The 57,671-nt window shown below is 62.1% G+C and carries 50 protein-coding genes (2 of these 50 running past the window's edge); 18 read left to right on the top strand and 32 right to left on the bottom strand.

Translation table 11 applies throughout. The features are described from left to right. The 4 genes in view from B0G77_RS03505 to B0G77_RS03520 are tightly spaced (at most 44 nt apart) and all read right to left on the bottom strand, a layout consistent with a single transcriptional unit that may run on beyond the window. A protein-coding gene (locus B0G77_RS03505) for an MBOAT family O-acyltransferase (RefSeq protein WP_133660855.1) crosses the window boundary here: on the bottom strand, positions 1-973 show its 5' portion. The gene continues 464 nt to the left of window position 1, outside the view; the window shows 973 of its 1,437 coding nt (coding positions 1-973); the start codon lies at positions 971-973; the stop codon falls past the left edge of the window. Between the two features lie 13 nt (positions 974-986). Continuing rightward, on the bottom strand, positions 987-2,141 hold the full coding sequence (locus B0G77_RS03510) for a hypothetical protein (protein ID WP_166656115.1): 1,155 nt from the start codon (positions 2,139-2,141) through the stop codon (positions 987-989). 9 nt (positions 2,142-2,150) lie between these two features. Next, positions 2,151-4,127 (bottom strand): HAD-IIIC family phosphatase, encoded by a 1,977-nt coding sequence (locus tag B0G77_RS03515; protein WP_133660857.1) that lies wholly within the window; start codon positions 4,125-4,127, stop codon positions 2,151-2,153. A 44-nt stretch (positions 4,128-4,171) separates the two neighbouring features. Beyond that, on the bottom strand, positions 4,172-4,426 hold the full coding sequence (locus B0G77_RS03520) for an acyl carrier protein (RefSeq protein WP_133660858.1): 255 nt from the start codon (positions 4,424-4,426) through the stop codon (positions 4,172-4,174). 519 nt (positions 4,427-4,945) lie between these two features. On the opposite strand from B0G77_RS03520, the gene B0G77_RS03525 reads away from it, so the two are divergent. After that, a complete protein-coding gene (locus B0G77_RS03525; protein ID WP_133660859.1) occupies positions 4,946-5,437 on the top strand; it encodes a hypothetical protein in 492 nt (163 codons plus the stop codon). A 17-nt stretch (positions 5,438-5,454) separates the two neighbouring features. Here B0G77_RS03525 and B0G77_RS03530 read toward each other — a convergent pair whose 3' ends face one another. From B0G77_RS03530 to B0G77_RS03570, 9 genes are all read right to left on the bottom strand, one after another. Then, a complete protein-coding gene (locus tag B0G77_RS03530) occupies positions 5,455-6,783 on the bottom strand; it encodes a glycosyltransferase WbuB (RefSeq protein WP_133660860.1) in 1,329 nt (442 codons plus the stop codon). Between the two features lie 59 nt (positions 6,784-6,842). After that, positions 6,843-7,988, bottom strand: a complete 1,146-nt coding sequence (locus B0G77_RS03535; RefSeq protein ID WP_133660861.1) for a glycosyltransferase family 4 protein — start codon at positions 7,986-7,988, stop codon at positions 6,843-6,845. Position 7,989: 1 nt separating this feature from the next. After that, positions 7,990-8,946 carry a GDP-L-fucose synthase gene (locus B0G77_RS03540; protein ID WP_133660862.1) on the bottom strand — a complete coding sequence of 319 codons (957 nt, stop codon included), beginning with the start codon at positions 8,944-8,946 and terminating at the stop codon, positions 7,990-7,992. A 5-nt stretch (positions 8,947-8,951) separates the two neighbouring features. Next, positions 8,952-10,070 carry a GDP-mannose 4,6-dehydratase gene (gmd, locus tag B0G77_RS03545; RefSeq protein WP_133660863.1) on the bottom strand — a complete coding sequence of 373 codons (1,119 nt, stop codon included), beginning with the start codon at positions 10,068-10,070 and terminating at the stop codon, positions 8,952-8,954. Between the two features lie 89 nt (positions 10,071-10,159). Beyond that, the gene (locus tag B0G77_RS03550; protein WP_133660864.1) at positions 10,160-12,385 is read right to left on the bottom strand and encodes a polysaccharide biosynthesis tyrosine autokinase; all 2,226 of its coding nucleotides are present in this window, start codon (positions 12,383-12,385) and stop codon (positions 10,160-10,162) included. A gap of 83 nt (positions 12,386-12,468) precedes the next feature. After that, positions 12,469-13,542: a polysaccharide biosynthesis/export family protein gene (locus tag B0G77_RS03555; protein WP_243751098.1), complete on the bottom strand. Its 1,074-nt coding sequence runs from the start codon at positions 13,540-13,542 to the stop codon at positions 12,469-12,471. A gap of 147 nt (positions 13,543-13,689) precedes the next feature. Then, on the bottom strand, positions 13,690-15,078 hold the full coding sequence (locus tag B0G77_RS03560; protein WP_133660866.1) for an undecaprenyl-phosphate glucose phosphotransferase: 1,389 nt from the start codon (positions 15,076-15,078) through the stop codon (positions 13,690-13,692). Positions 15,079-15,124: 46 nt separating this feature from the next. Beyond that, complete coding sequence (locus B0G77_RS03565) at positions 15,125-16,669, bottom strand: mannose-1-phosphate guanylyltransferase/mannose-6-phosphate isomerase (protein ID WP_133660867.1); 1,545 nt, start codon at positions 16,667-16,669, stop codon at positions 15,125-15,127. Between the two features lie 143 nt (positions 16,670-16,812). Beyond that, positions 16,813-17,817: a helix-turn-helix domain-containing protein gene (locus tag B0G77_RS03570; RefSeq protein ID WP_133660868.1), complete on the bottom strand. Its 1,005-nt coding sequence runs from the start codon at positions 17,815-17,817 to the stop codon at positions 16,813-16,815. A gap of 1,620 nt (positions 17,818-19,437) precedes the next feature. On the opposite strand from B0G77_RS03570, the gene B0G77_RS43070 reads away from it, so the two are divergent. After that, positions 19,438-19,575 carry a hypothetical protein gene (locus tag B0G77_RS43070; RefSeq protein WP_166656116.1) on the top strand — a complete coding sequence of 46 codons (138 nt, stop codon included), beginning with the start codon at positions 19,438-19,440 and terminating at the stop codon, positions 19,573-19,575. Positions 19,576-19,583: 8 nt separating this feature from the next. After that, complete coding sequence (locus tag B0G77_RS03575; RefSeq protein ID WP_133660869.1) at positions 19,584-20,060, top strand: GDP-mannose mannosyl hydrolase; 477 nt, start codon at positions 19,584-19,586, stop codon at positions 20,058-20,060. A gap of 430 nt (positions 20,061-20,490) precedes the next feature. Here the strand turns inward: B0G77_RS03575 and B0G77_RS03580 are convergent, their stop codons facing one another. Both B0G77_RS03580 and galU read right to left on the bottom strand, forming a co-directional pair. Continuing rightward, entirely contained in the window at positions 20,491-22,755 is a 2,265-nt protein-coding gene (locus tag B0G77_RS03580) for a hypothetical protein (protein ID WP_243750928.1), read from the bottom strand. A 108-nt stretch (positions 22,756-22,863) separates the two neighbouring features. Continuing rightward, positions 22,864-23,724, bottom strand: a complete 861-nt coding sequence (galU, locus tag B0G77_RS03585) for a UTP--glucose-1-phosphate uridylyltransferase GalU (protein WP_133660870.1) — start codon at positions 23,722-23,724, stop codon at positions 22,864-22,866. A gap of 391 nt (positions 23,725-24,115) precedes the next feature. On the opposite strand from galU, the gene B0G77_RS03590 reads away from it, so the two are divergent. Beyond that, a complete protein-coding gene (locus tag B0G77_RS03590) occupies positions 24,116-24,697 on the top strand; it encodes a phosphatase PAP2 family protein (RefSeq protein ID WP_133660871.1) in 582 nt (193 codons plus the stop codon). Positions 24,698-24,979: 282 nt separating this feature from the next. On the opposite strand, the gene B0G77_RS45515 is transcribed toward B0G77_RS03590, so the two are convergent. The 5 genes from B0G77_RS45515 to B0G77_RS03615 all read right to left on the bottom strand — a co-directional run bounded on the left by B0G77_RS45515 (position 24,980) and on the right by B0G77_RS03615 (position 28,535). Continuing rightward, complete coding sequence (locus tag B0G77_RS45515) at positions 24,980-25,108, bottom strand: hypothetical protein (RefSeq protein WP_347814153.1); 129 nt, start codon at positions 25,106-25,108, stop codon at positions 24,980-24,982. A gap of 183 nt (positions 25,109-25,291) precedes the next feature. Then, entirely contained in the window at positions 25,292-26,245 is a 954-nt protein-coding gene (locus tag B0G77_RS03600) for a PDR/VanB family oxidoreductase (RefSeq protein WP_133660872.1), read from the bottom strand. Then, positions 26,242-27,294, bottom strand: a complete 1,053-nt coding sequence (locus tag B0G77_RS03605; protein WP_133660873.1) for an aromatic ring-hydroxylating dioxygenase subunit alpha — start codon at positions 27,292-27,294, stop codon at positions 26,242-26,244. Before B0G77_RS03605 ends, B0G77_RS03600 begins: the two co-directional genes overlap by 4 nt. An 84-nt stretch (positions 27,295-27,378) precedes the next feature. After that, positions 27,379-28,131 carry a GntR family transcriptional regulator gene (locus B0G77_RS03610; RefSeq protein ID WP_133664030.1) on the bottom strand — a complete coding sequence of 251 codons (753 nt, stop codon included), beginning with the start codon at positions 28,129-28,131 and terminating at the stop codon, positions 27,379-27,381. Positions 28,132-28,331: 200 nt separating this feature from the next. Then, positions 28,332-28,535 carry a hypothetical protein gene (locus tag B0G77_RS03615; protein ID WP_133660874.1) on the bottom strand — a complete coding sequence of 68 codons (204 nt, stop codon included), beginning with the start codon at positions 28,533-28,535 and terminating at the stop codon, positions 28,332-28,334. A 141-nt stretch (positions 28,536-28,676) separates the two neighbouring features. On the opposite strand from B0G77_RS03615, the gene B0G77_RS03620 reads away from it, so the two are divergent. Both B0G77_RS03620 and B0G77_RS03625 read left to right on the top strand, forming a co-directional pair. Beyond that, on the top strand, positions 28,677-30,743 hold the full coding sequence (locus tag B0G77_RS03620; protein WP_133660875.1) for an EAL domain-containing protein: 2,067 nt from the start codon (positions 28,677-28,679) through the stop codon (positions 30,741-30,743). A 371-nt stretch (positions 30,744-31,114) separates the two neighbouring features. After that, positions 31,115-31,927 (top strand): mechanosensitive ion channel family protein, encoded by an 813-nt coding sequence (locus tag B0G77_RS03625; protein ID WP_133660876.1) that lies wholly within the window; start codon positions 31,115-31,117, stop codon positions 31,925-31,927. 121 nt (positions 31,928-32,048) lie between these two features. On the opposite strand, the gene B0G77_RS03630 is transcribed toward B0G77_RS03625, so the two are convergent. Next, positions 32,049-32,735: a VTT domain-containing protein gene (locus B0G77_RS03630; RefSeq protein WP_133660877.1), complete on the bottom strand. Its 687-nt coding sequence runs from the start codon at positions 32,733-32,735 to the stop codon at positions 32,049-32,051. A 189-nt stretch (positions 32,736-32,924) separates the two neighbouring features. Between B0G77_RS03630 and mutL the strand changes: the two genes are divergently transcribed. Beyond that, on the top strand, positions 32,925-34,946 hold the full coding sequence (gene mutL / locus B0G77_RS03635; RefSeq protein ID WP_133660878.1) for a DNA mismatch repair endonuclease MutL: 2,022 nt from the start codon (positions 32,925-32,927) through the stop codon (positions 34,944-34,946). Between the two features lie 46 nt (positions 34,947-34,992). Then, on the top strand, positions 34,993-35,952 hold the full coding sequence (gene miaA, locus B0G77_RS03640; RefSeq protein WP_133660879.1) for a tRNA (adenosine(37)-N6)-dimethylallyltransferase MiaA: 960 nt from the start codon (positions 34,993-34,995) through the stop codon (positions 35,950-35,952). 104 nt (positions 35,953-36,056) lie between these two features. On the opposite strand, the gene purM is transcribed toward miaA, so the two are convergent. Next, entirely contained in the window at positions 36,057-37,112 is a 1,056-nt protein-coding gene (gene purM, locus B0G77_RS03645; RefSeq protein WP_133660880.1) for a phosphoribosylformylglycinamidine cyclo-ligase, read from the bottom strand. A gap of 93 nt (positions 37,113-37,205) precedes the next feature. Here purM and B0G77_RS03650 point away from each other — a divergent pair, with 93 nt between their 5' ends. From B0G77_RS03650 to B0G77_RS45225, 8 genes are all read left to right on the top strand, one after another. Next, a complete protein-coding gene (locus B0G77_RS03650; protein WP_133660881.1) occupies positions 37,206-38,279 on the top strand; it encodes an AI-2E family transporter in 1,074 nt (357 codons plus the stop codon). Positions 38,280-38,297: 18 nt separating this feature from the next. Next, entirely contained in the window at positions 38,298-39,050 is a 753-nt protein-coding gene (gene hda / locus B0G77_RS03655) for a DnaA regulatory inactivator Hda (protein ID WP_133660882.1), read from the top strand. Then, positions 39,043-39,729, top strand: a complete 687-nt coding sequence (locus B0G77_RS03660) for an HAD family hydrolase (RefSeq protein WP_133660883.1) — start codon at positions 39,043-39,045, stop codon at positions 39,727-39,729. Before hda ends, B0G77_RS03660 begins: the two co-directional genes overlap by 8 nt. After that, positions 39,726-41,330, top strand: coding sequence for a polynucleotide adenylyltransferase PcnB (pcnB, locus tag B0G77_RS03665; protein ID WP_133660884.1), 1,605 nt, complete (start codon positions 39,726-39,728; stop codon positions 41,328-41,330). The genes B0G77_RS03660 and pcnB overlap by 4 nt, the downstream gene beginning before the upstream one ends. A gap of 48 nt (positions 41,331-41,378) precedes the next feature. Beyond that, a complete protein-coding gene (folK, locus tag B0G77_RS03670; RefSeq protein ID WP_133660885.1) occupies positions 41,379-41,927 on the top strand; it encodes a 2-amino-4-hydroxy-6-hydroxymethyldihydropteridine diphosphokinase in 549 nt (182 codons plus the stop codon). Further along, positions 41,924-42,604, top strand: a complete 681-nt coding sequence (locus B0G77_RS03675) for a deoxynucleoside kinase (RefSeq protein WP_133660886.1) — start codon at positions 41,924-41,926, stop codon at positions 42,602-42,604. Before folK ends, B0G77_RS03675 begins: the two co-directional genes overlap by 4 nt. A gap of 32 nt (positions 42,605-42,636) precedes the next feature. Beyond that, positions 42,637-43,452 carry a 3-methyl-2-oxobutanoate hydroxymethyltransferase gene (gene panB, locus B0G77_RS03680; RefSeq protein WP_133660887.1) on the top strand — a complete coding sequence of 272 codons (816 nt, stop codon included), beginning with the start codon at positions 42,637-42,639 and terminating at the stop codon, positions 43,450-43,452. 189 nt (positions 43,453-43,641) lie between these two features. Then, on the top strand, positions 43,642-43,776 hold the full coding sequence (locus B0G77_RS45225; protein WP_279571271.1) for a hypothetical protein: 135 nt from the start codon (positions 43,642-43,644) through the stop codon (positions 43,774-43,776). A 46-nt stretch (positions 43,777-43,822) separates the two neighbouring features. Here B0G77_RS45225 and pabB read toward each other — a convergent pair whose 3' ends face one another. The 9 genes from pabB to hrcA form a co-directional block, all read right to left on the bottom strand. Continuing rightward, entirely contained in the window at positions 43,823-45,739 is a 1,917-nt protein-coding gene (gene pabB, locus B0G77_RS03685; RefSeq protein WP_133660888.1) for an aminodeoxychorismate synthase component I, read from the bottom strand. 25 nt (positions 45,740-45,764) lie between these two features. After that, positions 45,765-46,901: a molecular chaperone DnaJ gene (gene dnaJ, locus B0G77_RS03690; protein WP_133660889.1), complete on the bottom strand. Its 1,137-nt coding sequence runs from the start codon at positions 46,899-46,901 to the stop codon at positions 45,765-45,767. Between the two features lie 256 nt (positions 46,902-47,157). Continuing rightward, positions 47,158-49,113, bottom strand: coding sequence for a molecular chaperone DnaK (gene dnaK, locus B0G77_RS03695; RefSeq protein ID WP_133660890.1), 1,956 nt, complete (start codon positions 49,111-49,113; stop codon positions 47,158-47,160). A 154-nt stretch (positions 49,114-49,267) separates the two neighbouring features. After that, on the bottom strand, positions 49,268-49,813 hold the full coding sequence (locus tag B0G77_RS03700) for a thioredoxin family protein (protein ID WP_243750929.1): 546 nt from the start codon (positions 49,811-49,813) through the stop codon (positions 49,268-49,270). Positions 49,814-49,862: 49 nt separating this feature from the next. After that, the gene (gene grpE, locus B0G77_RS03705) at positions 49,863-50,438 is read right to left on the bottom strand and encodes a nucleotide exchange factor GrpE (RefSeq protein WP_133660891.1); all 576 of its coding nucleotides are present in this window, start codon (positions 50,436-50,438) and stop codon (positions 49,863-49,865) included. An 11-nt stretch (positions 50,439-50,449) separates the two neighbouring features. Then, positions 50,450-50,668, bottom strand: coding sequence for a hypothetical protein (locus tag B0G77_RS03710; RefSeq protein ID WP_133660892.1), 219 nt, complete (start codon positions 50,666-50,668; stop codon positions 50,450-50,452). A gap of 254 nt (positions 50,669-50,922) precedes the next feature. Then, complete coding sequence (locus tag B0G77_RS03715) at positions 50,923-51,330, bottom strand: RNA-binding S4 domain-containing protein (protein ID WP_133660893.1); 408 nt, start codon at positions 51,328-51,330, stop codon at positions 50,923-50,925. Between the two features lie 55 nt (positions 51,331-51,385). Continuing rightward, entirely contained in the window at positions 51,386-52,459 is a 1,074-nt protein-coding gene (gene hemH / locus B0G77_RS03720) for a ferrochelatase (protein WP_133660894.1), read from the bottom strand. Between the two features lie 156 nt (positions 52,460-52,615). Next, positions 52,616-53,635 carry a heat-inducible transcriptional repressor HrcA gene (gene hrcA / locus B0G77_RS03725; RefSeq protein ID WP_133660895.1) on the bottom strand — a complete coding sequence of 340 codons (1,020 nt, stop codon included), beginning with the start codon at positions 53,633-53,635 and terminating at the stop codon, positions 52,616-52,618. 280 nt (positions 53,636-53,915) lie between these two features. Here hrcA and B0G77_RS03730 point away from each other — a divergent pair, with 280 nt between their 5' ends. Both B0G77_RS03730 and recN read left to right on the top strand, forming a co-directional pair. Continuing rightward, entirely contained in the window at positions 53,916-54,821 is a 906-nt protein-coding gene (locus B0G77_RS03730; protein WP_133660896.1) for an NAD kinase, read from the top strand. Positions 54,822-54,924: 103 nt separating this feature from the next. After that, positions 54,925-56,592: a DNA repair protein RecN gene (gene recN, locus B0G77_RS03735; RefSeq protein WP_133660897.1), complete on the top strand. Its 1,668-nt coding sequence runs from the start codon at positions 54,925-54,927 to the stop codon at positions 56,590-56,592. A gap of 27 nt (positions 56,593-56,619) precedes the next feature. Here the strand turns inward: recN and glnE are convergent, their stop codons facing one another. Beyond that, positions 56,620-57,671, bottom strand: the 3' end of a protein-coding gene (glnE, locus tag B0G77_RS03740; protein WP_133660898.1) for a bifunctional [glutamate--ammonia ligase]-adenylyl-L-tyrosine phosphorylase/[glutamate--ammonia-ligase] adenylyltransferase. It continues 1,741 nt past the right edge of the window; 1,052 of the gene's 2,793 nt are visible here — the last part of the coding sequence; its start codon lies off the right edge, out of view; the stop codon is at positions 56,620-56,622.

The following is a 57,671-nucleotide window of genomic DNA, read 5'->3' on the forward strand; positions in this document are numbered from 1 at the left end:
GCCCGTGCCACGCGCCCACCAGAAAGAACGTTACGAAGAACGCGAACACGCCGAGATACGGCTCCGCCTTGCGCGACGGAAAGCGCTTCATCAGCGTGATCAGCAGCGGGTTGTAGACGTAGGTCTTCAGCCAGGTCGACAGCGTGATATGCCAGCGCGCCCAGAAATTGATGAAGTTGGTCGACGAGAACGGCCGGTTGAAGTTTGGCGGCAGTGCGATTCCGAAAAAGCGCGCGACACCCATCACAACGTCGGTGTAGCCCGAGAAATTGAAGTACAGATAGAGCGGATATACGGCAGCGATCACGACGCCGTTCAGCAGGCGGTCCGCAACCGGTTGCGCAGGCGACAGCGCCCCGAGCGCCTGGTGCTGCACGCGCGACAACACCATCGACACGATCGCAACCTTGAAGAAGCCGAACACGATCCGCTCGAGCGCGCGGCCATAGTCGATCACGTCTGGAAGGAGACGCTCGTCGGTCTGCGTCGCGTAGTAGTCCTGGAAGCGCTGGATGGGGCCGGACACCAGAGACGTGAAGTTCAGCACGTAGTTGAGGTAGACGACTGGCGAGATACGCACCAGCAAGCCTGGGCTGCGTGCATCGATGATCAGGTGCAGCATGCGGAAAAATACGTACGACACGCCGATCGTCACATACGGATGGTCCAGCAGAAGGACCGACGGCACGAAGGCGTATCGCTTCAACCAGAAGAACATGACGATCATCAGCGCAAGCAGCGGCACGAAGACTGGCAGCCCAGGCTTTGCCTGCATTGCCCGTGCGCCCGCGAAGCCCACCCCAAGGAACGCGGCGAACGGCACCAGCGCGGCCGGGTCATGCGAAAACGTCGACAGGAACGAGAGGTTCACCAGCACCAATACGAGGTTCTGCCACCTGACGGAGCGCGACAGGTTGAAGACCAGCGCCGCCACCGCCGCGAACGCGAGGAACTGGAATGATGGAACAATCACGATGCTCCCCCGGCTACGGCGTATTGCATGAGTCGAAAGCGGCGATGCCGCTGTGCGACAGACTGGCGATGATCCCGTGGGCCACCGCCTGCGACCCGTCTTCGTTCAGGTGGTTGTCGACCGGGTAATAGAATCGTGCGGGATGTGTCTCGTGGCTGAAGGCTGTGAACAGGTCGACGTAACGGACCCCGTGCCGCTGCGCGATCACGCTCATCGCACGGCCGAGCGCAAACGGATCGACTCCTGATGGCAACGGCTGCGTCGTCAGCAACTCGGCCTGCGCGCGCTGAGGAATGACGACCAGCAGCAGCGGCACACCCGCCATGCGAAACCGGTCGGCGACATCGCCGAGCAACTGGTCGAACGCCGCGAGCCGTTGCTGCCACGCGCGCGAAAAGGGCTGGCGCAGGAAGTCCGCCTTGTCCCCGTAGCGCAGATACATCGAGACCTGTATCTCCGGATTCTCGAACATGAAATGTTCCGCCACCGAGATCGCGCGACTGTCCTGCACCATTCCCCTGGCCACGCCCAGCAGGTCTGGGTGTGCCCTGGGTACGCCGGCGGTCCCGGTCGGCGCGGTCGCCGCGACCCGCTTCAGACCGGCCATCTCCCCGTCGGGCAGAGTCAGCTTCTCGAGGTCGAAGGGCGCAACGACCAGCATCGCGGCGTCCGGCCGAAGGCGCAGCGCCGGGCCGACGCGGGTCTGGAATTTTGCGAGTGGCAAGCCGGTGGTCCCGAGGTTTTGAAATTCGACCGGCCGGCTGCATATGCGCGACATTTGCGCCTCGCTGAGCGCTCCAAACGAGTCCGCGTAAGCGACGCCACTGCCCTCCGCAAACGAGGAACCCAGGATCGCCACGCGCTGCGCCCCAGCCGGCTTCGGCCCGCACGCATCGGTGCTGCGGAAGCCGCATTCGTTGTAGTGATAGGTGATCCAGCCGGTTTCCGGAACCTTGACGCGCATCGTGCAGTTCGGCACGTTGGCAACGCCGAGCGCGTTGTCGCTGACGTGACACTCGCCGCCGGCGTGAGCTTCTGACCATGCCAGCCGTGTGCCCATTTCGGACACGAAGAACAGCAGCAGAACCGTCAGCACGACGATTGCCGGCAGCAGCACGTAGTCGCGCCGCGACAGCGTACATCCTGGTTGTTCGTGACGGCTGGCCATCCGCATTCCTTAAGCTGGCAGTGCCACATCGAAGCCGGTCCGATGCACGACGAAATGCTCGACCGGACGACTGCGCGCGTCCGTCGAGATCTCCCAGACTGTCGTGCCGTCGTCGTGCTCGCCAATCGGAGTGAAGCCGAGCGCTGCGTAGTGATCCTTGACCAGCGCGTTACGCCCGGTCGGCACGTAGCGTCCAGTCACTCGCGCAATGCCACGCTGCGCCGCGTGCGTGAGTATCTCGTTGAGCACCATCTGCTCGACCTTGCGGCCCAGCACCCGGCAACTCATCAGCCAGGTGTCGATATCCCACGTATCGGCCTCGCCGCTGTCGTTGACGGCATCATACGCATCGCCGCGCAACGGGCGACAGATTACGACGGAGATCATCCCGTTGTCGCCGAATATGTCAGTCAGGCGCACCTGCAGCGTGAAGCAGCCGCCGTCCTCTTCGAGACGCACGACGTCGGCTTCGGTATAGCGGCGGGTCGTCAGGTTGAACTGGTTCGACTTGTTGATCAACTGGACAATCCGTGCGCGGCTGACGCCGTCGAACGGGGCGAACGTGATCCGCATCTCCAGCGACTTCAGATACGCGTCGACGTCGCCCGCTTGGTTCTGTAGCGCGATCCGGCGCGCGTTGTCCTCGTAAAACACCGCGCGTTGCCGGTCCTCGGCGACGAACGACAGCGCTTCGAAATAACCCGCCGCATTCAGCGTGCGCGCATACAGCGACGGATCGTCGGGCAGTTCAGGTACCGCCACTTCGGGCAGCATCTCCCGCACCAGGTTGCGCTCAACCGGGTTATCGTCGAGAAACACCATCGATTCAAGGCCGAGCGACAGTTCCTGAGCGATCGCCCGAATATTGGTTGCCTTGTCGTTCCAGTTCGCCTGGAATACCGTAAAGTGGTGCTCGCGCAGCAGCATTTCCGGGTGCTTCTGGAACGGCAGTCTCGCGGTTTCATCATTATTCTTCGACGATACGGCAAGCATCACGCCGCGCTCGCGCAGCGCCAATGCCATCGTCTGAACGCTCAAATGCGCTTCGCCAACCACGTCGCCTTGCGCGATCCGGATTCCTTCAAGCAGGTCGTCGCCGATCACGCCGCCCCACAATGTGTTGTCGAGATCGAGGATCAGCACACGTCGACTCTTGCCGCGCGCCGCACCTGACAGTCGGCCCAGATGGTCCGCATACAGCGGCAGGTAGGCGGCAGAAAAGGGATATTTAGCAAGATTCCATTGCGATGGTGAATGCCAGTTTGCGAGCCCCACTGTCTGCGCGAGCGTGTGGACGCCAAACAGGATCGCATCGCTGGCGGCGACGCGGCGCACCAATTCGTGATTGAAGCGTTCGATCAGGTTGTGCAGCGTGCCCGGGATCGCCGCGTCGCGGCTGCCAAACAGCGTTTCCGGCGGCGGTGCAAGCGTCTGCAGGATCGGCAGCGCGTTGCCGTGCTGGCGCAGCCCTTGTGCGATGCTCTCGAGGTAGTGCAACGCGGCGTTCACACTGGCCTGTGCTCTTTCTTCATTGCCCGGTTCGACACAAAACGGCAGCCCCCGGTAATCGACCGCGACGAGCACTGCGTCGAGTTTCCCGGTGTTGATAGGCGAATCCGGTGTTAGCGCTTCCTGCGACACCTGGTCGTAACGACCCAACACGCAGTCGAGCGCAACGCCGTGTCGGGCGGCCGATGCGACCAGAGGCCAGGCGAGGTGATCGAGCGTGCAGTTACTGACGATGCCGAGCCTGAACGGAGTCAGCGGCGCGAGCGGACGCCCATTGCGGCGCGCGGCAGCGATCGCCTTGCCGAGCCGGACCAGCTGGTTTTCGTCGAGTGCGTGGGTCGCGAGCCAACGTACCAGCTTGCCGGGATCGACGGCCAGGTCGTTCGCGTCGTTGTTTGCGAGTGAGCGGCACTGGGCGGCAAAATCGGCGGGCGGGGGCGGCAGCCATCCCAGCGAGGCATACAGATCATTGACCATGCGACATAACCCCTCAGGCGGACATGGAAACGCTGGTTGACAGGTTACTGCCGCGTCGGCTGACTCCGCGATCCGATCAACTGGACAAATTCGCCGACGTCTTTCAGCCCGACGATGTCAGACGCGGCAAATTTGACGCCAAACGCCTTCTCGACAGTCAGCACGAGCCGAATGTGCGCAAGACTATCCCAGCCATCGATGTCGGCCGCAGTCGTATCGGGGTTCGCGACAATATCGTCATCGTCAAACACGTCGCGAAACACGTCCGTGAGCTTCGCGTAGATTTCCGATTGGATCATTCCATGACCTCATGAAGAGTCGAGCCCTGAGTCCCTTCGTTATCCAGAATTTCTTCCGGCTCGCATTGAATTTCATGCGTCACGTACCGTCGCGTTACCGTCGATCGCCATTTCCGTGCCGCGCGTCGCATCCTGGCTTGCGTAAAACCGCATACGAATGTCCAGATGCTACTAGGTGGCCTTATCCATTTCCGGCCAAACAGTTGGTGTGATACGCCATTCAAATCCGGGGACATGTTCAGGAGCGGGCTTCACTCGAGACACGGCATGCGCACTTCGCAACAGCTCCCGTCTGCGGCGGACCAGCATTTCGGGCAGATCCCTCAGCCGCCACAGGACAGCGGGGAAAAACGGACGCCGGGATTTCAGCAAACGCCTATGCTCAAGCAAAAATGGCCAGATGAGCACAGGTTTTGTCGGCCATGGACTGGCATCACCTCTCAGGCGGAGCACCCACGGTGACTACTATCAGGATACGGTTCCGTTGTCGCCGATGCCGCCACTCGAAGGAGATTCATCATGCTCGAAGTCGCTCGATGTACCGTGTTGACGCTATCCATCGCATGCGCGTGCGGCACCACGTCCGCCCATCAGCCGCAGGGCTATGGCGATGCTCCCACGGCTCGCGGCATGGGAGCGGACCTCGCCGAGGCACGCGGTATGGCCTTCACCGCACCGCCCGTGCTTCTCGACGGAACGGACGACGCGCAACTATCGGGTTCGCCACAGCCGTACGAGGATGCCTATCAATCGCAAATGACGGCCGTCACGCAGCACCAAGACGTTCTGTCGGGGGCAGACGGCACCCATACCCCCACATCGCAGGAACGCATGCTCATCGGGGCAAACGCACCGTTGGCCATGGCCCGGATTGCGCTTGCAGCCCCCCAGGACACCGGAGCCCTGCGCCGTGGGCGCAGCGCCGGCCCGACGCAAGGCCCCGCCGCCGCTGCCCGGAACATCTATGGCGACGGCACGTCCCTTCACCCCATTTACAGGTTGCCGTGGTAGCCGGGTAGCGTCCTGATTCAGTCGCCCTGCGTCGGCTCAAGCGGCGCCGCAACCGGACTCTCGTGCGTCAGGTCGTCTGCCTCGTTCAACCGACGGTTTTTGCGCGCAGTCGGCTCGCCCTGCGCACCTAGCTGCGCCAGTCTGTCGTTCAGGCAGCCCAACACCGTCGTCGTTGCCAACGTGCGTTCGGCGAATTCGCGCGCAGCGATGCCGAGCGCCGCACGCCGTTGCGGATCAAACGCAAGCGCCTCGATTGCCGCGACCAGCGCGGGCACGTTTTCTGGCGGAACGACGACACCACGCGGCGAAACCACACCGAACAGCTCAGTACCGGGGCAAGCCATCGCGACAATCGCACGGCCGCTCGCCATCATGCCGCCCAACTTCGACGGCATCACGAGGTCCGCCGCGCCGCCGCGTTGTGGCAGCACGTGGATGTCCGCCACGTTCAGCAGTTCATTCAACCGATCCGCTGGCTGGAGCGGCATGAACCGGCAATTCGGCAAGCTCGCGCAGCGCTCTTCGAGTTGCGCGTGGGCCGGTCCGTTTCCGCAGAATACGAAGCTTATGTCCTTGTGGTGCGCAAGCACCTCTGCCGCTTCGACTACAACCTCGAGTCCCTGCTTGGCCCCCATGTTCCCCGCATACAGGACAACAACCTGGGGCGTCGACTCGTCGAGACCGAGCAACTGGCGATAGTGGCGCGCGCCTGGTAATGGCGTGATCGTCCGTGTGTCAACCCAGTTTGGCAAATGGTATGTCTTGAGCGGATCGACGCCCTTGAGGATCGCGCGCCCGGTCATCTTCTCTGACAGGCTCGACACGACGTCAAAACGACGTAGCAGCATGCGTTCGATTGCAAGCGCCACGCGCCGCGCCCGTTTGCCTCGCATCAGGCCGAGGTCGAACGCCGCGTCGACCTCATAGTCCTGAATGTGCAACCACGACTTCGCGCCGCTCGCGCGCGCCAGCGCCCACGATGCGGGTGCGCTCATGAGGCTCGGCGCAATGCTCATCACCAGGTTTGGCCGCCACACCACGTGGGCAGCCAATATCGGCAACGACGACAGCGCAAAGGTTGCAAGATGCAGCAGGCGCTTGACACCCGTGGGCACCGCCGGAACCCACAAAGGCACACGCCGGATCTGCACGCCGCGCGTGAGTTCGATGCGATAGCGCCAGGGACTGTAGCCGGTCTCTATCCGCCACTGCGGATAGTAGGGTGGCCCACAGACGACGCGCACCTCATGCCCTTCGGCGACCATCGACTCCGCCATCTCTGCGGTGTATTTGCCGATACCGGTGAGCTCCGGCGCATAGTTGAGCCCGACGATCAGAATCCTCATACGCCTCTCCGTCATCCGTGCAGCACCTATGCGCCCAACTTTTGCCGCGACGCGCGTCGCTAGCTGGTCAACATCACCGCGCAGCCGCGTGCAATGTTCGACGCCGCCGTCGGTGGATCGAAGCGCTGAATGACGCTCATGCAATGTTTCGCAGTCTCGCCGGTATCCGCGAACGCCTCGAGCGCCTTGAGCAAGGTGCGTCGCAACGAAGCGCCGTCGCCAGGTGCGAACGCGTAGCCCGTGACGCCATCAATCACCAGTTCGGGAACGCAACCGCAGTTGTCGCTCACGACAGCGGGACAGCCGTGGTTCAGGGCCTCATTCACGACGAGACCCCACGGCTCGCTGATGCTAGGCAAGACAAGGCAGGTTGCACCGAAGTACTCGCGAGACAGGCCTTCGTCCTGCAGACTGCCGACGAAGCACACCGAGGCACCTAATCCTTCATCGGCCACTCTCTGCTTCAACTGATCGCCGAGCGGCCCGGTTCCGACGATGCGCAACTTCGCCTCGGGCACTTGCTGTCTGACCGCGGCAAAGGCGTCCAGGAGGGCCTCAACGCCCTTCTCCGCAGACAGTCGGCCCACGAACAGAAACACCGGATCCTGCCCGGCACGAAAACGCAGCCGGTCGTCGAGTGCGCTTTCCGGCGCGAACGACCACGGCAAAGCCGCCGCCTGGCACGGAATGAAGATCCTGTCGCGCTTCGCGCCGAGCGACATGAGGTATTCGCGGCTGCGCTCGCCGAAGCCGAAATAGCCGTCGCACAGCGAAAAGAACACTCGCTTCGGGATCGAGGTCAGGATACGATGCGGACGGTCACGGCCGGTCGAATCGCAGAACACCGCGCGCCGCTTGCCGGTCAGGATACAGACAAGCAGCATGGCCCAGTACTCTGGACGGTGGTAGCCGGGCAACACCACGAGGTCGGCCTTCGCCCTGAAGACCTCCATGACGAGGCGATACGTCATGCGCCAAACCGGAACGTCCTCGTAGCAGCCGTTGAAAAGCTTGCGCATCGGATACCGGTGATACGAGTAGTCCACGTCCGAGAAGCCGAGCCGGAAATGCTCGGTATCGGAGATTTGCACAATCGAATACTTGATCGCGCCAGCCGTAGAAATGGTGTGCAGCGCCGAGAACACCACTCCCTTATGACGCGACCACACGACGTTATGGAAGATCGTGACGGAGTTTGTCGTCATGTCAGACCGCCGCTTCGGAGTGAGTATCCGAGCCATAGCGCACCATGAAGTCCCGATAAGTCGCCTCGAGGCCCTCCCGCAAACCGATACTGGCGCGCCACCCCATTCGCGCGAGGCGCGACACATCAAGCAGCTTGCGCGGTGTGCCATCCGGCTTCGTGGTATCGAAAACGATCTGCCCATCGAAGCCGATTGCGACTGCGACCCGTTCTGCCACTTCCCGAATCGACAGATCCTCGCCGACGCCGACGTTCAGCAGACCGTCCGCCACCTCGTTCTCGAGCACAAAGACTGTGGCGGCCGCGAGGTCATCGACATGCAGGAACTCGCGGCGCGGCGTACCGGTCCCCCAGACGACCAATGAGCTCTCGCCCCGCACCTTCGCCTCATGAGCCTTGCGGATCAGCGCTGGTAGCACGTGGCTGCTGCCTAGATCGTAGTTGTCGTTCGGGCCATAGAGGTTGGTCGGCATCAACGCGACGAAGCGGGTCCCGTATTGGCGGTTGTATGCCTCGCATAGCTTCACGCCCGCGATCTTCGCGATCGCGTAGGGTTCGTTGGTCGCCTCCAGCGCGGAAGTGAGCAGGTAGGATTCCTCGATAGGTTGCGTACAAGCCCTCGGATAGATGCACGACGAGCCGAAGAAAACGAGGCGTGCAACACCGGCCTCATACGCAGCGTGGATGACGTTAACCTCGATAGCAAGATTCTGATGGATAAAGTCTGCCGGCTGCGTCGCGTTCGCGAGTATGCCGCCCACCTTGGCGCTCGCAAGCAGCACGATGTCCACGCGTTCACTCGCAAAGAAGCTTCGCACGGCTGCCTGGTCAAGCAGATCCAGCTCGGCCCGCGTTCTCGTGATGATGTTGGTGTAACCGTCGGCTCGCAGCCGGCGTACCAGTGCCGAACCGACCATACCGCGATGGCCGGCGACAAAGATGTTCGCGTTCTTGTCCATGTTCGTCACTCGTGATGTTCAAGGGCTGTGAAACCGGCGAGGGTGACAAGTGCGTCGCGGCGTGCGATCTGGTAGTCGGCGCGCACCATCTCCTTGACCAGTGCATGGAACGAGGTCGACGGCTTCCAGCCGAGCCGCACATGCGCCTTCGACGGATCGCCGAGCAGTGTTTCCACCTCGGTTGGCCGGAAGTAGCGCGGATCGACGCGCACGATGACGTCTCCCGGCGACACGCGCACCTGCTTGCCTTCGACCGCGTCGACGACGCCGACTTCATCCACGCCACTACCTTCAAAGCGCACCGTGATGCCCAGTTCGACGCACGCATGCTGGATAAACTCACGCACGCTGAACTGCGCGCCCGTGGCGATGACGAAATCCTCCGGCCGTTCCTGTTGCAGCATCATCCATTGCATTTCGACGTAGTCGCGCGCATGACCCCAGTCGCGCAGCGCAGACAGGTTTCCGAGATGCATGTCGTCCTGCAGACCTACGGCGATACGCGAGATCGCTCGCGTGATCTTGCGCGTGACGAAGGTCTCGCCGCGCAACGGCGACTCGTGGTTGAACAGGATGCCGTTGCACGCATACATGCCGTACGCCTCGCGATAGTTCACGGTGATCCAGTACGCGTAAAGCTTCGCGACCGCGTAGGGGCTGCGCGGATAGAAAGGCGTGGTTTCTTTTTGCGGCACTTCCTGCACGAGGCCGTAGAGTTCCGACGTCGATGCCTGATAAAAGCGTGTTTTCCTTTCGAGCCCGAGCATCCGGATCGCCTCGAGAATGCGCAGCGCACCTAGACCATCTGCGTTCGCGGTATATTCCGGTACTTCGAACGAGACGGCAACATGGCTTTGCGCGGCGAGGTTATAGATCTCGTCAGGCAACACGCGCTGGATGATCCGGACGATGCTCGATGAGTCAGTCAGATCACCGTGGTGCAGGAAGAAGCGTCGGTGCGCGAGGTGCGGGTCGCAGCATAGGTGATCGATGCGGTCCGTGTTAAACAGTGAAGTGCGCCGTTTGATGCCATGCACCTCATACCCTTTCTCGAGCAGCAGGTCGGCCAGATACGACCCGTCTTGTCCCGTCACGCCGGTAATCAAAGCAACTTTCCGACTCATTGCGTTCCCCTCGTCGACCGTTTGACTGCGGTGCGCGCTGGCCGCATGCCAGACACGCGCGAAATCGGTATTGCTCAGCTTGCCCAGACCTAGTCCATTCTTCCTTCGTATGCGTAGTAGCTTGCATAGGCGCCCCTCTGGTACGGCCGCGGCTGTGGCACATCGGTGAGCAGCAAACCGTTGAGCGTGACGCCGGCGTTGCTCAGGCGTTTGACGGCCTCCGAAATTTCCACCATCGGATGTCGTCCATGACGGACAACCATGAGCGCCGTGCCTACGTGCTTGCCTATCAGCGCGGCGTCTGTCACCGCCAGTACGGGCGGCGTATCGATGACGACGAGCTCATAGGCCGCGGAGAAGTATTCGAGCAGCGAGCGGAAGCGCTCGCTCATCAGCAATTCCGACGGATTGCCCGGCAAATCGCCTCTAGGAAGCACATCAAGACCGGGCAGTACATTACGCACCACGCAGTCGCCCGGGTCGGCACCAATCAGCAGGTTTGAAAGACCGGCCGCGTAGCCCATGCCGAAATGCCTGTGGATGTCGCCGCGCCGCATATCGCCGTCGATCAGCAGGACGCGCTTTTTGGCCGACGCGACCAGCGCCGCAAGGTTGACCGACAGGAACGACTTGCCCGCATCCGGTCGCGAACCGGTCAACATAATGATGTTGTTCCTCGAGGAGGCGAGCGCATTGTGCAGCGACGTGCGCAGGCTGCGCACCCCTTCGATCGCTACGTCGTGAGGTGCCTGCACCGCCAGCACGTGCACGCCTGCCCGCCGCTCGCCGACATTCTGTTGCATTCGCAGTTGCCCGCTGCTGCGCGGCACGATTGCACAGACTGGTAGACCGAGTGCACGTTCGATTTCCTGCGGATGCTGGACTCCCCCAAAGAGCGTCCGGCGCACAAAGGCCAGCAGCATGCCGATAAAGAGCCCTATGCCGCCGCTTATGCCGATCACCAGCGGTCGCTGCGGACGCACCGGCTTGTCGGCAGGTTCGGCGTAGTCGACCACTCGCACGGTGCCGATCTGACCGGCCTTGACGATGCGCAGTTGCTGCGCGCTGTTGAGCAGGTTCGTATAAAGCTCGGTATCGACGCGCACGTCTCGCAGCAGACGTAGCGCTGTCTGCTCGGTGTCGGGCAGTGAGGAAACGCTATGAGACAGTTTGCCCTGCACGCTCTGCAGCGCCCCGATTTGTGCATCCAGCGCGGCGACAGACGGATGGGTCGCCGTAAACCGCTGCCCCAGTTCCACGCGTTGTTGCTGCAGGTCGATGAGCTTTGTCTTGTTGTCGACGATCTGCTGCAGGAGCAAGCGGCTTTCCTCGCTCAGATCGACTGTGCCTTGCCGGTTCCGAAACGTGTTGTAACGCTCCTCGGCAAGATCGAGTTCCTTGCGCAACTGCGGCAGTTGCTGGTCGAGAAACGCCAGCGTATGTTCAGCCTCGGCCGATTTGCGATCGATGTCCTGCTGGACGAACTGACGCGCGATGCTGTTCACGATCGCAGCCGTCAGTTCGCTGTTAGGCCCCTCGAGCGTGACTCCGATGATGCCCGACTGCACGGTGACCTCCACCACGCCGAGCGCGCGTTGCAGCTTGTCGACCGTGTCGAGCGTCGACGACCTCGTGAGCTCGAACTGGGTGCCGGGCCGCGCAGTGAGCTCGTCCACCCGTAAGCGCACGGGACCGGCAGGCGTGGTACCGACCGCAACTTCCCCGGTGCGTGCCTGCAACACCACGACGCCCTTCCGGTCGCGCAACACATACGAGCCGCCCTCCTGCATCGTCAGCACGAACGGTTTGCCGTACAGATCCTTTGGTGTATCGAACAGCGTCACGCTAATCTGCTCGCCGCCCCAGGCGAAATTCCGCATGCCGAAGAGCGGTTCAGCAAGGCCGTCGCCGGCCCGGCGACTGGCAATGAAGCGGCCGACCACAGGGAAATAGCGCGGCGTCGCGGCGATGTCCAGATGCAGATCACGCACGGTCGCATCCACCACTAATCGCGAGCGGATCAACTCGATCTGTGCCGCAGTCGGCGATTTCGAATCGAAGATGGAAGCGAGCGATTGCAGCGCATCCTTGTTCGCATCGGCGTTCGCATTGTTGCTGTCTTCCACCTGAATGACCGCATTGGCCTGGTACACAGGCCTCTGCAGAAAGGCGAGCGCCGCGCCGGCCAGAAGCGCGGCGAGCGTGATCACCAAGATCATGCACCAGTGTTGCGACACCGCATCGAAGTAGTCCGACAGACGGAGCTCTTCAGTGCGGGCAGCATCGATATAGCGGTTTTCGAAGTTGGTAGCCATGTTGTCATGAACCCTGCACGACATTTTCATCAACCCGGAGCATCGCGCCGGTTCTGCATCGCCAGGCATTCCGGCGACGACGCTCATTTCGTCACGATCGCGGTAGTCAGCCCAGCGTTGACCAACGGGAGCAACAGGTTCAACACGCGGCTGAAGCGCACGAGACCGCTGCTGTCGATGTACACCACGTCCTTCGACTGAAGGTTGAACTGGTTCGCCAGCAGCATCGACACAGGTGACGTTGCATTCAGGTGATAGATCTCCGGTTTGCCACGCGCAGCGTCGCGAATCACATAGAGTTCTTTCGCGTCGGCCGACCCCGGATTCACACTCCCGGCCTGCGACAGCGCTTCGGCCAGCGTCAGCTTGCCGTCGGTCATCGGCATGACCGTCGCCGGCTTACCGACCTCGCCCATCACGTAGACGCCATTGTCTTCACGCGACATCACGCGCAACATATCGCCGTTCTTCAGCATCACGCGCGACGGGCTTTGTCCGCTCTCGATCATCTGCGTGACATTGACGGGATACGACGTGCCGTCGCGCACGATCACGATTCGACTTTGATCAGCGTTTGGAGAAAAGCCGCCAGCCCGGTTGAGCGCTTCACTGAGGGTCATCGGAATATCATTGATGGTCTGCGCGCCGGGCGCCCGCACCTCACCGTCTACATAGATCTGCCCTGCGCGGAACGATGTCACACGCACTGTCACCTGGGGTTTAACGAACACCTCGCTCAGGAGCCGGTAGATCTTGCGCTGCGCCTGATCAGCAGTTTCTCCCCCCACGTGTACGAGCCCCGCCGCGTCACCGGAGATATCTACCTTTCCCGCGTAGGGTAGCTGCACGTTGCCGTCGTGATCGACCACGAACCCTCCGGCCGCGTCCGAAGGACGCTGCGGGTTGCCGGGGGGTCCCACCGCGGCGGCCAGTTCCGGGTGATCCCAGACAGTGATCTGCAAGACGTCGCCAGGACCGATCCGATACGGACCGGGCTCCCCGAACAGCGCGGAAGAGTCCGTCTTCTTTGCCTGTGCGGCCGCCTCGCGCATCTGGCGAAGCGATGTCAGATTGATGTCGGTAATCGGGATCTGCTGCTCCACCGCTGGCTTTCCGTCCTCACCGCTGCTGACAGGCAAAGTCGGCGGTTGAACCATGCGCATGCCAGGCGAGACCATGCATGCCGACAATGCGCCGCACACCGCGATGCTCCCGAGGGCGCGCACGCCGCCTGCTGCGGTGCGAACCGCGCTTGCCCAGAAAGCCTGTTGTTTTCCTAAGCGCATTTGAGCCACCTCATTGAATCAATAGGCATTGCTGTGCACCAGGCCCTTGACGAGGGTAGCGGCGATAATCTTCATGTCCAGCGCCAATGACCAGTTGCCGAGGTAGTACAGGTCATGCTCGACGCGCCGCTCCATCTTTTCAATTCGATCCGTTTCACCGCGAAAGCCGTTGATCTGTGCCCATCCGGTAATGCCCGGCTTGATCCGGTAGCGATGGTTGTATCCGGCCACCACCTTCTGATAGAGGTCGTCGTGTTCGAGCGCATGAGGCCGTGGCCCGACAACCGACATATCGCCTCGCAGCACGTTGAAAAACTGCGGAAGTTCGTCGAGGCTGGTTCGGCGCAGGAACGCCCCGACGCGGGTGATGCGAGGATCATTGCGCGTTGCCTGGCTGACAGCTCCCGGCTTCTCCGTGTGCGCACGCATCGAGCGGAACTTGTAGATCGTGAAGACACGCCCGTCGGCGCCTTTGCGCTTCTGCCTGAATAGCACCGGTCCTCGCGACGACAGCTTGACCGCGGCGGCGATCACCAGCAGCACGGGCGCGAGACCAATCAGCGCGACAGCGGCGAACAGCCGGTCGAACATCTCCTTTTGCCTCTGTGCACCTTGCGATAGCGGCGACGCAACGAGGTTGATCGCCGGCGCCCCGAGCAGGTCGATCATGCCGCTGTCGAACATCGCCAGACTCCGCAGGTCCGGAAGGAAACGGATGTTGACCAGGTCGTTGCGCAGTTCCTTGACGCACTCGAGAATGGTTTTCTCTTCCGACAGTGGCAGCGCGAGCCACAACTCATGTACGTCCCGCGCGCGGAGATACTCGGCGAAGGCCTGCAACTGGTGGAAAACGGGTATGCCAGGAAACGCGGCTCCGGGCACCGGTGTGTCGTGCAAGACATCGAGGACGGCTGCCGTGCGAAAACCCGCAGCCGAACAGCTGTCGATCTTCCGCATGAGCGCGGCGGCATGTGCGCCACGTCCGACCACCGCCACCTCACGCAGGTTCATGCCGGCGTCACGCACCCGCGCCAGCACCCGGTGAACCAGCAGCCGGGACGCAATCAACAGCGCACCGGTCACGCCGGTCCAGTAAGCGAACCACAACCGCGAGACGAAATCGATCCGATGCAGCGAGAACATCAGTAGCAGTGCGCAGGCCTGCACGACCAGCCAGGCGAGCGCAACCTGTCCTGCGAGCGCCACCTTCGATCGTCCGCGCCATGAGTCGTATACCCCAAATGCCGGAAAGAGCGCCAGCGCGAACGCCGCCGCGAACGCGACGAATGCGCCATAGAAGCTGCGCTGCGCTATATCGTCGAAGCGGATCTGCGACGCGATCGCTGCGCCGAATGCGACCAGCACGACGTCGTGCACGCGCGCAGCCAATGCTTCAGGCTTGATCATGTTTGCCACCCGATCTGCGTTGAAGGCGGTGAGAAAGCATCGCAACTCAATTGCAGCGCCCGTAGGTGTCGTCGAAGCGCACGATGTCGTCTTCGCCGAGATAGACCCCGGACTGGACCTCGATGATTTCGAGCGGCACCTTCCCCGGATTCTCCAGCCGGTGACGCACCCCGAGCGGAATGAAGGTCGACTCGTTTTCGCTCAGGAGGAAACGCTCCTTGCCGCGCACGACGACTGCCGTGCCGCGCACGACGACCCAGTGCTCGGCGCGATGATGGTGTAACTGCAACGACAGGCGCGCTCCCGGGTCGACGACGATGCGCTTGACCTGGAAGCGCTCACCGCGGTCGATCGAGTCATAACAGCCCCACGGACGATGCACTTTCCGGTGCGCGTCGGCTTCCGGCGCGTGCTGAGCCTTGATCCGCCCGACGAGCCCCTTGACGTCCTGCACACGGGAGCGGTCAACGACCAGCACCGCATCCGCAGTCTCGACGACGACCACATTGGTGGTTCCGACACAGGCGACGAGCCTCCCTTCCGAATGGGCATACGACGATGTCGCCCCCTCGAATACCACTCGGCCGCGAGCCACGTTGCCCGCTTCGTCCTTGTCCAGCGCCTCCCAGACGGCATCCCACGACCCCAGATCGGACCAGCCCGCGACGAGCGGCACAACCACGCCCTCGATCGCGTCGCCGTTCGGGCTCGCCGTCCCTATGCGTTCCATCACCGCGTAATCGATCGAGTCCGACGGCGCTTTCGCGAAAGCCTCCGCCTGCGGCAGAAAGAACGAACCGTCATGCTTGCCTTCGGCAAACGCCGCAAGACATGCAGCGGACATCGCCGGTTGCAGGCGCTTGACCACCCCAAGCCAGACGCTGGCGCGCACCACGAAAATGCCGCTGTTCCACCAGTACGCACCCGACGCAACGTACTGGTTTGCCAGTTCGAGCGCGGGCTTTTCGACAAACCGTTCGATACGATGAACACCACCTTCAAGCACCCCGCCCAGCCGTATGTAGCCGAAGCCGGTGTCAGGCCGCGTCGGCGGTACGCCGAGCGTGACGAGCGCGCCACGCTGCGCGTGCTCTGCCGCTATAGCGATGGCCTGCTGGAACGCCACGATGTCGAGAATGGCGTGGTCGGCCGGCATCGCGACGAGGATCGCGTCGTCGCAGTTGGCTGCCGCCAGCGCCGCCGCGAGCGTCAATGCGGGCGCCGTGTCGCGCCTTGCCGGCTCGACCACGAGGTGCGCCGGGACGTCGCGTTCACGCAACTGCTCGGCCGTCACGAAGCGATGCTCACTGCCGCAAACGACGATCGGCATCGGCCGCACCTCCCAATGCGCGGGAAAGCCTTTCATCCGCCCAACCGTCTCCTGCAGCAACGAATTCACGCCGATAACATCGATCAGTTGCTTGGGATAGTGTTCGCGCGATAGCGGCCAAAGGCGGGTTCCCGAGCCGCCCGCGAGTATGACCGGGGCTATGCTCAAACGACGTGCCGTGGGCTCGGAGCCGGCCAGATAAATCGTGTCTTCTTCCCCTCCAGCGTCCTTATCGACGTCGACGGAATGAATTATGTTCATGATTTGCACTCCTACCCTATATCGAAACTTGCGTGGGCCCACGACGATGAAAGCGTCGAGGATCCTGCCAGTGGTTCAGGTCACTTCGGGTGTAGATCAGTACCGGCACGCCGTTGGGTAATTGCGCAACGCGTACCCGCGTGCTACGGGCTCGCCGTCATCCGTGATGACGTGGCACGGCTACGTGTGCGGTACTCGGTTGGCGAGATACCCATCCGTTTGCGAAAGATCTTCGCAAGTCGATCGCCGTTGCCCGTCCCACTGCGTCGCGCGATCTTGTCGACCGGCAGTTCGGTTTCTATCAGGAAGTTGCAGGCCATCCGCAAGCGCACTTGCGACAGGTAATCGGACGGAGTTACGTGCATCTCGTGCTTGAAGCGTCGCAGAAAATTGCGCTCGCTCATCGCGGCTACGTGTGCGGCGTCGGCCACCGAGACTGTCCTGTCGCAGTTCGACTCCATCCAGCGCGCGGCCTCGCGGATTTTTTCGGCCGCGCTCATTGTTCCGCCGTCGGCAAGACGCGGCACCAACGCCGCACCCATGCCGGGCACCACGCGATCGGCCACGCTACGCGCCACGTCGACACCGAGATCCCGCTTGATACACATCAGCGCACTTTTGGTGGAGTCGTGGCGATCGTTGACGCCATTCAGTGTGTGCTCCATGGCCACGTTGCTGAGGTAAGGGCTCACGCGCCTGATATCGTCGCGCTTGATCAGACCTGCAGCCGCGAGCACCAGCCATCCCTCCGCGATCGGTTCGATGCTGCAGGTACGTGTGCGCAGCCAGCACAGCAGACGCTCGTCGTGTGCAGCAGCTTGAGCGCCGTGCCCTCCTGCGACAAACAGCACATCAAAGCCTTTCCCGTAGCACTCCTCGATACCGTCCGTCCACATACGTGCTGTCGACGAACTGGCGATGCTGCCTCCGTCCATCGACAGGAAGAGCACTTCATAGGGCGCTTGCTCGCCGACGCGAGACGTCGCCATCTCGTTTGCAGTATGAAACATCTCGGCAATGATTCCCGCGCCCAGCAACCAGAACCGATCGAACAGAAGGATTGCGACTCTCCGTGCGGCCGAACGTTCGTTCACGCTTGGCGTATGGAGCCAGGTGATTTTCGCCGTATCGAGATACATGTTCGACATGATCTTCCCCTCTCACTTCGTCGGTTGCGGCCAGTTCCTTTCTTCGCTAAACCGCTTAGCTAGTTGCAGTGCATCATATCCACAAGAAAAATCACTGATGATGTCATTGACTGAAATACGCGTGATGTTGGCGGATTGCGTAGCCATGCACGAAACCACTATCCGTTGTTTCACGTCTTTATTCACGAATTCTGTGAATCGGCGTCTGCCGCACTGGATATCCGGGAATGCCTTGAATTTGCGAAACCACTAAAAGATCTGGCAAGGATCAGACTGGCCTTGGTCAAGGCGCGAGCAGATACACCGCATAAACCCATCGCGGATTAAGAGTGGCGCTGCGCAATGATAAAACGTAATACAAAAGCGATTTCGTTCGCGCACCGTGCAAGGTAAGAATGTCGCACTGCAGCAAGCATCAAACGGACCGGCCGGCTGGGAACGCCGCCTGGCGGGGAGGTATGACCTTGGGGGTCAGCGGAAGCTGATGAAAAATGTTTCAAATATGAAATAGTTGAGCCTTTTAAGGTCGCCGACGGACTAAGCCAGACAGTCAATTTGAAAACTGAGATAAGCTCAGATCCAAAATAAACCCGATAAAAATTGGTGCAAACCGAAAATAGTCAACCGGTATTAATGATCAACATCGAGACTGCGCCGGAGCGGCCGTTCCTCATGAACTCACCATCCATATCATCGATAGGCATTTGAAATGACATTGAAAATTGATGGTCATCTGAATATGCTTCCGTGAACAACAAAAACTGTTTCACTATTGATACAGCCCGAAAAATATATTCATCTTACGTATTTGTGCAAATGCATCATCTGCATATGTTCCCGCTTCATGGTCTGGCGTCTCTTGAGCGTGATTCGCAGTTTTGGTGCGGGCGCGTAGGCACAAATTCCTTTGTTTAGACAAACTAAACATCGGGCAAGGCAGCCCGGACACCGGCCTGAATGCCTCATGTCCAGGTTCAGGGAATGGCCGTTTTTGACGGCCGCGCCGGTCCACACTGCCGCCATTCGTCGAAATGCGCCACCTGATGTCAGACATTGGTGCATGAGCTGCTCGTCATGCACCGGAGACGTGCGGATGGGCACATTCGCACGTACTTTCCCGCCAGTACGGCGACCAACGCGTCCGCTGACGGCCGGTTCACACTGCGTCTGGTTGTGACCATGGTGTACGCCCCCCAGGACAGCCTGACGACTCGACCGCTTCCAACCTGCACCACCGTCACCCTCATCCTCAGGTTTTCCTGCCATCGGATGTCCGTACAAGACTCAGCACGCTCCCCACCCGTGGCGCCGCACTGGAGGGTTGTGCCCTGACTTCGCTGCCGCAGCTCTCCGATGATCCCAACGCGTTGGTGACGGTAACCATGACGGTCGCCAAGGCAAACGTCACGACACCCCTGGGTGCGTCGCCCAGCTGCCTTGTCCTGATGTGCAGAGAGTTAGGCGCAAATGTCTGGTGTCCCACAGACCCGCACCATGGCACGTGACGCTAGACTCGAATCATCACGGTGACCTCCCTGGTTCGCTCGTTGGAGTTGGCCCCGCTGCAGCGAACTTCTCTCTCTGAGCACAACCCCGAACCACCCCGCTTGCGGAGACGTCATGCCTGAACTTACCTGGTACTGGATGATCTTCGGCGGCATGCTTGGTTCCGCCGTCATGTTCCTGCTTGTGATAATGGGTCTGATAGGGCTCTTGTGGGAAGCGTCCGCTCAAATTGCCCATGACGATCATGAATGAGTGAACCCATGCTTGCCCGATCTGAATTTCTCGAAATCGTCCGCCTGACGCCGCTCGTGTCGATCGATCTGATCGTGGTTGACGATCGCGGACGCGTGTTGCTTGGACGCCGCGTCAACCGACCCGCGCGCGACACCTGGTTCGTGCCAGGTGGGCGTATCCACAAAGCTGAGTCGTTGAACTGCGCGTTCCGTCGCATCGTTCATGAGGAACTGGGCCTTGAACATGTTGACCATGGTGCAGCCCACTTTCAAGGCGTGTTCGAACATCACTACGACGACAACTTCGCTGGCGCTGCGGACATCTCGACACACTATGTGGTGCTCGGCTATGTGCTCCTGCTGAACAGATCAACGCCGATCGGTCGCTTCGAGCAACACAGCAATTATGTGTGGATGTCCCCGCCGGAGCTGCTGGCGTGTTCGGACGTGCATGAAAACACCAAGGCCTATTTCCGCCAGGGGCCTGTTTCTACCCGACAGTGAGTGCAGCGCGGGGATGCAGTGGCTGCCATCGTTTCGCCGCCGGGTAACGCGTCAGCGACGTCGCCAGATCACTGGCACTGCGCCGACGATGCGGGTCGGAGTGGTCGTGTCGGGATTGTCAGAGCGTTGCAGCAGCGTCCGACGCCAGGACGGGTCCCGCAGTCTGATGACCAGGACAACCTGATATGCGAGCTTTGAATACCAGGCCGCGCTCGGGCAGCATCACCTGGCTTTCAGCGTGAGTCGCAAGGGCAATTGCTGGGACACTCAGTGACGGAGCGGCTCTTCCCGACCCGGAAGATGCAGCGCGGTGGCAGCGTCGGCACACCAGCCACGAAAAGCGCAACGAGACCTCAGCCAGCAGATCGTCGCTTCTTGCAACGCCGTGCGTAGCGACATCGCCCGTCTCGATGCAATCACTGTTTCGCGCTCATTGACCCGTGTAGCCGACCGGCGCAATAACGTTGGCCTGCATCACCGAGGCGTTGGATGACACCACATAGACAGGCGATTCCGTCAGTGTGAGTTTCACCATGCCGTTCGTGTAAGCCATCGTGGTTGGATTCCCCATCATGTCGACTACCGTGACATTGCCACTAGTCCCGGGTGCGTCAACCGTCAGTGGATAGGATATGCTGTAGGTAGGGCTGTAGATACCTGCGGACGTCGGCCATACCGAATTGTTGTGCGTCCACATCGCGGTGATGACTTTGCCGCCCCCCAGCTGCTGGAAGACATAGCCATATACCATGGTCGGCAGTCCACGCAGGCGCCCAAGCGTCTGGGTGCCGTCGATGACGTGGGTCAATGCAGCCGCCGCCAGCGCCACGGGTTTCGGACTGATATTCGGCGACCCGGCCTCCCCCTGCGGGTGAGTGAGGTCAAAGAAGGTCCCCTCCCCTACCACGTCCGGAAAGTCTGAACCAAAGAAAAAGTACGTCACCTGCGCCCCTTCGCCCAGGATGATCAGATGGGCGCGCAGGGCGACCGCAGCCTGCCCGTACAGTTCATTCGCCGGCGGGTATGTGGGGCCGTAAGCTGCGCCAGCGTCGTAACTTATGCCTAGTTCGGTCGACCACAGCCGCATGTTCGGCTTGAACGACTGCATCTCTGCACGCAACGCGCGTATTTGTTGATCCAGCGCATTGGCCGCGTTGGCAGGGTCGGGATCGGTATCGTACTGCTCGGGAGGATGCGCAGGATACGTCCCGGCGTTGTAGTAGCTGTGAGTGGTGACGCCATCCAGATAATTGCCTAGTCCGAGCGGGACGTACGTTTGCAGATACCCTTGAGTGCATGCAGTCACGCAATGCGCGGGGAATACATTGGTCGTCCCCATGACCACGGCATTCGGATCCGTCGAGTGCAACCCCGTGTAAACCGCGGCATACATCGCAACGAAGTTCGCCGCGGAATCCGCCCACTGCGGCTCCCATGTCACCTGAAAATAGTCGTTTTGCTGGTTGGGGAAGTACGCCTTACGAATCGCTGCGGTGTCGGTTCCGACACGCGCCATATAGCCCTGGTAGTAGGACAGGTTGGTCGGCGCGTAGGCATCGTCCTGATATGCGCCGGTAGGGCTGGCCCATGCGGGTATGCCGTCCAGACGCAGCAGGCGCATGATCTGGCCGTTGGTGTAGAACGGATCGAGGTCCGACAGGGACGGTGTCCAGGTATTCGGTCCGTTGGGCTCCATCCAGGAAAGCTGTCGATTGTCGATGTTCTGCCAGATACCCAGATCCGTCAGCATGGGGCCGACATCGTTGAACCCCTGCATACCGAAACGGTGCTGCTCCAGATGAGCATAGGTGACAGCCGGAATGAAGGCAGATACGTTGGGCAGGATGCCGAACGTGGCGATCCCGGCAGGCCGCGTGCCGGCCTGTGGCAAAGTACCGCCTGCATGAGCCAGGGTCCCGGTAATGGCAAAATAGCCCGCCACGTTTGCCTTACACGACAACGTACTGGTTTGCACGCCGCTTGCGACCGGGAACGTGCCGCTGCCCTTGATATTGCCCAGCTGGTCCTGCATGGACCATGCGACGGTGTCGGCTGCGGGGGCGGCAGTAACGAATGACACATTGAATGCAGTGCCTTCGGCAAACAGTCGCGTACGGTCGCTACTTGGTGTATCGGCGGTGATCAGGCCATTTGCCGTCCCGCCAGATGCCACCGTCGGCGCAGAGCAGCTAATGGAACCCGCTGTCGTTGGAGGCGGTGAGGTCGTCGAAGATGACTGGATCCAGCAGGACTTCAAGACGCCGGGATCCGGATCCTCGCCGAAGGCCGCATTGCTGCAGCTGACGCTGTTGGTAAACGTCCTGGTCACGTTGTTTGCCGTTGTGCTGCCTCCATAGAGTACCTGCATCGTTCCGCTGAAGGAGCAGAGACCGTTCTCGGTCGCGCATTGCGTCCAGGCACCCGAAGCGGGCGGTGGCGTGGTCGTAGAGGTGCTGCCATACCAGCAACTTTTCTGATACCCATGGGCGGGATCCCGCTGGGAGACCACGCCATTCAAGCATTGAACACCATTTGTAAAGGGTCCATTGATGTCGTACATCAACGAAGGGGTCGTCGTGCCAAAAACAACCTGTTCAGTGCCGGTGAATGAGCAGAACTGCCCCTCAACTGCGCAATAGAGGTAGGTGACCCCATTGATCGTCAGGTTGCTCTGCGCACGGGCGGACCCGTTCAATGCGCTTACCAGGCAAAGTAGAAGTGCAAGACAGTGTCTCATTCCTGTGACTCCCGCAACGAGTTCGAATGGGTCGCGGGCTTCGGACGGAAGATTTCCCGCTTCACCTCAATCAGACAGGTAAGCCTGGAAGCTTTCTTTCACCTCAGGATGACGCAATGCGAAATCCACGGTGGCCTTGAGGTAGCCGATCTTGCTGCCGCAATCGAAGCGCTTGCCTCTGTAGCGATAAGCGAGAGCCTGCTCGTGCGCAAGCAGGGACTGAATCGCGTCGGTAAGCTGAATCTCGCCACCTGCACCAGGTTGGGTCATCCGAAGGTGATTGAAGATGCTTGGCGTCAGGATGTAGCGTCCCACAATGCCAAGGTTTGACGGCGCTCGCGCCGGCTCGGGCTTTTCGACGACGCCTGACATCCTGAACACCCGGTCGTCCCATGCCTTGCCTTCGACCACGCCATATGAGCGCGACTCTTCTGGCCGGATCTGCTCCACGCCGATCACCGAGCAATGGTAATGATCGAAGACCTCAATCATCTGGCCGAGGACCGGTGGCTGGCCGTCGATCAGATCGTCAGCCAGCACCACGGCGAAGGGCTCGCGGTTGATCAACTTTTCTGCGCACAGTACCGCGTGGCCGAGTCCCAAGGGCGCGGACTGGCGAACATAGAAGCAATCGACATGACTCGGCTTGATGCCACGCACAAGATCAAGCAGTTCGTTCTTGCCGCGCGCCAACAATTCCGCCTCGATCTCAAACGACTTGTCGAAGTGATCCTCGATGGCACGCTTGCCGCGACCGGTGACGAAGATCATTTCCGTGACGCCCGCCTCTATCGCCTCCTCCACCGCGTACTGGATCAAAGGTTTGTCAACGACAGGCAGCATCTCTTTCGGACTCGCCTTTGTCGCGGGAAGAAATCGTGTGCCCAGTCCAGCGACAGGAAATACTGCTTTGCGCACGCTTAGCATTTCACCCTCTGCTCTGTTCAGTCTGATTCAGATTCTTCAGGACTCGCGAGGCATGCCAACTCACTCAGCAACGTAAAGGCGTCATGAGGCCCGGGACCGGGCTTCGCGAGATACCCTTTGACCGTCGACGATAGCGCATCACTGGTCACCTTGCCTGCATTCCCGGATACGCATCTGCCCGCGTCAAGTACAGCGTATTCCTCACATGTCGAATACATCTGCCAACTGTTCGCTCTTTCCCGCCGGGTGCGAACGGGCGAACAGGTTCGCCGCGTATGATGAAACGAAAGGAGGAGAGAACCTCCATCCGACGGCATTCAACGGTACATCATCGTGACCTCGCCCATTCGGCGATCGTCGCGAGACCGCGCTCAAAAAGGCAGCAACGACGATGACACGCTGGATATCAGTGACGGATCTGGGTGACGCGGCACTGATGTTGCCGCTTGCGTTCGTGTGTGCCGTCTGGATATACGCATCGGACAGGTCGGCATCGGTGCGCTGGCTGCTGTCGCTTACGCTCGGCGCGTTGCTTGTAGGTGCGACCAAATTCCTGCACGCCGGATGCGGCATCGAGATTCCAGCTGTGCACTTCCGGGTGATCAGCGGACACGCAATGTTGTCCTCCGCTGTATGGACCGTGGTGATCGCGCTGCTGGTGGGAAGCGCGAACTCCAGATGGCACAGGGCCGGTGCCATGCTGGGCTTACTCCTCGCTGCAGCAATCGGCGTTGGGCGGGTCGTCGAGCACGCGCATACAACGATCGAAATCGTGCTCGGCTGGACGCTCGGCAGCGCCATTGCTCTCACCTTTCTCCGACGCTTTTTCAACGAGCCACGCTCAATGCCGCGCCCACTTGCGGCGGGTGCCGTGCTGCTTGCCATCTCATCGATCGCCTACGGGCACCACGCGCCATTCCAAAGAATCATCGTTCAATACTCGCCCAGTTTGTGCCGATGGCTGGAGTCTTGAACGGTTAGTCCGGTTACGGGTCGTCGGTTAAGCGGCGTGAATGTGGCTGGAGCCCGTGCACCGCGAAAAGCCGTTCAGGCCAGCGCCCAGCTAATCGCGGCCTGAGCATGCAGCGCGGTCGTATCAAATACGGGCAGCGTCACATCGTCCAGCCCGATCAATAGGGCGATCTCCGTGCAGCCGAGGATGATACCGCCAACGCCCCCGTGGCCCGCAGGCCATCGATGATCCGCTGGTATGCAACCCGGATGCGTCGCGCACGATTCCGTGGCACAACTCGTCTTAGATGATCCCGTGGACGAGCGCGCGCTCCGCTGCCTCTGGCACGACCACCTCGATGCCGTGCCGATCCTGCATGCGGCCGCGGGAGAACTCCTGCTCCATAATGAAGGCAGTGCCGAGCAGGCCCACGCGTCCAACGTGGGCACGGTGCCCGGGGTGGAGTCAGTGAATAGTCGTCTCGTCGTTCACAGGGAAATGAGCGGGTTCGACGGGCAGTAGTTGCACCGCGCTACCGAACCGACGCGCCCGAGGTTCCGGAACAGGAGAGCAGTGACCTCAAACTCCACGGGCGTCCGACCCAGTCCCCGGCTCCTAGAGATCGAGTACCAGCATCGGCGACTTCGAGCGCGAACAGCATGGCAGGAACTGGTCATTGGCACGTCGTTCGTCTTCGGTCAGGTAGACATCGCGGTGATCGGGCTCGCCCGACAAAACGCGCGTGAGACAGGTGCCGCATACGCCCTCCTCACACGAAGTAGCGACCATCACGCCTGCTTCGTCGAGCGCCTTGACCACCGTCTGCCCTGCTCCGATATCGACGATCCGTCCGCTCTTCGCGAGCCTGACCCGGAACGGACCGTCCGCATCTGCGTTGCCGCTCGCCGGCACGGCGGAGAAATATTCGCGGTGAACGTTCGTGTCGTTCCAGCCGAGCCGCCGCGCGTGGTCGAGCACGGCTTCGATGAAGCCGCCCGGGCCGCAGACGTACAGATGCTTGCCCGGCTCCGGGTCGCTCAACACCTTCGACAGGTCGATACGCTCAGCGAGCGGGGCGTTGTCAAAATACAGACGGGTGTGCGCCTTGAGATGCGGCTCGTCGAGGTGCTCGCGAAACGCGGTGCGTTCTGGCTCGCGCGTGCAGTAATGAAGTTCGAACGAAGCACCGGTACGCGCGAGACGCTCTGCCATGCAGAGAATCGGCGTCACGCCGATACCCCCGGCAAGAAGTATCGAATGCGTTGCGTCGGGTGACAGCGGAAAGTGATTCTTCGGCTCGCCGATCTCGATGAGCGTGCCCTCGGGCAACCCGTGCATCGCGGTTGAGCCGCCGCGCGATGCCGGCTCGAGCAGCACCCCGATCAGATACCGGTGCTGCTCGCCCGGACTGTTGCAGAGCGAATACTGGCGTATCAGTCCGTGACCGAGGTGTACGTCGATATGCGCCCCTGCGGAAAACGCCGGCAACGACGCGCCAGCGGGGTCGGCAAGTTCAAACGCACTGATGTTGTGCGCCACTTTGAATTTGCGCGTGATTCTGACTTTCATGAGCGGGCCACCTCCGCCGCGGCCTCGCGTTCCTGTTTGAGAAGCCGCTCGATCACCTTGCGCGACTGCACACCACCTGCGTCGATATTCAGGTTCATGATCCGGCGCGACGGATGCAGGAGCAGGTTGCGCTGTTGCGCTTCAAGGACTGCGAGGTCTTCGGAGAAAATCTTGCCCTGACCTTCACGGATCTTCGCGGTCAGCTCGTCGTCATGCGGCGCGAAGTTGCGCGCCATGCCCCAGAAGTACCAGATCGACGCGTCCGTCTCAGGCGTGATGAAATCGACGACGATGCTGCCCGCCTTGTGCTGCTTCGGCGCGTCGTAGCCGCCGTGCCCGGCGTGAGCCACACCGACTTCGATCAGTACATGGCTGGGTGGCGTGAAGCGGCAGATCTGCCAGCGATCGCACGGGACATCGTCGGCGAGTCCGTTGCCGCGTAGCGCGGTGGCCCAGAACGGGGGCGGCATGATGTTCTGCATATGACGGCTCGTGATTACGGAGTTGCCGTCGATGTGTGTTGCCGGCGGCGCTTCCTCGATCTCCGGTTGCCCGATACTGCTCGCATGGACGTAGGTCTCGTGCGTCAGGTCCATCAGGTTGTCGATCATCAAACGGTAATCGCAATTGATGTGGTAGAGGCCACCGCCATAGGCCCATTCGGAGTTCTCGGCCCACTCGAGATGGTGGATCTTCGACGGGTCGGCAAGCGCTTCCTCGCCGGGCCACACCCAGATGAAGCCGTAGCGTTCGACGGCCGGGTAGCGGCGGATCGCCGGGATGCCGCCGACCCTCTGTCCGGTCATGGCCGCGCATTTGCCGTTCGCGCCCATCACGAGACCGTGATAACCGCAGACCAGCTGGCCGTCGCGCACAAAGCCAAGCGAGAGCGCCGCGCCTCGATGCGGACAGAAATCCTCGACCGCGGCGACCTTGCCTTCGGGTCCACGGAAGAACACCATTTTTTCGCCGCAGATCGTGCGGCCGAGCGGCTTGCCGTCAATCTCGTCGGGCGTACAGGCTACATACCACGTGTTTTTCAGGTACATCGGCGTCTCCTGGGATGACTAACTGTATGAGCTTGAAATTGCGGCAGCGCGGCCCCGCTCACCCGCCCGCCAAAGGCGTGCGCCTTAACGACTGACAGGCAGGCGAATCAGCTTTCCGCCGGGAACCCGTTTCATCGCTTTCTGATTCTCCAGCGCGGCTCGCAGGTTCCGGTGGGCAATGCGCGCATGTTCGCGCATCAACGCCTCGGCGCGTGCGCCTTCGCGATTGCCAATTGCCTCGACGACTGCGCGGTGCTGCGCCTGTGCAATCAACAGCATTTCACGCGCGCTCGCATCGATCGACTGCACCATCACGAATGCGCTCGGCGAAGCGAATGGCATGGTCATCGCCTTGTCGATCTGACGCTCAATGACGCCGCTGCCGCACGCCGCTGCAAGCAACGCGTGCAGACGCCGGTTCGCATCGACGTAGGCCGAAAAAGTGTCGTCCGTCAGTTCGCCGGCGAGAATCGTGTCGATCTCGTCGACGCATTGGTGCAACTTCTTCAGGTGTGCAGGATCGACGCCGCGCTCTGCCGCCAGTCGGGCTGCAAGCCCCTCGAGCGTGCCACGCAGTTCGATCGAGTCGCCGATCTCGGTGACGGTAAACGAACGCACCGCGAAGCCCCCCGATGCAATCGGCTCGAGCAGCCCTTCATCCTGCAAACGAATCAGCGCGGCGCGCACCGGCGTGCGCGACACGCCCAGACGCTCGACCACCCATAGTTCGGAAATTCGGGCACCTGCCTGCAGATGGCCTTCCAGGATCAATTCGCGCAGACCGAGAAGCGCCCGTTCCGTTTGCGACGCGCTTCCCGGGACTTTGGCCCGATACATATCCGATGCTTCAGACTCTTTGCGGCTGGCGAGATCAGCCGTCGACGATTCGTCGACGGCGTGGGGCGCTTCGAGATTGGGAGTCGCGCCCGCGGGCAAACGGCTGTGGCTCATATCGTGGTCTGTGCAATGTACTTAACTTGATTGTATACATCACGACGACATTCTCAATTTAAATTCATCTTATTTGCGGGTATTCCCTAGGATTTCGTTCTATATTCCAATATCGATGTATACATCTTACGTGCACCCGAGTTCCCCGTCATACGTACGGCGCCCGCGACCACGCCCAATGCCGACGAAATCCCGCCGAAGAAGAGGGCAACCGATGCGCCATGCGGGCCGTAAATGTCGAACACTCCGGCCAGCGCCGCACCGATCGTCATGCCGACCATCCGCGACATGGTCATCAAGCCTGTGCCCCGTCCCCGAAGCAAAACTCATCGCAGGCTTTTGCAAAACCACATCAAAACACGCCTAAAGATTTTCAGATCACCACCGTTAACCCGTTCTGGCTCAGTCTCTCTTCGCGATCTGAATCCATGATGCCGAGCACATACAATTTCTGGCTGGTCCTCGTGTCGCTTGCAGTCGCCACGCTGGCATCCTATACGGCGCTCGATCTTGCCAGTCGCATTTCGCTTCTGACCGGCTCGCGCCTGCGGCACGCCTGGCTTGGAGGCGGCGCGACAGCCATGGGCGTCGGCATCTGGGCGATGCACTTTATCGGCATGCTGGCGTTCTCGCTGCCGATTTCGCTCGGCTATGACGCTGGCATTACCGGCTACTCGCTCGCCATCGCGATCGTCGTTTCGTACTTCGCGCTGCACATCACGGCACGTGCAGTACTGACACCCGTACGCCTCGTGAGCGGCGGGATCCTGATGGGCTTCGGGATCTCAGGCATGCATTACACGGGCATGGCCGCAATGCGGATGGAACCGGGCATCCAGTACGACCCGGTCCTGTTCGTCGCGTCGATCGGGATTGCGGTCGTCGCGTCGATCGCGGCGCTATGGATCACCCACACGTTGCGCGACATCTCGCAGCGCCGCCTGATGACCAAGCGGATCGGGGCCGCCACGGTGATGGGCATCGCCATCACTGGCATGCACTACACAGGCATGGGCGCGGCCGGATTCCTGCCCGGCTCGGTCTGCGGCGCGGCGAATGGCATCAGCGTCCAGTGGCTCGCGACGACCGTCGTCCTGCTTACGTTCACGATCCTGATCGGCACGCTGATGCTGTCACGCTTCGACGCGCGGACGACCTTTCTGGCGGGTTCGGTGGCGAACCTGAACGGCCAGATCATCCGCCTCGCGACCTTCGACACGCTGACCGACCTGCCCAACCGCCGCACCTTGACCGAGAAGATGGAACGTGCGATCCATGTGGCCCGGCAGACCGGAAACATGTTCGCCATCCTGTTCATGGATCTGGACGGCTTCAAGACGATCAACGATTCGCTCGGGCACCCGGTCGGCGACGAAGTTCTCAAGGCATTCGCGCGAAGACTGCAGCAATGCGTACGCGGCGGCGACACGGTCGCGCGGCTCGGCGGCGACGAGTTCGTGGTGCTGGCCGAAAACCTGACATCGGCGGAGGAGGCCGGGCAGATGGCGGAAGCTGTCCTCGACCGGATGCGCAAAGGTGTGTGGCGTGATAACCAGCCACTCCAGGTGATGCCGAGCATCGGCATTTCGGTTTTCCCGCAGGATGGCGAAACCGTCGATGCGTTGCTGAAGAACGCCGACGCCGCCATGTACGAAGCCAAACGCGGCGGACGCAGCACGTATCGCTTCTTCGAACCGGAAATGAACGCCGCCGCGAGCCGCACCTTGCAGATCCAGCATGTACTGCATGAAGCGCTGGTCGCCGGCTATTTCTCGCTGCTCTTCCAGCCGAAGTTTCGTGGCAACAGTGGCGAGCTGGCCGGTGCTGAAGCGCTCATCAGGTTGAGCCATCCTGAGCTCGGCACGCTCGCACCGATTGACTTCATTCCGATCGCCGAGCGCTCCGGCCAGATCGTCCAGATCGGCTACTGGGTCGTGCGCGAAACATGCCGGCAGATCCAGCGCTGGAAGCACGACGGCCTGCCCTTGATGAAGGTGGCGATCAACCTGTCGCCGCGTCAATTGTCGCAACCGGATCTCGTCACGTCGATGCTGGAGATCCTCAAGGAAGAGCAGGTTGCGTGCGAACAACTGATGTTCGAAATCACCGAATCGGTAGCAATGCAGGATGCGCCCAAAACGATCGAGATGATCGAGGCCTTCCACGAAAACGGTTTCGAAATCTCGATCGACGACTTCGGCACCGGCTATTCGAGCCTCGCCTATCTGCAACGGTTTCGCGTCAAGCAACTGAAGATCGACCGCTTCTTCACGAATGGCCTCGATGAGAACGGTCACGAAGGCAGCGCCATCGTTTCCGCGATCATCGCGCTCGCACATTCGCTGGAAATGGACGTCGTTGCCGAAGGCGTCGAAACCACAACGCAACTCGACAAGCTCAAGGCACTCATGTGCGATGAGATGCAGGGCTACCTGCTCGGGAAGCCGCTGACAGCCGACGCGTTCGGCGCATTCCTCCAGCAGCGGATGGTGGCTTGAGCGGATAACGGCGCTGGCCGGCGCGCCCTTTGGCGCATCCGCGAGAAACCGACAGGCCGGCGGACGACTGAAAACAGCGAACGCACGCTCGCCTGCTTCAGGAATGATCCTTGCGCAGCCGCGTACTGTCGCCTATAACTTCCGAAGATATTGTCTCCGTGGTCTGGCCCGCAGTCCTCTCGTCGGGCAGGTTTTTTTGCGTCGCCCAGCAAGCGTTAGCTATCTTCAACAAGACGCCGTAGAAGCAGACTCGATGGTATGCGGCGTCCGACCCGCTCACCGGTCACGCAGTACTTCATCCACGCCGCGCATCGGTCGAGTGGTCGAATCGAATCAGGCCGTTCAACGCAACCGACTCAAGCGAGGAAACCGTGGATCTCGAAACCGTACGCACATTCATCATGACCCGGGGCGTCGACATCGGCACCAAGGTGCTCGGAGCCATCGTCCTGTGGATTGTCGGGCGCTGGATCATCGGCCTCATCACTGGCCTCCTGCGCAAGGTCCTGGCCCGCGGCGGGCGCGTCGATCCGACACTCGCCCACTACCTCGGCTCGATTCTCGGCGGCTTGCTGAACCTGCTGCTCATCCTCGCGATACTGGAGGTGTTCGGCGTACAGACCACGTCGTTCGCCGCACTGCTCGCCGGCCTCGGCCTCGCAATCGGCACCGCATGGGGCGGGCTGCTCGCCCACTTCGCGGCAGGCATCTTCATGCAGGTCCTGCGGCCATTCAAGGTCGGCGACTTCGTGACTGCCGGCGGTGTGACGGGTACGGTGGAGGAACTCGGCCTGTTCGGCACAACGATCGTGACACCCGACAACGTGACGACCATCGTCGGCAACAACAAGATCTTCTCCGATACGATCTCGAACTACAGCGCGTTGCCGGTGCGCCGCGTCGAGCTGACAGCGAAGATCGCCAACGGCGTCGACCCGATCGATGCGGCGAACCGGCTGAAAGCGGCTGTCACAAAGATTCCGAATGTTGCGGAAACTCCGGCGCCGGATATCGAGGTGCTGTCGTTCACGCCGGAAGGGCCGCTGCTCTGCGTGCGCCCGTATGCGAGCAACAAGCACTACTGGCAGGTCTACTTCGACACCAATCGCGCGATTGTCGAAACCTTCAGGGAAGCCGGCTATCCGACGCCAGAGACACCGCTCGTGCGCCGCGCGGCTGGCTAGGCGGACTCAGGCTGCGTTGGGATCGAATTCAGGCTGAACATCCAAAACGAAAAACGGCGCCGCGAGATAGTCGCGACGCCGTTTTCTTTTGGCATCAAACCCTGGCCAGCGAGTACGTGCGTTACTGGTTGTTCGGCTTGCGCGCCGTCTCCTCAGGCGTCCCCTTGCGCATCATTTTCCACAAGGCGCCAAATACCACCGGCACGATTGCCGCGCCGATGCCGACCAGCACAATCACATTCAGGTATTGACGGATGAACGGAATGTTGCCGAAGAAGTAGCCGAGCAGCACGAGCAGCAGCACCCAGAACAGCGCACCGAAGACGTTGAAGAACTGGAAGCGCTTCAGGGTCATCTGCGACGCCCCTGCAACGAAAGGCGCGAACGTCCGCACGACCGGAATGAAACGCGCGAGCACGATGGTCTTGCCGCCGTGCCTCTCGTAGAAGTTATGGGTCTTCTGCAGCGCCGTGCGGTCGAGAAACCGTTCCAGCACGGGTATGTGCGTGTTAAACACCTTCGGTCCGATCATCCTGCCGATCATGTAGTTGACCGTGTTGCCGGTCACCGCTGCGAGGAACAGCAGCACGATCAGGAGTGGCAGGCTCATTTCGCCGGTCGCACAGAACGCGCCGCCGATAAAGAGCAGCGAATCGCCCGGCAGAAACGGCATGATGACGAGCCCGGTCTCGGCGAATACGATCAGGAACAGCACCGCGTACACCCAGGCGCCGTACTGATGGATGAAGACTCCGAGAAACGTGTCTATGTGCAAGACAAGATTGGCAAACTGCAGCAGGGTATCCAAGTGCGTCCCTTATAAGCGTATTGGGTATCTGGCCGGCTTCGGCCTCGTTAAGCTGGAAATTGACCGCGCCATGATACCGAAAGTGCCCCTTAAAGATAAAAAAGTTCGGCGTGCGCGGCCACACGCGTAGTCAAGCGAGCCGAATCTGGCCGAACCAGGCAAAGTGCGGCGAATCGCTATAATTTCGCCATGTCCGATTTTTCCGAAAAGCCTGCCGACGCGGCCATGCCCCCCGCGAGCCCTGCAAACGGCTCCAGGTTCGAGGCTCCGGCCGCCGCCGGCCCGCGTCCGCTGCGCGCGATCCAGCCCCTGCCCGACCAGTTGATCAGCCAGATCGCCGCTGGCGAAGTGGTCGAGCGGCCGGCATCGGTGGTGAAAGAACTGCTGGAGAACGCGCTCGACGCCGGCGCGACGACACTGCGTATTGTGCTCGACGAAGGCGGCGTCAAACGCATCTCGATCACGGACGACGGCTGCGGCATCCCCGAGAACGAACTCCCGCTCGCGCTGCTGCGCCACGCGACCAGCAAGATCCGCTCGCTCGCCGAACTCGAGGCGGTCGCGACGCTCGGGTTTCGCGGCGAAGCGCTGGCATCGATTGCATCGGTAGCGGAGATGTACATCACGAGCCGCACGGCGAGCGCGGCGCACGCGGTGCGCATCGATGCGCAGACCGGCGTGCTCTCCCCCGCGGCCGGCACGCAGGGCACGACGATCGAAGTGCGCGAGCTGTACTTCAACACGCCCGCGCGGCGCAAATTCCTGAAGAGCGAGCAGACCGAACTCGGACATTGCCTCGAGATGATCCGCCGTTCAGCGCTCGCGCGGCCCGACGTGGCGATGTCGGTGCTGCATAACGGGCGCGCGGTCGAGCACTGGAACGCGACCGATCCGGCGACGCGCGTCGCGAAGATCCTCGGCGAAACCTTTGCGACTGCACACCTGCCGCTCGACGAATCCGCCGGGCCGCTGGCGGTCTACGGCTGCGCGGGTCTGCCGACGGCGAGTCGAGGTCGCGCGGACCAGCAGTATTTCTTCGTCAATGGACGCTTCGTGCGCGACAAGCTGCTCACGCACGCGGTGCGCGCCGCCTACGAAGACGTGCTGCACGGCGACCGCTACCCGTCTTACGTGCTGTTCCTCGACCTGCCTCCTGAAGGCGTCGACGTCAACGTGCATCCGTCGAAAATCGAAGTGCGGTTCCGCGATTCGCGTTCGATCCACCAGTTCGTGTTTCACGCGGTACAACGCGCGCTGGCGCGACACGCGGGCGCCTCGCCCGAAACCACGGCGGGCGGTCACGCGGCGCATGTCGAACCAGTGACACCTGCTTCGTTCGGCTCGACGCCGCTCGGCGGTGGCATTCAGGCCCAGGCGGGCAATACATGGCTGCGCCAGGCGCGCATGACCCAGGGCACGCTGCCGGTCGCGCAGCCGCTTGCGCTCTACGACGCGCTGTTCGGCCGCAAGGACACGGGCGCGGGCACGCCGCAGGGCGCCACAACGATGCTCGAAGCACGCGACAGCGCCGCGGAAGGCGAGGGCATGTCGCCCTTCACCGCATCGCCGTCTGCGTTCCCAGGGAGCTTTACACCTGCGGCGTCACCCTCGTTCGATGCCGCCGACGAACAGCCGCTCGGCTTCGCGCTCGGCCAGATTCACGGAATCTACGTGCTTGCGCAGAATGCGCACGGTCTTGTGATCGTCGATATGCACGCCGCACACGAACGCATCCTTTACGAGCAGTTCAAGAACGCGCTGGCCGACCGCACGATCGCCGTGCAGCCGCTGCTGATTCCAGTGTCGATGCACGCGGACCCGATCGAGATCGGCACGGTCGAAGAGGAGCGGGACACGCTCGACGCGCTCGGCTTCGACCTCGCGGTGCTGTCGCCAAACACGCTCGCGATCCGCGCGGTGCCTGCCCTTCTTAAAGATGCCGACCTGCAGGCGCTCGCCCGCGCCGTGCTCGCCGACCTGCATGCGTTCGGCGGCTCGCGCGTGCTGACCGAACGTCAGCACGAACTGCTCGGCACACTGGCGTGTCACCACGCGGTGCGTGCAAACCGGCGTCTGACGCTCGACGAAATGAACGCCCTGCTGCGCCAGATGGAAGCAACCGAACGCGCCGACCAGTGCAATCACGGACGTCCGACGTGGTATCAGCTCACCCTCCCCGATCTCGATCGCCTTTTCATGCGCGGCCAATGAACGCGCGATTTAGCGTGTGCATCTCGCCCGCGTGGGTTCGACTCTCATGACAGCGTCGCACGTCACGCCGGTCGCCTGCCTGCTCGGCCCGACTGCTTCCGGCAAGACCGCCGCTGCGCTCGCCTTCGCCGCGCGGCGGCCGGTCGAGATCATCAGCGTCGATTCGGCGCTGGTGTATCGCGAGATGGACATCGGCACGGCCAAACCGACTGCCGAAGAGCGTGCGCTTGCGCCTCATCACCTGATCGACATCGTCGACCCGCTCGATGCCTACTCTGCGGCCGATTTTCGTGCCGATGCGTTGAGGCTGGTCGGCGAGATCGTGGCTCGTGGACGCGTGCCGTTGCTGGTCGGCGGCACGATGCTTTACTACAAGGCGCTCAAGCAGGGTTTGAACGATCTGCCGGCGGCCGATCCGGAGGTCCGCGCGATGCTCGACGCCGATGCGGTTCGCGACGGCTGGCCCGCATTGCATGCCCGGCTTGCCGCAGCCGATCCGGTGACAGCCGCCCGGCTCGCGCCCAACGATTCGCAGCGTATCCAGCGCGCACTCGAAGTGTTCATGCTGACTGGCCAACCGATGTCGGCGTTGCTGGCAGCGCCCGCCCGCATCGATGCAGCGAGCGAGCCGTGGCGGTTCACGCCAGTCGCGCTGGAGCCGTCCGATCGCAGCGTGTTGCACGAACGGATCGCAAAGCGCTTCGACGCGATGCTCGAGAATGGCTTGATCGATGAAGTCAGGCGGCTACGCGCGCGCGGCGATCTGCATCCCGGACTGCCTTCGATGCGATGCGTCGGCTATCGGCAGGCCTGGGAATACCTCGACGGCGCCATCGACCACGCCACGATGCGCGACAAAGGTGTGTTCGCCACGCGCCAGTTATGCAAACGCCAGCTGACATGGCTGCGGGCGATGCCGGAGCGGATCGTGGTCGATTGTTGTGCGGACAACGCGACGGAACAGGCGCTCCAGGCCATCGAAAACGTGGTCGGCGAGTCTGCATGACACTCTCGTGCAGGCAGCACGACGAACGCGCATTAAAAAAGCCGTCTGACTTGCGTCAGACGGCTTTTTAACAACCTTGCCGGCAAAAACCGGGAGCGCAGCGATCAGACCACGACAGTCTGCGCTTCGCCTTCCCTGCTTTGGCGCACGGTGCCGATCTTCCAGACCTGCTCGCCGGCTGCGGACAACAGCGCGATCGCCTGATCAGCATCGGCCGCGGACACGATCACTGCCATGCCGATCCCGCAGTTGAACACGCGGTGCATCTCGGCATCGGCCACGCCGCCATGCTTCTGCAGCCAGGAGAAGAGCGGCGGCAACGGCCACGCGCTTTGATCCAGTTCAGCTGTCAGGCCGTCCTTCAGCACGCGCGGAATGTTCTCGACCAGGCCGCCGCCGGTGATATGCGCCATGCCCTTCACGGCAATCGTCTGCATCAGCGAAAGCAGCGGCTGCACGTAGATATGCGTCGGCGCCATTAGCGCATCGGCGAGCGAGCGCCCGTCGAAATCCGCCGACAGGTCCGGATGTGCACGCTCGATAATCTTGCGCACAAGCGAAAAACCGTTCGAATGAATCCCGCTCGACGCGAGACCCAGCACCACGTCGCCCGGAGCGATCGTGCTGCCGTCGATGATCTTGCTCTTTTCGACCGCGCCGACCGCAAAACCGGCCAGATCGTACTCGCCATCCGGGTACATGCCCGGCATTTCCGCGGTTTCGCCGCCGATCAGCGCGCAACCGGCCAGTTCGCAGCCCTGCGCGATGCCCTTCACGACGGTCGCCGCCGTGCCCACGTCCAGCTTGCCGCAGGCGAAGTAATCGAGGAAGAACAGCGGCTCGGCGCCCTGCACGAGGATGTCGTTGACGCTCATCGCGACCAGATCCTGGCCGACGGTGTCGTGCCGGTTCAGTTGGAAGGCGAGCTTCAGCTTCGTGCCGACGCCGTCGGTGCCCGAAACCAGCACCGGCTCGCGGTACTTCTTCGGCACTTCGAAGAGCGCGCCGAAACCACCGATGCCGCCCAGCACGCCGTCGCGCAAGGTCTTTTTGGCAAAGGGCTTGATCGCGTCGACGAGGGCGTCGCCCGCGTCGATGTCCACGCCGGCGTCGCGATACGACAGGCCTTGGGCGTCAGGGGCGGATTTCGGTTGATTCATGGGGAAGAGCGAGAAGGTCGGTAAAATGCGATTTTACCCGATGCCGGCCCGTTGGCTGGAATTCGCCAGCCCCGACCACCAGGGAAACACACTTTGCAGCAGAATTCGCCCATTCTCACGCCCTACCAGCGTCAGGCCTTCATCTGGGTCGCCATCGCGCTCGGTCTGGGCATCCTGTTGTGGCTGCTAAGCCCGGTCCTCACGCCGTTCCTGCTCGGCGCGATCCTCGCATACATCCTGCATCCGGGCGTCGCGTGGCTGGTGCGCCGGCGGGTGCCGCGCGGGCTTGCCGCGCTGCTGATGATGCTGATGTTCGCGCTGCTGCTCACCGTCTTCGTGCTGCTCGTGCTGATCGTCGTGCAGAAGGAAGGTCCGCAGTTAAAGCAACAGGTGCCCGCGTTCTTCGCGCACATTCATGACCTGCTGCAGCCGAAACTCACTGCGTTCGGCGTCACCGATGCGCTCGATTTCGCGAGCCTGCGCGACATGGTCATGGCGCGCATCGAAGGCAGCGCACAGACCGTCGCGCTCTATGCATGGACCTCGATCCGCACCAGCGGCAACGTAATGATCACGATCATTGGCAACGTCGTGATGGTGCCGCTCGTGCTGTTCTATCTGCTGTACGACTGGAACGCGATGCTCGCGCGTGTGCAAATTTTCGTGCCGCGCCGTCTGCTCGACAAGACCACGCAACTCGCCGTCGACATGGACCGCATGCTGTCGCAGTACCTGCGCGGCCAGTTGCTGGTGATGGCGGTGCTCGCCATCTACTACGCGGCCGCGCTCTTCATTGCGGGCTTCGAGATTGCGCTGCCGGTGGGCATCTTCACGGGCCTCGCGGTGTTCATTCCGTACATCGGCTACGCAACAGGGCTTGTCCTTGCGCTCCTCGCCGCTGCGCTGCAATTCGGCGACTGGTACGGCTTCGGCGCGGTCGCGGTGGTGTATGGCGTCGGGCAGATTCTCGAAGGATTCTTCCTGACGCCGCGGCTCGTCGGCGAGCGCATCGGCATGCATCCGCTTGCGGTCATCTTCGCGCTGCTCGCGTTCGGCCAGCTGTTTGGCTTTTTCGGCGTGCTGCTTGCGCTGCCCGTCAGCGCCATCCTTTCGGTCGCGCTGCGCGAAATGCGCGCCGGCTATCTGGCCAGCGCGCTTTACAAGTAACTGATTCCGGCTTCTATTGTGCTTCGTCAACTGACGCTCGATCTCGGCACCCCGCCGCCATCGACATTCGACAACTTCTTCGCCGGCAGCAATGCCGAACTGGTCACGCGTCTGCGTGAGCTGGACGGCGCGCTGTCGGCCGGGCCGCTCGCCGATCGCACGTTCTATATCTGGGGCGAAACGGGCAGCGGCCGCAGCCATCTGCTGCAGGCGCTCGTGCACGACGCACCGCCCGGCCAGGCCCGCTTCGCGAGCCCTCAAAACGGCCTCGCCGCGTTCGCGTTCGACCCGAAAGTCGCAATCTACGCGATCGACGACTGCGACGGCCTCTCCGGCGCGCAGCAGATCGCCCTCTTCAACCTCTTCAACGAAGTGCGCGCGCATCCCACCAGTGCACTCGTCGCCACCGGCAGTGCGGCGCCGATCGGGCTCGCGGTACGCGAAGACCTGCGCACGCGGCTCGGCTGGGGCCTCGTGTTTCACCTCGCTCCGCTGCCGGACGAAGGCAAGGCGGCCGTGCTCAAGCACGCGGCGCGCGAGCGCGGCATCGCGCTCGCGGACGACGTCCCGGCGTACCTGCTCACGCACTTTCGCCGTGACATGCCGAGCCTGATGGCGCTGCTCGACGCGCTCGACCGCTTTTCGCTCGAACAGAAGCGCGCCGTGACGCTGCCGCTCCTGCGCACGATGCTGGCGTCGCCCGCCAGCACGGCAGATGCCCGAACGGCTACACCTTCACCCGCTTCAAGTAAAATGGGCCCCCATGGCTAATCTCGCACTCTTCGACCTCGATCACACGCTCATTCCCACTGACAGCGACCACGAATGGGGGCGCTTCATGGTGAAGCACGGCATGGTCGATGCCGAAAACTTCGCGCGTGAAAACGACCGTTTCTTCGCCGACTACAAGGCTGGCCGGCTCGATATCCACGCCTACCTCGTCGCGATGCTCACGCCGCTCGCAAAGTATTCCCGCGCGCAACTGGCCGGGTTTCACCAGCAGTACATGCACGAAGTCATCAAGCCCGCAATCGTGCCGGCTGCCCTCGAACTCGTGCGCCAGCATCGCGACGCGGGTGACCTCTGCTGCATGGTTACGGCGACGAACGAATTCATCACCGCGCCGATCGCCGAAGTCTTCGGCGTCGACAAGCTGATCGCCTGCGAAGCGGAAACCGTCGACGGCCTCCCGCATTCGGACTACACCGGCCGGCCGACTGGCACGCCGAGCTACAAGGAAGGCAAGATTGTCCGTACCGAAGCCTGGCTCGCTTCGCTCGGCAAGACATGGTCGGATTTTGAGCGCAGCTATTTCTACAGCGATTCGCACAACGATATTCCGCTGCTCGAAAAAGTCACCGACCCGATCGCGACCAATCCCGACGACACGTTGCGCGCGCACGCGCAGGCCAAAGGCTGGCGCATCCTCGAACTCTTTCAACCCACGTGATCAAAAAACTCATCCGCAAGCTGTTTGGACAGGATCCGGCACCCGCTGACGACGCGGCGGCCGAAACCGCGCCGTCTGACGCCAACCAAGCCACCCGCGCGCCGTCCAGCCGCGCCGACACTCCTGCAAAGACGCGCCGCAAGCCTGCCCGCGCCGCCGCACCCAAAGGCGCAGGCGGCGCACATGACCCGGATGTGCCCGTCATCATCTCGTCCGATATCCACGGCATCGACCCCTCGCTGATCTCGAAGAACGCGATCCGCGTCACTGAAGGTCTGCAGCAGGCGGGACACCGGGCGTTCATCGTCGGCGGCGCCGTTCGGGATCTGCTCTTGGGCATTGCGCCCAAAGACTTCGACGTCGCGACCGACGCCACGCCCGATCAGGTACAGAAGCTGTTCCGCCGCGCACGCATCATCGGCCGGCGCTTCCAGATCGTGCATGTGCAGTTTGGCCAGGAAATCATCGAAACCTCGACGTTCCGCGCGCTCGTCGATCCGCCGGCCGCCGACGCCGCACCGCCGCGCCGGCTGAAGCGCGACGAGCTTGACCGCCGCACTCACGCTGTCGATGCAAGCGGGCGCGTGCTGCGCGACAACGTCTGGGGAGAGCAGCACGAAGACGCCACACGCCGCGATTTCACGATCAACGCGATGTACTACGATCCGGCCACGCAGACCGTGCTCGACTACCACAACGGCATGGCCGATATGCGCTCGCGCCTGTTGCGGATGATCGGCGACCCGGTCACGCGTTACCGCGAAGATCCGGTACGCATGCTGCGCGTCGTGCGTTTTGCCGCGAAGCTCGGCTTCGAGATCGAAGACACGACGCGTGCGCCGATCAAGGAACTCGCCGATCTGATCAACAACGTGCCGGCCGCCCGTCTTTTCGACGAAATGCTGAAGCTGCTGCTGTCGGGTCATGCGCTCGCGTGCCTGACGCGGCTGCGCAAGGAGGGCCTGCACCACGGCCTGTTGCCGCTCCTCGACGTGGTGCTCGAACAGCCGCAGGGCGAGAAATTCATCACGCTCGCGCTCAACAATACCGACGAACGCGTGCGTGCAGGCAAGCCGGTGTCCCCAGGCTTCCTGTTTGCGACGCTGCTGTGGCACGACATGCAGCAGCGCTGGCAGCTATACGAGGCAAATGGCGAATATCCGGTTCCCGCGCTGCATCGCGCGATGGACGACGTGCTCGACATGCAGACCGAGAAACTGGCGATCCACAAGCGCTTCTCCTCCGACATGCGCGAGATCTGGGGCCTGCAGCTGCGCCTCGAAAAACGCTCGGGCCGCAGTGCGCTGAAGCTGCTGGAACACCAAAGATTTAGAGCAGGGTATGATTTCCTCCTATTACGCTGCGAATCGGGTGAACTCGATGAGTCGGTCGGTGCGTGGTGGACGGAGTTCATCGACGGAGACGTCGCCGCGCGCGAAGCATTACTCGCGCAAGGCGGGAAGGACCGAACGCCCAGAAAACGACGGCGGCGCAGCAGTGGCGCCAGGAGCCGCAAACCGGGCGACGGAATGGAGGGCGGCACGACAGCAGGTAACAGCGCGGCCAGCGATGCGAGTCATAACGGCTCACACGAGGACTGACGCGGTTCCGGCGTTCGCCGCCGAACGAAAGTCGCAGGAAGCTATGCCATGACGGTTGCTTATCTCGGCCTCGGCGCGAATCTCGGGGATGCGCGCCAGACCCTGAAAGACGCAGTGGTGTGCCTCGCACAACAGCACACCATCGCCGTGCTCGCGAAGTCGAGCTTTTATCGCACTGCCCCGATCGATGCGGGCGGAGACGATTACTTCAATTGCGTCGTGAAGCTCGAAACGACGCTTCCTGTGCGCCACCTCCTCGCGCTTTGTCACAGGATCGAACATCAGTTCGGCCGGGAGCGCCCCTTTCGTAACGCACCGCGTACACTCGACCTCGACATCCTGCTCTACGGCGATCACTGCATCGACGAACCGGACCTGATCGTGCCGCATCCCCGTCTGACCGAGCGCGCTTTCGCGCTCGTGCCGCTCGTCGAAATCGACGCAGCGATCGTCATCCCGCAACATGGACGCGCCGATGCACTGCTTGCAGCCGTCGCTTCGCAGCGCATCGAAAAGATGAAGTCGCCGTGTCAGTGCCCGATATTGGGCGCCCTCGCCGGCAAGAACACTGAATCGTCCGGAGGCGGCTGCCGATGAACGCGCCACCGCTCACCGTCACGGCGCCGCACCTGCGGCCGCCCGTCCGCTATATTGCGATCGAAGGTCCGATTGGCGTCGGCAAGACGTCGCTCGTGCAGCGGCTCGCCGAGCGCTGGTCGATGCATGGCGTCTACGAGCGGCCGCAGGATAATCCGTTTCTCGAGCGCTTCTATCGCGATACAACGCGCTTCGCTCTGCCGACGCAACTGCACTTTGCGCTACAACGCGCGCACCAGGTGCAGGAAGTTGCAACGTTTCACTCGGCCGGCACGCCGCTGATCGCCGACTTCATGACGCAGAAGAACGACGTCTTCGCGCGTCTCACGCTGCCTGAAGACGAATGGCAGCTCTATCGTGCGCTGTCTGCGCGCATCGATGCGCAGGGGCCGGACCCAGAGCTCGTCGTCTATCTGCAGGCGAGCCCGGAGGTGCTGTTTTCGCGCATCCAGAAGCGCGCGGTGCCAATGGAACTGCAGATCTCCGATGCATACCTGCGTGCGCTCTGCGACGCGTACAACGAGTTCTTCTATCACTATGACCGCGCGCCTGTGCTGACGGTCAACGCCGAACACCTGAACCCGCTCGAATCGGACGCGGATCTTGCACTGCTGATCGAACGCATGGAGTCGATGCGCGGTCGCAAGGAATTCTTTGTCAAAGGCACGTCGCTGTAAGCGGCAGTGCTTCTCTTCCCCTACGGACTGTCATGACCTATTTGCAGGAAACGAGCCGGAACGCCATTACCGTGCCGAAACTGCAGGCGATGCGCGAAGCCGGCGAAAAAATCGCGATGCTCACCTGCTACGACGCAAGCTTCGCGGCGCTGCTGGATCGCGCTGGCGTCGATGTGCTGCTGATCGGCGATTCGCTCGGCAATGTGCTGCAGGGACATACGACCACGCTACCGGTCTCCCTCGACGATATCGCTTATCACACCGCCTGCGTTGCCCGCGCGCGGCCGTCGGCGCTGATCGTCGCCGATCTGTCGTTCGGCAGTTACGGCACGCCGGCGGATGCTTTCGAGAGTTCAGTGAAGCTGATGCGCGCCGGCGCGCAGATGGTGAAGCTCGAAGGCGGCGAATGGCTCGCGGACACGGTGCGCTTTCTGGTGGAGCGGTCGATTCCGGTGTGCGCGCACGTCGGGCTCACGCCGCAGTCGGTGCACGCGTTCGGCGGCTTCAAGGTGCAGGGCAAGACAGAGGCTGGCGCCAGCCAGTTGCTGCGCGATTCGCGCGCGATGCAGGATGCCGGCGCGCAGTTGATCGTGATCGAAGCGATTCCGACGCTACTCGCGTCAGAGGTCACCAAGCAGCTGACGATCCCGACCATCGGCATCGGTGCAGGCGCCGACTGTTCGGGTCAGGTGCTGGTCCTGCATGACATGCTCGGCATTTTTCCCGGCAAGCGTCCGCGCTTCGTGAAGGATTTCATGCAAGGGCAGACGGGGATTCACGCCGCCGTGGAGGCGTATGTGCGCGCGGTGAAGGATGGGTCGTTCCCGGGACCAGAACATACGTTTTGATGTCTCCGGATCCGCGTCGGTCCTGCGTCGACGATCGGCCTGGCCAGAATCGGCTAAAACCCGTCGTCGACAGCGGGAATCGTTCAGGCCGGATTGACCTTGCATGCAAACCGGGGCGTGTGTCTTCGTCTTGTCGTTAGCGTAGCGCGGATGGCGCTGCCGCGTACCGACGAAAAACGGGAGACAACCATGAGCCCCTTCTGCCTGATCGACGTCGCGGGCATCCGCGATCGTTCCACGGTGCCGCACGACGTGCCCGACAGCAGGCACCACGCGCGTCTGACTGCGTGGCTGCTACGGGTGTTCCATGTGGGTCACGCCTGAATAGACGCGAAATTTCGAGTGAGCCAGCCGCGCCCGCGCGCACTGATCAGGCAACGAGCCTTGCCGGCACTGCGCCGCGTAGCGCATTACATAGCATGAGCGCCTCAGCACGCAGCACGTCCGGCCGTAACAGGACCCGTTCGCGCGCCTCCATGCTGGCGTCCGCGAGCAGCACGCTGCGCATCACCCCGGGCAACAGCCCCGACGACAACGGCGGCGTCCACCACTGCCCATCGAGTTTAACGAAGACTGTCGTCCGGCCGCCCTCGGTCAACTCTCCGCGTTCGTTGAAGAACAGCATATCGAAGGCGCCCTTCGACTCCGCTTCGTGCCACGCACGATCGTATTCCGCGCGGTGCGTGGTCTTGTGAAGCAGCAACGCGTCTTGTGCCTGCGTCGCCGCGTAACCGTGGTCGGGCGCGAGCAGCACGTCCACCACGTCGTTCCGCAACGGTGCGAGCGGCGCGGCGATCAGTTCTACGGCACCCATTTTATTGAGTGCAAGGCGCAACCGATGGGGCGTCCCTGCCGCCAGCTGTGCGCACTGCGCGGCAATCCGGTCACGTAGCGCCGCCTCGTCGAAGCGGAAACCAAACCACACGGCACTCGAGCCCATCCGTGCAAGATGGCGCTCGAGATGCCGCGCGCCGCTCTCGCGTGTCGCGTACATCGTTTCGAAGAGCTGGAAACCGGGATCGGCTTCGGTCAGGAAGCGGGCCTTCAATCGACATTCCGCGTATTCATCCGCGGCAACGCTGTCGAGCACGATGCCCGCGCCGATGCCCATCATTCCGCGCCGCTGGCCGGTGCTGGCTGGTGCATCCAGCGTCAACGTCCTGATCGCCACCGACAGGCAGAAATCGCCGCACGCATCGTCCAGAGTGTCGGCGGTGTCGGCGGCGGGTGCAGCATCGAGCCAGCCAATCGCACCGGTATAGAGACCGCGAGGCGTACTTTCCAGCGCGTCGATCAGTTGCATCGTCCGGTGCTTCGGCGCGCCGGTAATCGAGCCACACGGAAACAGCGCGCGAATCACGTCCGCGAACGACATCCCGACGCGCAGGCGTGCTTCGATCGTCGACGTCATCTGCCACACCGAAGCGTACGGCTCGATGGAAAAAAGCGCCGGCACCGCGACCGATCCGATCTCCGCAACCCGCGACAGATCGTTGCGCAGCAGATCGACGATCATCACGTTCTCGGCGCGGTTCTTGGGATCGGTCGCGAGGAATTCGGCCGCGCCCCGGTCCGCGACGGCGTCCACCGAACGTGGCGCGGTGCCTTTCATCGGACGCGCGCGCAGCGTCCTGCCCGCCTTTTCGACAAACAGTTCCGGCGAGCACGACAGCACCCACCGATCATCGGGCAATGCAGCCAACGCCCCATAGCGCACTGGCTGCATTGCCCGCAGCCGACGGTACAGCGCAAGGGGCGTGCCGAACACATCGAATCCGAGCCGATATGTGTAGTTGACCTGATACGAATCGCCAGCGCGCAACGCTTCGTGAACCCCTGCGATGGCCTGTTCGAACTCTGTATAGTCGACGCTCTCCTGCACGCCAGCCGTACCCGCGACCGACGGTTCGTCCACTCCGCCATCGTGTTGGGCAAGCCACGCGTCGACCTCGTCGCAAGAGAGCTTCTCGCAGCGAGTGAACAATAAAAAACGCAGCGTGGCATCGCCACGCTGCGTCAGATGTGCCCGGAGGTAGTCCCCGCGGGACGACCGAAAGGCATTGCCCTGGACCAGATCACGGCCGAACTCGTAATTGCCGAGCACAACGGCGTGCAAGCCATTACCCGTGTCAGCCGCCACAGCCTTGCACACCTGATCGAGCTGGGCCGGGTTCATACATACCCGCTCATGCACGAAACCCGTGTAGAGCCGGCTCGACCGATGAGCCGTGGTCGAGTCGCAGTCGTCGAGCAATGCGAACACGGAGTCGCGTTCGTCCCTCACCATGTATACCGCCAACTTCAGACTGCCATTAATCGAAGAAGCTCTTCACCCGGTCGAACCAGCTCTTGCTTTGCGGGCTATGTCTTGCACCACCCTCAATGAGCGACTTCTCGAATTGTTGCAGGATTTCGCGCTGCGCCTCGGTGAGCTTGACCGGGGTCTCGACCTGCACGTGCACATAGAGATCACCCGCGATGCTCGAGCGCAGCCCCTTGATACCCTTGCTGCGCAGACGGAACGTCTTGCCCGACTGCGTGCCTTCCGGCACCGTGAAGCTTGCGCGACCTGCAAGCGTCGGCACTTCTATCTCTCCGCCGAGCGCCGCCGTCGTAAATGGAATCGGCATCTGGCAATGCAGATCATCGCCGTCGCGCTCAAACACCGAGTGCTGCTTGATGTGAATCTCGACGTACAGATCGCCCGACGGACCACCATTGACACCCGGCTCACCGTTACCGGCCGAACGGATACGCATGCCGTCATCGATGCCGGCCGGAATCTTCACTTCGAGCGTCTTGGTTTCCTTGGTCTTGCCCGCGCCGTGACAATGCGCGCACGGTTCAGGAATGTAGGTGCCGGTGCCGTGGCACTTCGGACAGGTTTGCTGGATACTGAAGAAACCCTGCGACATCCGTACCGCGCCCGAGCCATTACAGGTCGGACATGTTTCCGGCTTGGTACCCGGCTTCGCGCCGGAGCCGTGACAGATCGCGCACGAAACCCAGCTCGGCACGCGAATCTGCGTGTCATAACCGTGAGCAGCCTGCTCGAGCGTGATTTCCATGCTGTAGCGCAGATCGGCGCCGCGATACACCTGCGGACCCGCGCGGCCACCACGTGCGGCACCGCCGGCAGCCTGGCCAAAGATGTCGCCGAAAATGTCGCCGAACGCATCGGCAAATCCGCCGAAGCCTTGCGCCCCGGCTGCGCCCATGTTCGGATCCACGCCAGCGTGGCCGTACTGGTCGTACGCCGCGCGTTTTTGCGAGTCCGACAGCATTTCATAGGCTTCCTTCACCTCTTTGAAATGCCCTTCCGCATCCTTGTTGCCCGGATTGCGGTCGGGGTGATGCTTCATCGCCAGCTTGCGATAAGCCTTCTTGATTTCGTCGTCGCTCGCGTTCTTTGCGACGCCCAGAACCTCGTAATAATCCCGTTTCGCCATATCGGTTCAACGCCAGCCGCGCAATCCGGCGCAGCGGCTCCTTGTGAATGCTGGAGTCTCGCGACTCGTCCGGCCGTGACTTTTTCCCTGATAGCGGGACAAAAGTCGCGCCCTCCATAAAACAAATGTGCCCGGAGAGCCCAAAGGCTCGCCAGGCGCGTTAACCGTTCGTGTGCCCAACCGGGCCCAGACCGTGTTGCAGCCGGGCTGCGCACCGCTTCCGACGCGCAGCCGTCTGGTCAAAGTTCAACCCGGCTTAGTCCTTTTTCACTTCCTTGAACTCGGCGTCGACAACGTCATCTTCCGGCTGGCTCGCACCGCCCGCGGACGTACTGCCCGCTGCACCCGCCGCGCCAGCGGCACCCGCAGCACCTTGAGCCGCCTGCATGTCGGCGTACATCTTTTCGCCGAGCTTCTGTGACGACGTGGCCACCGCTTCGATCTTCGCTTCGATCGTCGCCTTGTCGCTCGAGCCGCTCTTCAGCGCTTCTTCGAGTTCCTTCAGCGCAGCTTCGATCTTTTCCTTCTCGGCCGCTTCGATCTTGTCGCCGTATTCCGTCAGCGCCTTCTTCGTGCTGTGGACGAGTGCATCGCCCTGATTGCGGGCATCAGCCAGTTCACGCAGCTTGTGATCTTCTTCCGCGTTCGCTTCCGCGTCCTTTACCATCTTCTCGATTTCGGCTTCCGACAGACCCGAGTTCGCCTTGATCGTGATGCGGTTTTCCTTGCCGGTCGCCTTGTCCTTCGCGCCGACGTGCAAAATGCCGTTCGCGTCGATGTCGAAGCTCACTTCGATCTGCGGCACGCCGCGCGGTGCAGGCGGAATGCCCTCGAGGTTGAACTCGCCGAGCAGCTTGTTACCCGCTGCCATTTCGCGCTCACCCTGGAACACCTTGATCGTCACGGCGCCCTGGTTGTCGTCCGCCGTCGAATACACCTGGGCGTGCTTCGTCGGGATCGTCGTGTTCTTGTTGATCATCTTCGTCATCACGCCGCCGAGCGTTTCGATGCCGAGCGACAGCGGGGTCACGTCGAGCAGCAGGACGTCCTTGCGGTCGCCCGACAGAACCTGACCCTGAATCGCGGCGCCCACGGCCACGGCTTCGTCCGGGTTCACGTCACGACGCGGCTCCTTGCCGAAGAACTCCTTCACCTTCTCCTGCACCTTCGGCATGCGCGTCATACCGCCGACCAGAATCACGTCGTCGATCTCGCTAACCTTTACGCCCGCGTCCTTGATCGCGATGCGGCACGGTTCGATCGTGCGCTCGATCAGCTCTTCGACCAGCGCTTCAAGCTTCGCACGCGTAATTTTCAGGTTCAAGTGCTTTGGACCCGACGCATCAGCCGTGATGTACGGCAGATTGATTTCCGTCTGCTGGCTCGACGACAGTTCGATCTTGGCCTTTTCGGCCGATTCCTTCAGGCGTTGCAGCGCGAGCACGTCCTTCGACAGATCGACGCCCTGCTCCTTCTTGAATTCGCCAATGATGTAATCGATGATGCGCTGGTCGAAGTCTTCACCACCGAGGAACGTATCACCGTTCGTCGACAGCACTTCGAACTGCATTTCACCGTCAACGTCTGCGATTTCGATGATGGAAATGTCGAACGTACCGCCCCCGAGGTCAAACACGGCGATCTTGCGGTCGCCCTTTTCGGCCTTGTCGAGACCGAACGCGAGTGCGGCAGCGGTCGGCTCGTTGATGATCCGCTTCACTTCCAGACCGGCGATGCGGCCTGCGTCCTTGGTGGCCTGGCGCTGGCTGTCGTTGAAGTACGCAGGAACCGTGATCACTGCTTCCGTGACCGGCTCGCCGAGGTAGTCTTCAGCGGTCTTCTTCATCTTGCGCAGTACTTCCGCCGAGATTTGCGGCGGCGCCAGCTTCTGCTCGCGTACTTCGACCCATGCGTCGCCGTTGTCGGCCTTCATGATCTTGTACGGCATCAGGCCGATGTCTTTCTGCACTTCCTTTTCTTCGAAGCGACGACCGATCAGACGCTTGACCGCGAACAGCGTGTTCCTCGGGTTCGTGACCGACTGACGCTTGGCGGGAGCGCCAACGAGAATCTCGTTGTCGTCCATGTAAGCGATGATCGACGGCGTCGTGCGGGCGCCTTCCGAGTTTTCGATCACCTTGACGGTATTACCTTCCATCAACGCCACGCACGAATTGGTAGTGCCGAGGTCGATGCCGATGATTTTGCCCATTTTTTCCTGATCTCCTGAACTTTGATCGCTGCAGGACGCGCGCTTTTGTCCGCTGGACCACAGCGCATCCCGCCTTCAATTCATACCTGCACTCAAAATAAGTGCATCCGCATTGTTTTCAAGACCCTCAACGCAATGCGGTCATTAAATATTTTCAATCGCCTGAACGGGTGGCCGTGGTTTCCGGCGAAACGGCGCCTTTCGGGGCACGATTTGCCACGCTGACGGTTGCAGCGGCGTCCGCCCGCCCGCTGCCGGGGGCTGAGCCGTCGACCGGACCGCTAGCGGTTGCCTCACCAATGGCCGCCCCACGGATGGCCGCCCCACGAATTTTCTCACGCGCTGCTGCCACGGCTGCTTCGAACTGCGCGAGACCATGCCGGCCCGTCGCCCGACCAAGCCGCTTGCCGCGGTGGAAGAAGTACCACGTGGGCACGCCATGCAGCACGAACCGGCGGCCCAACTCGCGGTGCTCGTAGACGTTGCTGTGAAACCATTTCAGACCAAGCGCGCGGATCGCATCCGGCTGGGCCAGCATCGCTTTCTTGGCGACCTCACAGTTGAAGCAGTCGAGACCCCAGAAGAAGACAACCGCGAGGTCGTCCCCGGCCGATGCAAGGCCTGCGTCGAACAATGCGGCGCTCAATTCCTGCATATCGAAGACGGCGAATGCCGTGGAGTCGACGGGAATATTGGCCATGGTCGTGACGTTTCTCGAAGCGGCGCGGAATGGCGGGTGACGAGGCCGCTTATTTGGGCGCCGCGACCGTCACCAGCGCCGGACGCAGCACGCGATCGGCGATCACGTAGCCCTTTTGCAGCACGGCGACGACGGTGTTCGGCTCCTGTTCGGCCGGAACCATCGAAATCGCCTGGTGACGATGCGGATCGAACTTCTCGCCGACTGGGTTCAATGCGACGACGCGGCCCTTCTCGAGCGCGCCGGTCAACTGGCGCAGCGTCAACTCGACGCCTTCGCGGACCTTCGCCAGATCGCCGGAGTTGTCGGCAAGCGCAGCCTCGAGGCTGTCGAGCACCGGCAGCAGATGTTCGGCAAAGCTTTCGATCGCGAACTTGTGCGCCTTCTTTACGTCTTCGTGCGCCCGGCGGCGCACGTTTTCCGTTTCGGCCTTTGCGCGCAGGAAGCTTTCCTGCAGTTCGCCGATCTTTGCCTGCGCTTCGGCCAGAGCGACCTCTGCGCCAGCCGGCGCCGCTTCAGGCGCAATGTCCTGTTGATCGACCGTGCCAGCTTCAGCGGCCGTGCGGCCGTTTTCGTCAGCAGGCGTGGCGTTCTGGCCAGTCGGATTCTCTTGCGTGTTTTCCATGTCGCTGAAAGTCATAAAAAAATAAAAACTGCAGCAGCGTCTTCCTGCTCACGCAGCGCTGAAACAGACGTTGCGAAAAAGCAACGAAGCCGCCGCTTACCGACGGTGCAGATGGGGTCCGGATCGAGGATTTCAAGCCGGTCTACCGATGTTTTCGCACCGCAACCGTGCGCCGAAACGGGCCGTAACAACGATGACGCAGCTGCCATCAGATTGAGATTGAGCAGCATCAACGAGTGACCTAAACTTCTCTTAAGCGTCCGAAAAGGCACGTTTACCCTAACGAAGCGTAATCTGCCTCACCACTCTGACAGATCGCTTTTTTCCTACCGGCAGACTTCGGGGAACACCGTGAAACTGATGTTTGCAATATCGGTGGTCGCCTTCGTGCTCATCGCGGGCACCACGACAATATGCCTGTCCGGCGCCGTGAACGAAAGCACGACCGAGTATGGTGGCGTGCACGCCACGATGGAACAACTGTTCAATCCCCACCTGAAAGTTTGTCGATAATGCGCCGGTCGCGCTTGGTCGGCCGCCCGTGCATGGCGGCCGCCGGTTCGCGATACGTCTTGCGCCGTTCCAGTTCAAGCAGGCGCTTTTCCCTACCCGCCGCCGTTTCCGCGTAAAGCGTCTGCGCGATGCTGGCCGGCCCGCGGACGTCGCAGATTCCCAGTACTTCCACCTGCCACACGATCCGTTCAATCTCGATTTCGACCGCGTCGCCGACGCGCACATCCTTCGAGGGCTTCACCGGCGCGCCCTCAATCCGCACGCGTCCTTTTTCGACGGCATCCGTCGCCAGCGAGCGCGTCTTGAAGAAGCGCGCGGCCCACAGCCATTTGTCGATGCGCAGGCGCGCACCCGGTTCGGTCGAGATTTTGTAATTCACTGAAGCACGTCCAATGTAAAGGACGCCAGGCGCCGCGACACCCTGCAATCGACACTCATGCGACCGCCGCCCCGTGCGCTGCGACCGGCTGCACCACCGGCCAGCCCTGCAGGTGCTGCGCGACGATCTCGCCGAGCGCGGCGATCCACGCCTGCGAAGCATTCACGCACGGAATCCGGTGAAACTCGCGGCCACCGGCATGCAGGAACTCGTCGCGAACTTCGATGCCGATTTCCTCGATGGTTTCGAGGCAGTCGGCGGTAAATCCGGGGCAAAAGACATCCGCACGGCGCACGCCTGCGGAACCCAGTTCCTTCAGGGTTGGCGCTGTGTAAGGCTGCAGCCATTCAGCACGGCCAAAACGCGACTGAAACGTAACGCGACACTCCACCGGCGTGAGACGCAGCGCATTCATCAGCAAGGCCGCAGTCTGCTGGCACTGCTCGTGGTACGGGTCCCCCAGATCGAGCGTGCGCTTCGGCACGCCATGGAAACTGAGAATCAGCTTGTCGCCCGCTGCGAAATCCGGGAGGCCGTGCGTTTGCCAATAATGGTGAACCTGCGCGGCCAGTGCGGCGATGTAGGCGGGATGATCGCAGTAGTGACGCACAGTCCGGATTTCCGGCTGGTTGCGCATGCGACCCAACGCGACAAATGCGTCGTCGAACGCAGTGGCTGTGGTCGACGATGAGTACTGCGGATACATCGGCATCAGCAGCACGCGCTCGGCGCCCGCGAGCTTCAACTGGTTCAGCATTGCCGGAACGCCCGGCGTGCCGTAGCGCATCGCGTAATCGACGATCACCTGATAGTCGTTCAACTGCAACAGGTGCCGCAACGCTTCCACCTGCTTCTCCGTATGCACGCGCAACGGCGAACCTTCCGGCATCCAGACAGCGGCGTATTTCTTCGCCGACGCGCGACCGCGAAACGGCAGGATCAACAGGCGCAGGATCACCTGCCAGATCACGGCCGGGATCTCGACCACGCGTGAATCGGACAGGAACTGCGCGAGGTAGCGCCGTACGGCACGTGGCGTCGGCGCATCGGGCGTACCGAGATTGATCAGCAGCACCGCGACACGATGTGACGTGGCGGACTGCGAAGGCCGCTCGAGGTCGAAACGCATAATCGATGGATTCTGGTGGCGTGCTGACTGAAACGGTTCAGATGGGACCCATTATAGCGGCGCGATGTCCCGCCGATACCTGGCCTTCCGGTCTATTGGCGCAGCGTGCGATGCCGCGCATCATAGACATGCAGGCACGAGCGGCGCGTCGGGTAGTTACTGCTGGCTGAGGGTCAAGGACAGAAGCCGCGCAGTGATATCGACGATCGGAATCACGCGGTTATAAGCCATTCGGGTCGGCCCGATCACGCCGAGCGTGCCGACTATCTTGCCGTTCACCTCATACGGTGCGGTCACGACGCTCATTTCCTCGATCGGCACGAGATTCGACTCGCCGCCGATGAAAATCTGCACGCCCTGCGCGTGACTCGACACGTCGAGCAACTGAAGGAGGCTGGTCTTTTGATCGAACACATCGAACAGTTTGCGCAGGCGCGCCATGTCCGACGAAAGATCGGCAACTTCGAGCAGGTTGCGCTCCCCGGAGATCAGCACCGTCTCGCCAGTGTCGGCTTCATCGGTACTCGCGGTGACGGCCGCGTGCATCAGCGCCGTCATGTCGCCGCGCAGTTCGTCGATTTCTTCGCGCAGGCGGCGGCGCACCTCGTCGAACGACAAGCCGGCGAAGTGCGCATTGATGTAGTTGGAGGCTTCGGTGAGCTGCGATGGCGAGAAGTCACGCTGCGTCGCCATCATGCGGTTCTGCACATCGCCTTCGGGCGTCACGATGATCAGCAGAATGCGCTTGTCGGACAGGCGCATGAACTCGATCTGCTTGAAAACGTGGCTGCGCCGCGGCGTCAGTACCACGCCAGCAAACTGGGACAAATTGGACAGCACGCTCGCCGCAGCTGCGACAATTTTCTGTGGCTCGCCGACCTGCAACGTCGTTTTGACGGTGCGCATGACGGCTTCCTCGTCGGCGGCGGACTCGACGGTCAGCATGGTATCGACAAACAGGCGATACCCGCGCGGCGTCGGAATTCTTCCCGCCGACGTATGCGGGCTGATCACGAGCCCCAGGTCCTCGAGGTCGGACATCACGTTGCGGATCGTCGCCGGGCTCAGTTCGAGGCCCGAGTACCGGGACAGCGTGCGCGAGCCGACCGGCTGACCTTCAGCGATATAGCGCTCGATCAGCGTTTTGAGGAGGGTTTGTGCGCGAGGATCTAGCATGAAGGAAAATTTTAGCGCAATGCCTGCGCGACAGCGAGCAATAACGGGAAGCTTCAGGACCATCGTGCGGCCGCGCGGCGCGTTGCGCCGGCTGCGACACGAAGTCCCGACCATCAACCTGTCACCAGCTTCTATCATTCTAACGACAACCTGCCCGGGCCGGGCAAGCGCACTCCGCCCAGCCAGCGTCCGAAGCAGGGCCCGGCGTGGCACGGCTCACCGCGCCCCGGGTGCAATGTGAAAAGTTCATTTCGAAGCATACCTATGGTGTAATGCCGGCATGCAAGTTACCAGCCAGTTCAGGACCGTTGCGCTCGTTGGGCGCAGCAACACGCCCGGCATCAGCGAGCCGCTGGCGGCGCTCGCCTCGTGCATTGCAAAGCGCGGGTTCGACGTCGTGTTCGAAGCGGACACCGCCCAGGAAATCGGCGTGACCGACTATCCGGCGCTAACCCCGGCGGAAATCGGCGCGCGCGCCGACGTGGCTGTCGTGCTCGGCGGTGACGGCACCATGCTGGGCATGGGGCGACAACTCGCGCCATACCGCACGCCGGTCATCGGCATCAACCACGGACGCCTCGGCTTCATTACCGATATTCCGATTTCCGATATGCAAGAAATCGTCCCGCAGATGCTCACGGGCAGCTTCGAACGGGAAGAACGGACGCTGCTCGAGGCGCGCATCATGCGCAACGGCGAACCGATCTACCACGCGCTTGCGTTCAACGACGTCGTCGTCAACCGTAGTGGCTTTTCGGGGATGGCGGAACTGCGTGTGTATGTCGACGGGCGCTTCATGTACAACCAGCGCTCGGACGGCCTGATCGTCGCCACGCCAACCGGCTCGACGGCCTACGCGCTGTCGTCGTCGGGGCCGATCCTGCATCCGCAGTTGCAGGGCATCGTGCTGGTGCCCATCGCGCCGCATGCGCTGTCGAACCGGCCGATCGTGTTGCCTGACGACTGCAAGGTCGGCATCCAGATCGTCTCCGGGCGGGATGTGAACGTGAATTTCGACATGCAGTCGTTCACCGCGCTTGAACTGAACGACACTATCGATGTGCGCCGCTCGCGCCATACGGTGCCCTTCCTGCATCCGGTCGGCTACAGTTACTACGCGACGCTTCGCAAGAAGCTGCACTGGAATGAACATCCCTCGCTCGAAGACGACCCCGAGCCTGAGTGAGCGGACTGCCTTCATTGCCCTGACTACCCAGACAAGCGCGACTGACTCGACCGACGCGACCGTTTCGAATTCGCCAGCAAAACAGCCAACCAGACCAAACTCCATGCTTCGCCATCTCTCGATACGCGACTTCGTCATTGTCGCCGCGCTCGATCTTGAATTCGAAAGCGGCTTTACGGTCTTTTCCGGTGAAACGGGCGCCGGCAAATCGATCCTGATCGACGCACTCGCCCTTGCGCTAGGCGCGCGCGCCGACGCAAGCGTCGTGCGCACCGGCGAGAGCCGCGCCGACATTACCGCGGAATTCGCGACGCACGCCGAGGTCGAGCGCTGGCTCGACGAGCAGGCGCTCGGCACCGACGCCGACGACCCGCACGGCAGCACGGTCATGCTGCGCCGGGTGATCGACGCCAACGGCCGCTCCCGCGCGTTCATCAACGGTACGCCGGCCACACTGGCGCAACTGCGCGAAGTGGGCGAAATGCTCGTCGACATTCACGGGCAGCACGCGCACCAGTTGCTGATGCGGCCCGACGCGCAGCGCGAACTGTTCGACACACACGCGGGCCTGCTCGAGACGGCCGCTTCGGTGACACGTGCCTGGCGTAACTGGCGCGAGGCTGCACAAGCCGTCGAAACAGCGCAGACGCGGGACCGCGAACTGCAACTCGAACGCGAGCGTCTCGCATGGCAGTTGACCGAACTCGACAAACTCGCGCCGCAACCCGGCGAATGGGAAGAAATCAACGCAGAGCATCGCAAGCTGTCGCACTCGGCGAACCTGATCGACGGCGTGCAGGGCGCGCTCGCGGCGCTGTCCGAATCGGATGAGGCGATGATCACCCATCTCGGCTCGATCATTTCAAAGCTGCGTGACCTTGCCGAAATCGATCCCGCCTTGAACGATGCGCTCGCCGCACTGGAACCCGCCGAGATCCAGTTGCAGGAAGCGGCCTACTCGCTCTCGCATTACGCGCAGCGGCTCGAACTCGATCCCGACCGGCTCGCCCAGGTCGACCGCCGTCTCGACGCGTTGCACTCGATGGCGCGCAAATTCCGCCTGCAGCCAGAAACACTGCCCGGAGAACACGAGGCACGCCGGGCGCAGCTTGCCGCGCTCGACGCCGCCGCCGACCTCGACAGCCTGCGTGCCTTCGAGGCCAGGGCGAAAGACGCCTACGTGGCCGACGCAAAACAGTTGTCGAAGTCACGGGCAAAGGCCGCGAAGGCGCTAGGTTCGGCCGTGACGACAGGCATGCAGGAATTGTCGATGGTGGGCGGCAGCTTCGACGTTGCGCTCGTGCCGCTGCCGGAAGGCGGCGCGCATGGCATGGAGCAGATCGAGTTTCGCGTCGCGGGTCACGCGGGCGTGCCGCTGCGGCCGTTGGCAAAAGTCGCGTCCGGGGGCGAACTGGCGCGGATCAGCCTCGCACTGGCCGTCATCGCAAGCACCGCGAGCCCCACGCCGACGCTGATATTCGACGAAGTGGATACGGGCATTGGCGGCGGCGTCGCGGAAGTGGTCGGGCGCTTGCTGCATCAACTCGGCCGAGACAGGCAGGTGCTGTGCGTCACGCACCTGCCGCAGGTCGCCGCGCGCGGCGATCATCACTTTCAGGTCGCAAAGAGCGGCAACGGCAAGGGCGGCACGACGAGCAGCGTCACCTCGCTCGACAGATCCAGTCGTATCGAGGAAGTGGCGCGGATGCTGGGCGGCATCGAGATCACGGCGACCACCCGCAAGCACGCAAAAGAAATGCTCACCGCCTGAGCGCGTGGCGGCCGAGGGGCCCTGTCCTCAGCCAAACACCCGCTTCCAGAGACGCAGCACCGCTCTTCGCTCGGCCGTCACACGCTCCGGCTCCACCCGCGCCTTCTCCATGCCGTCGAGACGAAGCTTGTGCTGCAGCTTGCGATAGGTCCGGTAAGCCGCGCCCACCGTCTCAGCCTCTTCCTCACTCATCAGCCCGAAGCGCGACACTTCGCGCAGGAGCGCAATGTTGCCGGTATTGCGGATCAGTTCCGGATCGCGAGCCGCGTGCAGCAGTACCCAGTACTGCACCGTGAATTCGATATCGACCATCCCGCCACGATCGTGCTTCAGATCGAACAGCTCGGTGCGGTTCGGATGCCCCGCCTCGACGCGCTCGCGCATCTCGACAATTTCCTTCGCAAGCGGCGCGGCATCGCGTGGAGTCGTCAGGACCTGGATGCGGATCGCCTCGAACTGCGCGCCGATTTCGGCGTCGCCCGCGCAGTAACGTGCTCGCGACAATGCCTGGTGCTCCCACACCCATGCCGTGTTCGCTGCGTCGCCTTCACGCAGCTGATAGCGCCGGAACGCGTCGAGATCGGTGACGAGCAGCCCGGATTCGCCGTTTGGCCGCAACCGCAGATCGACATCGAACAGGGTGCCGGCACCGGTCGCCATCGTGAGCCAGGTGATGAGGCGCCGGGTAAACGTGGCGTAGACGTCGGCCGCCGCGTCGTCGGGGTCGTCGTACAGGAAGATGAGGTCGAGATCCGACGCGTAGCCCAGTTCCTTGCCGCCCAGCTTGCCGTAGGCGATCACGGCAAAGCGCGGCACCTCGCGATGCCGTTTGGCCACCTGCTTCCACACCGCTTCGAGCGTCACATCGAGGACCGCATCGGCAAGTTCCGAGAGCCGGTCGCTCACCTGTTCGACAGAGAGGCGTCCCGCCAGATCGATCAGCAGGATCCGGAACACTTCCGCCTGATGCGCGTGGCGCAGCAGGTCCATCTGCTGTTCGACCCCGTCAGCCGCCGCGATACGCGCGCCAAGCGTGCGTTTGAATTCGGGCCAGTCGAACGGGCTCGCGATCGCTTCGT

Origin of the sequence: Paraburkholderia sp. BL10I2N1 (assembly GCF_004361815.1) — a bacterium.
Lineage (GTDB): Bacteria > Pseudomonadota > Gammaproteobacteria > Burkholderiales > Burkholderiaceae > Paraburkholderia.

Excerpts from the sequence above, each read along its gene's own strand:
- B0G77_RS03510 (WP_166656115.1), bottom strand. The coding sequence starts at position 2,141 with ATGGCCAGCCGTCACGAACAACCAGGATGTACGCTGTCGCGGCGCGAC.
- B0G77_RS03515 (WP_133660857.1), bottom strand. The coding sequence starts at position 4,127 with ATGGTCAATGATCTGTATGCCTCGCTGGGATGGCTGCCGCCCCCGCCC.
- B0G77_RS03520 (WP_133660858.1), bottom strand. The coding sequence starts at position 4,426 with ATGATCCAATCGGAAATCTACGCGAAGCTCACGGACGTGTTTCGCGAC.
- B0G77_RS03525 (WP_133660859.1), top strand. The coding sequence starts at position 4,946 with ATGCTCGAAGTCGCTCGATGTACCGTGTTGACGCTATCCATCGCATGC.
- B0G77_RS03530 (WP_133660860.1), bottom strand. The coding sequence starts at position 6,783 with ATGAGGATTCTGATCGTCGGGCTCAACTATGCGCCGGAGCTCACCGGT.
- B0G77_RS03535 (WP_133660861.1), bottom strand. The coding sequence starts at position 7,988 with ATGACGACAAACTCCGTCACGATCTTCCATAACGTCGTGTGGTCGCGT.
- B0G77_RS03540 (WP_133660862.1), bottom strand. The coding sequence starts at position 8,946 with ATGGACAAGAACGCGAACATCTTTGTCGCCGGCCATCGCGGTATGGTC.
- gmd (WP_133660863.1), bottom strand. The coding sequence starts at position 10,070 with ATGAGTCGGAAAGTTGCTTTGATTACCGGCGTGACGGGACAAGACGGG.
- B0G77_RS03550 (WP_133660864.1), bottom strand. The coding sequence starts at position 12,385 with ATGGCTACCAACTTCGAAAACCGCTATATCGATGCTGCCCGCACTGAA.
- B0G77_RS03555 (WP_243751098.1), bottom strand. The coding sequence starts at position 13,542 with ATGGTTCAACCGCCGACTTTGCCTGTCAGCAGCGGTGAGGACGGAAAG.
- B0G77_RS03560 (WP_133660866.1), bottom strand. The coding sequence starts at position 15,078 with ATGATCAAGCCTGAAGCATTGGCTGCGCGCGTGCACGACGTCGTGCTG.
- B0G77_RS03565 (WP_133660867.1), bottom strand. The coding sequence starts at position 16,669 with ATGAACATAATTCATTCCGTCGACGTCGATAAGGACGCTGGAGGGGAA.
- B0G77_RS03570 (WP_133660868.1), bottom strand. The coding sequence starts at position 17,817 with ATGTCGAACATGTATCTCGATACGGCGAAAATCACCTGGCTCCATACG.
- B0G77_RS43070 (WP_166656116.1), top strand. The coding sequence starts at position 19,438 with ATGCCTGAACTTACCTGGTACTGGATGATCTTCGGCGGCATGCTTGGT.
- B0G77_RS03575 (WP_133660869.1), top strand. The coding sequence starts at position 19,584 with ATGCTTGCCCGATCTGAATTTCTCGAAATCGTCCGCCTGACGCCGCTC.
- galU (WP_133660870.1), bottom strand. The coding sequence starts at position 23,724 with ATGCTAAGCGTGCGCAAAGCAGTATTTCCTGTCGCTGGACTGGGCACA.
- B0G77_RS03590 (WP_133660871.1), top strand. The coding sequence starts at position 24,116 with ATGACACGCTGGATATCAGTGACGGATCTGGGTGACGCGGCACTGATG.
- B0G77_RS03600 (WP_133660872.1), bottom strand. The coding sequence starts at position 26,245 with ATGAAAGTCAGAATCACGCGCAAATTCAAAGTGGCGCACAACATCAGT.
- B0G77_RS03605 (WP_133660873.1), bottom strand. The coding sequence starts at position 27,294 with ATGTACCTGAAAAACACGTGGTATGTAGCCTGTACGCCCGACGAGATT.
- B0G77_RS03610 (WP_133664030.1), bottom strand. The coding sequence starts at position 28,131 with ATGTATCGGGCCAAAGTCCCGGGAAGCGCGTCGCAAACGGAACGGGCG.
- B0G77_RS03615 (WP_133660874.1), bottom strand. The coding sequence starts at position 28,535 with ATGTCGCGGATGGTCGGCATGACGATCGGTGCGGCGCTGGCCGGAGTG.
- B0G77_RS03620 (WP_133660875.1), top strand. The coding sequence starts at position 28,677 with ATGCCGAGCACATACAATTTCTGGCTGGTCCTCGTGTCGCTTGCAGTC.
- mutL (WP_133660878.1), top strand. The coding sequence starts at position 32,925 with ATGTCCGATTTTTCCGAAAAGCCTGCCGACGCGGCCATGCCCCCCGCG.
- miaA (WP_133660879.1), top strand. The coding sequence starts at position 34,993 with ATGACAGCGTCGCACGTCACGCCGGTCGCCTGCCTGCTCGGCCCGACT.
- purM (WP_133660880.1), bottom strand. The coding sequence starts at position 37,112 with ATGAATCAACCGAAATCCGCCCCTGACGCCCAAGGCCTGTCGTATCGC.
- B0G77_RS03660 (WP_133660883.1), top strand. The coding sequence starts at position 39,043 with ATGGCTAATCTCGCACTCTTCGACCTCGATCACACGCTCATTCCCACT.
- folK (WP_133660885.1), top strand. The coding sequence starts at position 41,379 with ATGACGGTTGCTTATCTCGGCCTCGGCGCGAATCTCGGGGATGCGCGC.
- B0G77_RS03675 (WP_133660886.1), top strand. The coding sequence starts at position 41,924 with ATGAACGCGCCACCGCTCACCGTCACGGCGCCGCACCTGCGGCCGCCC.
- panB (WP_133660887.1), top strand. The coding sequence starts at position 42,637 with ATGACCTATTTGCAGGAAACGAGCCGGAACGCCATTACCGTGCCGAAA.
- B0G77_RS45225 (WP_279571271.1), top strand. The coding sequence starts at position 43,642 with ATGAGCCCCTTCTGCCTGATCGACGTCGCGGGCATCCGCGATCGTTCC.
- pabB (WP_133660888.1), bottom strand. The coding sequence starts at position 45,739 with ATGGTGAGGGACGAACGCGACTCCGTGTTCGCATTGCTCGACGACTGC.
- dnaJ (WP_133660889.1), bottom strand. The coding sequence starts at position 46,901 with ATGGCGAAACGGGATTATTACGAGGTTCTGGGCGTCGCAAAGAACGCG.
- dnaK (WP_133660890.1), bottom strand. The coding sequence starts at position 49,113 with ATGGGCAAAATCATCGGCATCGACCTCGGCACTACCAATTCGTGCGTG.
- B0G77_RS03700 (WP_243750929.1), bottom strand. The coding sequence starts at position 49,813 with ATGGCCAATATTCCCGTCGACTCCACGGCATTCGCCGTCTTCGATATG.
- grpE (WP_133660891.1), bottom strand. The coding sequence starts at position 50,438 with ATGGAAAACACGCAAGAGAATCCGACTGGCCAGAACGCCACGCCTGCT.
- B0G77_RS03710 (WP_133660892.1), bottom strand. The coding sequence starts at position 50,668 with ATGCTGCTCAATCTCAATCTGATGGCAGCTGCGTCATCGTTGTTACGG.
- hemH (WP_133660894.1), bottom strand. The coding sequence starts at position 52,459 with ATGCGTTTCGACCTCGAGCGGCCTTCGCAGTCCGCCACGTCACATCGT.
- hrcA (WP_133660895.1), bottom strand. The coding sequence starts at position 53,635 with ATGCTAGATCCTCGCGCACAAACCCTCCTCAAAACGCTGATCGAGCGC.
- B0G77_RS03730 (WP_133660896.1), top strand. The coding sequence starts at position 53,916 with ATGCAAGTTACCAGCCAGTTCAGGACCGTTGCGCTCGTTGGGCGCAGC.
- recN (WP_133660897.1), top strand. The coding sequence starts at position 54,925 with ATGCTTCGCCATCTCTCGATACGCGACTTCGTCATTGTCGCCGCGCTC.